The organism is Paenibacillus sp. GQ49, assembly GCF_059759055.1.
In genome coordinates, this window is the sequence record NZ_JCAXEL010000001.1 from 865073 (window position 1) to 922743 (window position 57671).

At 46.9% G+C, this 57671-nt stretch carries 61 protein-coding genes, 1 pseudogene and 1 riboswitch (2 of these 63 running past the window's edge); of the genes and pseudogenes, 7 read left to right on the top strand and 55 right to left on the bottom strand.

Annotated elements, in window-relative coordinates:
• The 16 genes from murI to AC6CIF_RS04020 all read right to left on the bottom strand — a co-directional run.
• Nucleotides 1–41, bottom strand: partial view of a glutamate racemase gene (gene murI, locus AC6CIF_RS03945; RefSeq protein ID WP_498197985.1) — the beginning only. The gene continues 742 nt to the left of window position 1, outside the view; the window shows 41 of its 783 coding nt (coding positions 1–41); its start codon is at nucleotides 39–41; the stop codon falls past the left edge of the window.
• Between the two features lie 247 nt (nucleotides 42–288).
• Nucleotides 289–675: a hypothetical protein gene (locus AC6CIF_RS03950; RefSeq protein ID WP_076209239.1), complete on the bottom strand. Its 387-nt coding sequence runs from the start codon at nucleotides 673–675 to the stop codon at nucleotides 289–291.
• A gap of 67 nt (nucleotides 676–742) precedes the next feature.
• Nucleotides 743–1213 carry a GNAT family N-acetyltransferase gene (locus AC6CIF_RS03955; RefSeq protein WP_076209240.1) on the bottom strand — a complete coding sequence of 157 codons (471 nt, stop codon included), beginning with the start codon at nucleotides 1211–1213 and terminating at the stop codon, nucleotides 743–745.
• Nucleotides 1213–1929 (bottom strand): GNAT family N-acetyltransferase, encoded by a 717-nt coding sequence (locus AC6CIF_RS03960; protein WP_498197988.1) that lies wholly within the window; start codon nucleotides 1927–1929, stop codon nucleotides 1213–1215. Before AC6CIF_RS03960 ends, AC6CIF_RS03955 begins: the two co-directional genes overlap by 1 nt.
• Before the next feature lie 2 nt (nucleotides 1930–1931).
• Nucleotides 1932–2327 (bottom strand): hypothetical protein, encoded by a 396-nt coding sequence (locus AC6CIF_RS03965; RefSeq protein ID WP_498197989.1) that lies wholly within the window; start codon nucleotides 2325–2327, stop codon nucleotides 1932–1934.
• A 66-nt stretch (nucleotides 2328–2393) separates the two neighbouring features.
• A complete protein-coding gene (locus AC6CIF_RS03970; RefSeq protein ID WP_498197991.1) occupies nucleotides 2394–3278 on the bottom strand; it encodes a serine/threonine-protein kinase in 885 nt (294 codons plus the stop codon).
• A complete protein-coding gene (locus AC6CIF_RS03975; protein WP_498197993.1) occupies nucleotides 3275–3853 on the bottom strand; it encodes a GNAT family N-acetyltransferase in 579 nt (192 codons plus the stop codon). The genes AC6CIF_RS03970 and AC6CIF_RS03975 overlap by 4 nt, the downstream gene beginning before the upstream one ends.
• The gene (locus AC6CIF_RS03980; protein ID WP_498197995.1) at nucleotides 3850–4431 is read right to left on the bottom strand and encodes a DJ-1/PfpI family protein; all 582 of its coding nucleotides are present in this window, start codon (nucleotides 4429–4431) and stop codon (nucleotides 3850–3852) included. The genes AC6CIF_RS03975 and AC6CIF_RS03980 overlap by 4 nt, the downstream gene beginning before the upstream one ends.
• Before the next feature lie 214 nt (nucleotides 4432–4645).
• Nucleotides 4646–5566 carry an SDR family oxidoreductase gene (locus tag AC6CIF_RS03985; protein ID WP_498197997.1) on the bottom strand — a complete coding sequence of 307 codons (921 nt, stop codon included), beginning with the start codon at nucleotides 5564–5566 and terminating at the stop codon, nucleotides 4646–4648.
• A gap of 35 nt (nucleotides 5567–5601) precedes the next feature.
• A complete protein-coding gene (locus AC6CIF_RS03990) occupies nucleotides 5602–6954 on the bottom strand; it encodes a F390 synthetase-related protein (RefSeq protein ID WP_498197998.1) in 1353 nt (450 codons plus the stop codon).
• On the bottom strand, nucleotides 6951–7811 hold the full coding sequence (locus AC6CIF_RS03995) for an MBL fold metallo-hydrolase (RefSeq protein WP_498198000.1): 861 nt from the start codon (nucleotides 7809–7811) through the stop codon (nucleotides 6951–6953). The genes AC6CIF_RS03990 and AC6CIF_RS03995 overlap by 4 nt, the downstream gene beginning before the upstream one ends.
• The gene (locus AC6CIF_RS04000) at nucleotides 7805–8800 is read right to left on the bottom strand and encodes an NAD-dependent epimerase/dehydratase family protein (RefSeq protein ID WP_498198002.1); all 996 of its coding nucleotides are present in this window, start codon (nucleotides 8798–8800) and stop codon (nucleotides 7805–7807) included. Before AC6CIF_RS04000 ends, AC6CIF_RS03995 begins: the two co-directional genes overlap by 7 nt.
• Nucleotides 8797–10089, bottom strand: coding sequence for an ATP-grasp domain-containing protein (locus AC6CIF_RS04005; protein WP_498198004.1), 1293 nt, complete (start codon nucleotides 10087–10089; stop codon nucleotides 8797–8799). Before AC6CIF_RS04005 ends, AC6CIF_RS04000 begins: the two co-directional genes overlap by 4 nt.
• Nucleotides 10079–11080, bottom strand: a complete 1002-nt coding sequence (locus tag AC6CIF_RS04010) for a beta-ketoacyl-ACP synthase III (RefSeq protein WP_498198005.1) — start codon at nucleotides 11078–11080, stop codon at nucleotides 10079–10081. The genes AC6CIF_RS04005 and AC6CIF_RS04010 overlap by 11 nt, the downstream gene beginning before the upstream one ends.
• Before the next feature lie 603 nt (nucleotides 11081–11683).
• A complete protein-coding gene (locus tag AC6CIF_RS04015; protein ID WP_498198007.1) occupies nucleotides 11684–12574 on the bottom strand; it encodes a TIGR01777 family oxidoreductase in 891 nt (296 codons plus the stop codon).
• Nucleotides 12575–12690: 116 nt separating this feature from the next.
• Nucleotides 12691–13212, bottom strand: a complete 522-nt coding sequence (locus tag AC6CIF_RS04020) for a hypothetical protein (protein WP_498198008.1) — start codon at nucleotides 13210–13212, stop codon at nucleotides 12691–12693.
• A gap of 167 nt (nucleotides 13213–13379) precedes the next feature.
• Here AC6CIF_RS04020 and AC6CIF_RS04025 point away from each other — a divergent pair, with 167 nt between their 5' ends.
• Together AC6CIF_RS04025 and AC6CIF_RS04030 are read left to right on the top strand one after the other, a co-directional pair.
• Nucleotides 13380–13754: a BlaI/MecI/CopY family transcriptional regulator gene (locus tag AC6CIF_RS04025; protein ID WP_133384094.1), complete on the top strand. Its 375-nt coding sequence runs from the start codon at nucleotides 13380–13382 to the stop codon at nucleotides 13752–13754.
• A gap of 6 nt (nucleotides 13755–13760) precedes the next feature.
• Nucleotides 13761–15095 carry a M56 family metallopeptidase gene (locus AC6CIF_RS04030; protein ID WP_498198010.1) on the top strand — a complete coding sequence of 445 codons (1335 nt, stop codon included), beginning with the start codon at nucleotides 13761–13763 and terminating at the stop codon, nucleotides 15093–15095.
• Between the two features lie 98 nt (nucleotides 15096–15193).
• Here AC6CIF_RS04030 and AC6CIF_RS04035 read toward each other — a convergent pair whose 3' ends face one another.
• The 3 genes from AC6CIF_RS04035 to AC6CIF_RS04045 form a co-directional block, all read right to left on the bottom strand.
• Entirely contained in the window at nucleotides 15194–15928 is a 735-nt protein-coding gene (locus AC6CIF_RS04035) for a YdcF family protein (protein WP_498198012.1), read from the bottom strand.
• A gap of 107 nt (nucleotides 15929–16035) precedes the next feature.
• Nucleotides 16036–16305 carry a nucleotidyltransferase family protein gene (locus AC6CIF_RS04040; protein ID WP_498198014.1) on the bottom strand — a complete coding sequence of 90 codons (270 nt, stop codon included), beginning with the start codon at nucleotides 16303–16305 and terminating at the stop codon, nucleotides 16036–16038.
• Nucleotides 16306–16519: 214 nt separating this feature from the next.
• Nucleotides 16520–17365, bottom strand: a complete 846-nt coding sequence (locus AC6CIF_RS04045; RefSeq protein WP_498198016.1) for an AraC family transcriptional regulator — start codon at nucleotides 17363–17365, stop codon at nucleotides 16520–16522.
• Between the two features lie 203 nt (nucleotides 17366–17568).
• Here AC6CIF_RS04045 and AC6CIF_RS04050 point away from each other — a divergent pair, with 203 nt between their 5' ends.
• Together AC6CIF_RS04050 and AC6CIF_RS04055 are read left to right on the top strand one after the other, a co-directional pair.
• Nucleotides 17569–18099 carry a TetR/AcrR family transcriptional regulator gene (locus AC6CIF_RS04050; RefSeq protein WP_498198018.1) on the top strand — a complete coding sequence of 177 codons (531 nt, stop codon included), beginning with the start codon at nucleotides 17569–17571 and terminating at the stop codon, nucleotides 18097–18099.
• An 88-nt stretch (nucleotides 18100–18187) separates the two neighbouring features.
• Nucleotides 18188–19294, top strand: coding sequence for an MFS transporter (locus tag AC6CIF_RS04055; protein ID WP_498198020.1), 1107 nt, complete (start codon nucleotides 18188–18190; stop codon nucleotides 19292–19294).
• A 26-nt stretch (nucleotides 19295–19320) separates the two neighbouring features.
• Here AC6CIF_RS04055 and AC6CIF_RS04060 read toward each other — a convergent pair whose 3' ends face one another.
• Nucleotides 19321–19929 carry a DUF1349 domain-containing protein gene (locus AC6CIF_RS04060; RefSeq protein ID WP_498198022.1) on the bottom strand — a complete coding sequence of 203 codons (609 nt, stop codon included), beginning with the start codon at nucleotides 19927–19929 and terminating at the stop codon, nucleotides 19321–19323.
• 179 nt (nucleotides 19930–20108) lie between these two features.
• Nucleotides 20109–20651: a hypothetical protein gene (locus AC6CIF_RS04065; RefSeq protein WP_498198023.1), complete on the bottom strand. Its 543-nt coding sequence runs from the start codon at nucleotides 20649–20651 to the stop codon at nucleotides 20109–20111.
• Nucleotides 20652–20808: 157 nt separating this feature from the next.
• On the opposite strand from AC6CIF_RS04065, the gene AC6CIF_RS04070 reads away from it, so the two are divergent.
• On the top strand, nucleotides 20809–21075 hold the full coding sequence (locus AC6CIF_RS04070) for a SunI/YnzG family protein (protein WP_498198025.1): 267 nt from the start codon (nucleotides 20809–20811) through the stop codon (nucleotides 21073–21075).
• Nucleotides 21076–21222: 147 nt separating this feature from the next.
• Here the strand turns inward: AC6CIF_RS04070 and AC6CIF_RS04075 are convergent, their stop codons facing one another.
• From AC6CIF_RS04075 to AC6CIF_RS04120, 10 genes are all read right to left on the bottom strand, one after another.
• Nucleotides 21223–22185, bottom strand: coding sequence for a glycosyl hydrolase (locus tag AC6CIF_RS04075; protein WP_053061496.1), 963 nt, complete (start codon nucleotides 22183–22185; stop codon nucleotides 21223–21225).
• Between the two features lie 28 nt (nucleotides 22186–22213).
• Nucleotides 22214–23224, bottom strand: coding sequence for a carbohydrate ABC transporter permease (locus AC6CIF_RS04080; protein ID WP_084174508.1), 1011 nt, complete (start codon nucleotides 23222–23224; stop codon nucleotides 22214–22216).
• Between the two features lie 28 nt (nucleotides 23225–23252).
• Nucleotides 23253–24152, bottom strand: a complete 900-nt coding sequence (locus AC6CIF_RS04085) for a carbohydrate ABC transporter permease (protein WP_498198027.1) — start codon at nucleotides 24150–24152, stop codon at nucleotides 23253–23255.
• Entirely contained in the window at nucleotides 24149–26734 is a 2586-nt protein-coding gene (locus tag AC6CIF_RS04090) for a DUF5696 domain-containing protein (protein ID WP_498198029.1), read from the bottom strand. Before AC6CIF_RS04090 ends, AC6CIF_RS04085 begins: the two co-directional genes overlap by 4 nt.
• A gap of 14 nt (nucleotides 26735–26748) precedes the next feature.
• Nucleotides 26749–27369 (bottom strand): YIP1 family protein, encoded by a 621-nt coding sequence (locus AC6CIF_RS04095; protein WP_498198030.1) that lies wholly within the window; start codon nucleotides 27367–27369, stop codon nucleotides 26749–26751.
• A complete protein-coding gene (locus tag AC6CIF_RS04100) occupies nucleotides 27350–28816 on the bottom strand; it encodes an NHL repeat-containing protein (RefSeq protein WP_498198031.1) in 1467 nt (488 codons plus the stop codon). Before AC6CIF_RS04100 ends, AC6CIF_RS04095 begins: the two co-directional genes overlap by 20 nt.
• Nucleotides 28817–28827: 11 nt before the next feature.
• Nucleotides 28828–29691 (bottom strand): carbohydrate ABC transporter permease, encoded by an 864-nt coding sequence (locus tag AC6CIF_RS04105; RefSeq protein ID WP_017689719.1) that lies wholly within the window; start codon nucleotides 29689–29691, stop codon nucleotides 28828–28830.
• A 2-nt stretch (nucleotides 29692–29693) separates the two neighbouring features.
• On the bottom strand, nucleotides 29694–30605 hold the full coding sequence (locus AC6CIF_RS04110; RefSeq protein ID WP_047842211.1) for a carbohydrate ABC transporter permease: 912 nt from the start codon (nucleotides 30603–30605) through the stop codon (nucleotides 29694–29696).
• A 75-nt stretch (nucleotides 30606–30680) separates the two neighbouring features.
• Nucleotides 30681–33608: an extracellular solute-binding protein gene (locus AC6CIF_RS04115; RefSeq protein ID WP_498198033.1), complete on the bottom strand. Its 2928-nt coding sequence runs from the start codon at nucleotides 33606–33608 to the stop codon at nucleotides 30681–30683.
• Between the two features lie 125 nt (nucleotides 33609–33733).
• Complete coding sequence (locus AC6CIF_RS04120) at nucleotides 33734–35113, bottom strand: ABC transporter substrate-binding protein (protein ID WP_498198209.1); 1380 nt, start codon at nucleotides 35111–35113, stop codon at nucleotides 33734–33736.
• Nucleotides 35114–35644: 531 nt separating this feature from the next.
• Here AC6CIF_RS04120 and AC6CIF_RS04125 point away from each other — a divergent pair.
• Nucleotides 35645–36682, top strand: coding sequence for a LacI family DNA-binding transcriptional regulator (locus AC6CIF_RS04125; RefSeq protein WP_498198035.1), 1038 nt, complete (start codon nucleotides 35645–35647; stop codon nucleotides 36680–36682).
• Nucleotides 36683–36830: 148 nt separating this feature from the next.
• Here AC6CIF_RS04125 and AC6CIF_RS04130 read toward each other — a convergent pair whose 3' ends face one another.
• The 22 genes and pseudogenes from AC6CIF_RS04130 to AC6CIF_RS04235 form a co-directional block, all read right to left on the bottom strand.
• Nucleotides 36831–38009: a DUF4272 domain-containing protein gene (locus AC6CIF_RS04130; protein ID WP_498198037.1), complete on the bottom strand. Its 1179-nt coding sequence runs from the start codon at nucleotides 38007–38009 to the stop codon at nucleotides 36831–36833.
• Between the two features lie 211 nt (nucleotides 38010–38220).
• On the bottom strand, nucleotides 38221–39441 hold the full coding sequence (locus tag AC6CIF_RS04135) for an RtcB family protein (protein ID WP_498198039.1): 1221 nt from the start codon (nucleotides 39439–39441) through the stop codon (nucleotides 38221–38223).
• Nucleotides 39442–39616: 175 nt separating this feature from the next.
• A complete protein-coding gene (locus AC6CIF_RS04140) occupies nucleotides 39617–40039 on the bottom strand; it encodes a hypothetical protein (RefSeq protein ID WP_076318269.1) in 423 nt (140 codons plus the stop codon).
• Between the two features lie 108 nt (nucleotides 40040–40147).
• Nucleotides 40148–40582 carry a GNAT family N-acetyltransferase gene (locus AC6CIF_RS04145; protein WP_076318268.1) on the bottom strand — a complete coding sequence of 145 codons (435 nt, stop codon included), beginning with the start codon at nucleotides 40580–40582 and terminating at the stop codon, nucleotides 40148–40150.
• A gap of 40 nt (nucleotides 40583–40622) precedes the next feature.
• Nucleotides 40623–41048, bottom strand: a complete 426-nt coding sequence (locus tag AC6CIF_RS04150) for a GNAT family N-acetyltransferase (RefSeq protein ID WP_498198042.1) — start codon at nucleotides 41046–41048, stop codon at nucleotides 40623–40625.
• A gap of 16 nt (nucleotides 41049–41064) precedes the next feature.
• Nucleotides 41065–41595: a CDP-diacylglycerol--glycerol-3-phosphate 3-phosphatidyltransferase gene (gene pgsA, locus AC6CIF_RS04155; RefSeq protein ID WP_036610288.1), complete on the bottom strand. Its 531-nt coding sequence runs from the start codon at nucleotides 41593–41595 to the stop codon at nucleotides 41065–41067.
• A complete protein-coding gene (locus AC6CIF_RS04160; protein WP_498198210.1) occupies nucleotides 41595–42131 on the bottom strand; it encodes a ClbS/DfsB family four-helix bundle protein in 537 nt (178 codons plus the stop codon). Before AC6CIF_RS04160 ends, pgsA begins: the two co-directional genes overlap by 1 nt.
• A gap of 205 nt (nucleotides 42132–42336) precedes the next feature.
• Nucleotides 42337–44262, bottom strand: coding sequence for an FtsX-like permease family protein (locus tag AC6CIF_RS04165; protein ID WP_498198043.1), 1926 nt, complete (start codon nucleotides 44260–44262; stop codon nucleotides 42337–42339).
• Nucleotides 44259–44534, bottom strand: a pseudogene (locus AC6CIF_RS04170) (bacitracin ABC transporter ATP-binding protein); the annotation flags it as partial. The pseudogene AC6CIF_RS04170 and the gene AC6CIF_RS04165, both read right to left, overlap by 4 nt.
• Nucleotides 44456–44623: a hypothetical protein gene (locus AC6CIF_RS04175; RefSeq protein WP_498198045.1), complete on the bottom strand. Its 168-nt coding sequence runs from the start codon at nucleotides 44621–44623 to the stop codon at nucleotides 44456–44458. The gene AC6CIF_RS04175 and the pseudogene AC6CIF_RS04170, both read right to left, overlap by 79 nt.
• A gap of 116 nt (nucleotides 44624–44739) precedes the next feature.
• Nucleotides 44740–45744, bottom strand: coding sequence for a sensor histidine kinase (locus AC6CIF_RS04180; RefSeq protein WP_498198047.1), 1005 nt, complete (start codon nucleotides 45742–45744; stop codon nucleotides 44740–44742).
• Complete coding sequence (locus AC6CIF_RS04185) at nucleotides 45741–46430, bottom strand: response regulator transcription factor (protein ID WP_498198049.1); 690 nt, start codon at nucleotides 46428–46430, stop codon at nucleotides 45741–45743. The genes AC6CIF_RS04180 and AC6CIF_RS04185 overlap by 4 nt, the downstream gene beginning before the upstream one ends.
• Before the next feature lie 190 nt (nucleotides 46431–46620).
• On the bottom strand, nucleotides 46621–47391 hold the full coding sequence (locus AC6CIF_RS04190) for an SDR family NAD(P)-dependent oxidoreductase (protein ID WP_498198050.1): 771 nt from the start codon (nucleotides 47389–47391) through the stop codon (nucleotides 46621–46623).
• A gap of 48 nt (nucleotides 47392–47439) precedes the next feature.
• Nucleotides 47440–48186 carry a class I SAM-dependent methyltransferase gene (locus tag AC6CIF_RS04195; protein ID WP_498198051.1) on the bottom strand — a complete coding sequence of 249 codons (747 nt, stop codon included), beginning with the start codon at nucleotides 48184–48186 and terminating at the stop codon, nucleotides 47440–47442.
• A 193-nt stretch (nucleotides 48187–48379) separates the two neighbouring features.
• Nucleotides 48380–48763 (bottom strand): VOC family protein, encoded by a 384-nt coding sequence (locus AC6CIF_RS04200; protein WP_498198052.1) that lies wholly within the window; start codon nucleotides 48761–48763, stop codon nucleotides 48380–48382.
• A gap of 175 nt (nucleotides 48764–48938) precedes the next feature.
• Complete coding sequence (locus AC6CIF_RS04205) at nucleotides 48939–49412, bottom strand: GNAT family N-acetyltransferase (protein ID WP_498198053.1); 474 nt, start codon at nucleotides 49410–49412, stop codon at nucleotides 48939–48941.
• Nucleotides 49413–49423: 11 nt separating this feature from the next.
• Entirely contained in the window at nucleotides 49424–49777 is a 354-nt protein-coding gene (locus AC6CIF_RS04210; protein WP_498198055.1) for a DJ-1/PfpI family protein, read from the bottom strand.
• A riboswitch (ZMP/ZTP riboswitch) is annotated at nucleotides 49754–49835 on the bottom strand. (Overlaps the previous gene by 24 nt.)
• A 52-nt stretch (nucleotides 49836–49887) precedes the next feature.
• Nucleotides 49888–50403, bottom strand: a complete 516-nt coding sequence (locus AC6CIF_RS04215) for a GNAT family N-acetyltransferase (RefSeq protein ID WP_498198057.1) — start codon at nucleotides 50401–50403, stop codon at nucleotides 49888–49890.
• Between the two features lie 34 nt (nucleotides 50404–50437).
• A complete protein-coding gene (locus AC6CIF_RS04220) occupies nucleotides 50438–50962 on the bottom strand; it encodes a YfiT family bacillithiol transferase (protein ID WP_498198059.1) in 525 nt (174 codons plus the stop codon).
• A gap of 47 nt (nucleotides 50963–51009) precedes the next feature.
• Nucleotides 51010–51549, bottom strand: coding sequence for a GNAT family N-acetyltransferase (locus AC6CIF_RS04225; protein ID WP_498198212.1), 540 nt, complete (start codon nucleotides 51547–51549; stop codon nucleotides 51010–51012).
• Nucleotides 51550–51557: 8 nt separating this feature from the next.
• Nucleotides 51558–52097, bottom strand: coding sequence for a hypothetical protein (locus AC6CIF_RS04230; protein ID WP_498198061.1), 540 nt, complete (start codon nucleotides 52095–52097; stop codon nucleotides 51558–51560).
• A gap of 21 nt (nucleotides 52098–52118) precedes the next feature.
• Nucleotides 52119–52559, bottom strand: a complete 441-nt coding sequence (locus tag AC6CIF_RS04235; RefSeq protein ID WP_498198063.1) for a hypothetical protein — start codon at nucleotides 52557–52559, stop codon at nucleotides 52119–52121.
• Between the two features lie 184 nt (nucleotides 52560–52743).
• Between AC6CIF_RS04235 and AC6CIF_RS04240 the strand changes: the two genes are divergently transcribed.
• Nucleotides 52744–53517, top strand: coding sequence for a sporulation protein (locus AC6CIF_RS04240; RefSeq protein ID WP_498198065.1), 774 nt, complete (start codon nucleotides 52744–52746; stop codon nucleotides 53515–53517).
• 167 nt (nucleotides 53518–53684) lie between these two features.
• On the opposite strand, the gene AC6CIF_RS04245 is transcribed toward AC6CIF_RS04240, so the two are convergent.
• Both AC6CIF_RS04245 and mngB read right to left on the bottom strand, forming a co-directional pair.
• The gene (locus tag AC6CIF_RS04245) at nucleotides 53685–55652 is read right to left on the bottom strand and encodes a BglG family transcription antiterminator (RefSeq protein WP_498198067.1); all 1968 of its coding nucleotides are present in this window, start codon (nucleotides 55650–55652) and stop codon (nucleotides 53685–53687) included.
• Between the two features lie 52 nt (nucleotides 55653–55704).
• Nucleotides 55705–57671, bottom strand: partial view of a mannosylglycerate hydrolase gene (gene mngB / locus AC6CIF_RS04250; protein ID WP_498198069.1) — the 3' portion only. It continues 712 nt past the right edge of the window; the window shows 1967 of its 2679 coding nt (coding positions 713–2679); the start codon falls outside the window, past its right edge; its stop codon occupies nucleotides 55705–55707.

Below are 57671 nucleotides of genomic sequence, written 5' to 3' on the forward strand. Positions count from 1 at the left end.
CCACCGATGCCTGAATCAAAAAAAGCAATTTTCTTATTCAAGGATTTCACCTCTATAATGTATTCTTTCCGGTTCCAAGAACCTCTCAATGCTGCTCATGCTGACTTGAGGTGAGGTTTGTACTTCCGGCTCATCACACACTACAGTGCTTGACGACTTGCGGGAACCATTCCGGTTACGGATCGTTCTTCTGATCGCTAACAAAGGCGAACGCTATCGCTTCTTCAGAATCGATTCCGCCCCCTCCATTACTTCCGCTAAGTCAGGTACTATAGAGAAGATAAGCCATTATTCTACGCTCATTTTATACTGTCTGAGCCAGTCCTTGCCACTATGCCACGCCTCTACAGGGTTAAGCTCTCCGAGCATTTCAGTACTTGCCTGAGCCATGATCCATTCCTTGAGACCATTATCCGGACTGGATTCGAGCTGCTGTAGCAGGAAAGGCAGTCCTGCCTCCGCCGTATTCAAGATGTCGTCGTAAGCCTCCCGGTTACCAGCAATATAATCATTCGGATTGCTACTGGTCAGGAGGACAGGGTCGCTAACCATCTGCTGCAACTTGCTTTCAATGGTTGCTGATAATGCTTGGTCTTCTGTCCAAGTCGAACATGCTGCTACCGTCAATGCTGTGCATACGGATAACAAACCCAGAATCAGTCTTCTGCGATTCACTATACCACTCCTTTCAACAACGAGTTAACTCAACAGATTCAGCTTTCATGCTCAAGCCCCCGGCCAACTACAGAACAAGTTCCCATTGTTCTTCGGTAAGCTCCTGACCTGACAACATCTGCTTGCGGACTTCCTTCACTTCAAAGCCCACAGATTGATATAATCTACGCGCGCCGATCAAAGACTCATTGGTCCACAGGATCACGGATGTGTAGTCCTTTTCTTTTGCAAAAAGAATGGCCTGTTCGATAAGCTTCACGCCCCATCCTGCACCACGTGCTTCCGGTTCGATCAGAAACCAGCGAAGTTGAGCCGTATTTTCATTCACCTGAGTAAGTCCTATGGAGCTGGAAGCTGTCTGATCTAACTCAACAATCCATAACATCTCCCTCGAATGATTGCCTTTAAGTCCAAACGAATTCACCGCATGGGTGATAAATTCAGCAAAGCTATGATCATAATTATACTCGTTTCGATAGATTCGGATATGTGCTTCAATGACATACTGCAGATCCTTTTGTACGAAAGTGCGGATCATCAGACATCACAGTCCTTCCTCAAATCCACAGTTGTGATACTGAAATCCACACCGAACTGGATTAATCCGAGTTTACGGGCAACATGCTGTGAAGCGAGATTATCCCAAGATGTACTGTAGATTGGCATGCATCCACGCTCCTTGACATAATACTGCCAGCACTTTACCGTTTCCGCTGCATATCCATGTCCTCTATAACCGGGTGTCGTATACAGGCTCGCCTCTGCACCATGAAGGGAAACCCTTGCAGAGCAGCACACTGCCACAGCAGAATCACCAATAACATAAGCGGAAACAGGCCATTTTTCATGCAAGTGATCTGTTAATTCAGGGAAATGCTCTGCCAGCAAATAACGCTGCCCCTGACCAATCAACTGAACCTCCAGATTCCATTCATTAGATGACCCAGGAAAAGCATAGGCTGGTCCCATCCACACATGGTTAACTGGCTCAAAGGTTCCCACCTTGCGAATCAGTTTTGGAATATCCAATGGATGCTCGCAATCCTTACCCAACTCATCCATTAGATCCGGCGGTAACTGCTCATGGTAATAGATCAGTGAACCGGCAGAAGTCAACCCGATAAAAATGGCTGGAGCCTGCCCACCACCCGGCTCGTTAATGCTTAATAAACGCTGCTGCTCATTGATTGTATATAACGTGCTCGCCTGTATTTTCAACATTTCCATAGACGACAGGTTCGATTTTGGCACCATAACTATGAAGTTAACCTTTGCAATAATCGTTTGCCTTCACTGCCTTTACCCGCTTCCTGCTGCTCCAGAAAATCGGATAATTCACGTAAATCAGCAGGGCGATATCCAGCCCCGCACCCGCAATTATGAAAGGTATAACCATGGCAATACAGAATCATCACTTTGGTCCATTGTTTGGTATCATTTTGCTTAGGTGCCTGGAAATCCTGTCCCATGCTGACCATAGACGCAGCACACTGCGGACATTTATATTCAAGTTGTGCCACCACTTCAGGGCTCAGGTCGTATCTGGAAACTTGTTTAAAAGATTTGCGACAATTGAAGCATGCATAGATGTCTTTGTATGGTCCCGACATGGCATATCTGCACATCGTCTGCACCCCCTTAATAATTTCCATTATACGGTATTTCTCACACACATACGAATGGATTTTGCGTATTTGCGAATATCCTCTTCACTCCACTCATTGATCTTGCATCGCAGCTTGTTTCCAAGCCTCACCAAGTTCCGCCATTGATGCGTACCGCTGGGACCGATCGGCGCTGACTGCACGTATCACAACTTGATACAACGCTTCTCCAGCATCCCATCTGGCATAGGAACGATCTTTCTCCCCACCCAGCAACCCAAACGCCATTGCCCCCATATTGAATACATTGGTAACCGCATCTATGGGTGCACCCAGCTCAAATTCCTCCGGAGACATAAAGCGGGAAGATCCCCACATGCGTCCCATAGTATTAGTGAAAGAGCCCTTCCGATACAAGTCGATATCACAAATTTTCATCAAGTTTTTGTCAAAATCATAGATCAGACTGCCATCATACAGATCCACAGCCACATAACCTCTCCGTTCCACCTCGATATGAAAATTCAGAATCTGTTCCATCGCCCGAATGCGCGTCTTCACTGGGAGCTTTCTGAACCGATAGTAGGGCGAACGTGGATCTTCATACTTGGCTGGAGGTGGGAAATACCAGTGGGAATGCAGACATTCCCCATCTACCCAGTCGAAGACACAGGCATAGCCCTCATCAGTTGCAAAATGATCTGTTAGTCGAATCAACGTGTCATGCGCCAAATCTTCATAAACGGAAACAGATGATTTCAGATTACGAATGGCTTCCGGGGGACTTCCTGTATGATTCGCATGAATTGTATGTGCTCCCGCATACTTTACGAACAATCTCTTTCCATCCTTTTGCACGATACCAAAGGAGAGATTTCCTGAATCCTGCTGATCGAATACGCGAAATACCGTACCCATGGGCCGTAACCACTCGAAAGAGTGGGCTTCTTTTATGACAAACGAAACACCGTCTATCTCAAGTTCAATCTGATCTGTCATAGGACACCTCCTGTGTTAACATCATTATGCAATCTTGAGTGCTCTGTATAAAAGTAATTCATATGCGCCTCATCATATCCCTGACCATGGACTTCCAATGCGTTACGCTCGATGCCGTAGACTTCAAATCCATATCGCTCATATAAACGTCTGGCTGCTTCATTTGTTGTCACAACACTCAGATTAATCTGCTTGATTCCCTCCAGAAGCCTTCCCCGATCCAGCACCTCGCTGAGCAAACGCGAAGCCAGCCCACATCCCCGATATGGCGGAGCAACATAGACGCCCCAGATCATGCCTTTGTGCCTGAGTTTCAGGCCGTACTCCCTTTTGAAACCCATCATTCCCGCCAGTGTTCCTTCTTCTGAGTATGCTCCCAGAATATAATCATCCGGTTCATTATGTATACGTTCCTGCACTTCACTCATGGGGAGTTGAACGGACAACTCGAACGAAGCCCCGAAGGCTTCAGGATGTGTTCTCAGTGCTTCCAGTCGCAAAGGCCAGTAGATGTCTGCTTCATCCCGTTGAATATTGCGAATGATATAGGTCTTTAGCCTACGATCTGCATTCATTCTTCGACCACTCCCTGCATCTCATAAGGATAATCGATCTGAAGTTTTACATTCGCTGCCGCTTCCTGTCCTGCAAGCAACCCAACAACATAAATCCCCAGATCAATGGACGTGGCTACTCCACCAGCGGTAATTACATTTCCATCTTTTACAATCCGCTTTTGAATCACCTCATCGACATACGGCTGAAGCAAATCATATGCATGAGGATGTGTTGTTGCTTTTTTACCGGATAAAAAACCAGCTGCACCCAGCAGCAGAGAGCCTGTGCACACGGAAACCTTCAAAGGCACAGACTCAGCCTGTCTCAGCCAACCTACAAATGCCTCGTCATATCGAAGCTTGCGCGTTCCCATACCTCCAGGGATAAACACGAGATCATATTCCGACAGGTCAGGCTTCACTCGATCCACTTTCAACGTTAGGCCAGACTCATCCGTGACCTGATCTGTCATTGCACAGGTTTCCCACGTCGTTCCTTTGGTAGGTTCAAAGAAATTCAACCGATTGATCACATCATAAAACCCTGCAAAATCAAGGAAAGTCAGTCCATCAAACAAAACGAATGCAATTTTCATTGGTAACCTCCGCGTTTTAATTTGGAGCATCCTGATTATGTTTCTGATTCCGATCCCGTTCCATTGCTTCCTTCACCCGGTCACGCGCTGGCAGCTTGCTATTGATATGAAAGAGCAGACCCACAATCGCAAGAAGTAAAATAATGACGATGAGTTCGAATATGGCTAACCCCTCCCATTCGCAAACTGTACAATTTTGGCTCCTGCCTAATCTCTATTTTAAACCACGGGCGATAATCCGCTCCAGCCACTTCCACGGTAGCAGTGCTTTACCTATGATGAGCACACGCGAACCTTTTCCGAGCGCATATCGAAGTCTTGGTGCACGCATCCGTGCAATTCGGCCAATCAGATCTGCCACTTCCTGTGGATCAGGTGCCGTCTCGCTCGCATGTTGGGAATAACGAAGAACCGCATCCAGCTTATGCTTATATGGGGAGTTCTCGCTCCGGTGAATCTCACCCAAACCTTTATTCCAGATCGGCGTGCGATAAGCACCTGGTTCAACCAATACCACCCGAACGCCGAACGAAGACATCTCATGCCGCAGACTTTCCGTGAATCCCTCCACAGCGAATTTGGAGGCAGCATAGGGCGCATACCCTGGAAAACCGGACAACCCACTTACACTGGACAAGTTAATAATCAGCCCCTGCTTCTGTTCACGCATCACAGGCAGGACCGCACGGGTCACAGCGATTAATCCAAACAGATTCGTATCCATCTGGCGCCGCCAATCCTCCATCGATACTTCCTCAATGAACCCGCCCACTGCAAATCCCGCATTGTTCACCAATATATCGATTCGGCCATTGTTGTGAAGTACGGTCCCCACAGCTTTCTGCACCGATTCAGCATCGGTCACATCCAGTTGCACATATTGCAAACGTTCGGTTATCCCCGCCTGTTCAGCCAGCTTCACCAATTCTTCTCTTCGACTCAGATCACGCATGGTAGCAACAACGCGATATCCCTGCTTGGCAAGGGTGATTGCGGTAAGCATACCAAAACCACTGGATGTACCTGTAATTAAGGCCACAGGAGCGTTTGCTCCCTCCTGCCTCTTCTTCACTACATCCGAAGCTGTGTCGTTTCGTCCCTGTCTTACTTCGGTTTGGTGTTCCTGTACTGTCATGCGTCACCTTCCTCCCTCAGGTAATTGCTGTCTTCCTACCTATACCTCTCGACTCCTGAATTTTCCGATACTCCGTTATGCCGTCTCTCGACCCTGCGAAGTTTCGTAATTCCCGGTTCAAACGTATACGGAACAAATCTGATCTCAGGTAACGTACATTTCAGGCGCTCTCCCAGCTTCATCAGTTCACCCCGTACATCAGTCTCGACCTGCTCCAGCACTGCGCGCCCGCCAAGCCGAAGGGATACTTCCATTGTCCCGTCCTCTTGCTGCACCACACGATAATGTTCAATATCCGGCGAAGCCGCAATGACCGAACGGGTGACGAAATCCGGAAAGACCGGTACCGCCTCACCCGTATGTATATGAGGAAAATAAAGCGTGTCATCACAGCGGCCTTCAATCCGCTCAATGGCGGTAAACGGGGAACCACAGGCACACGGCGTCTCCGCCTCGGTCAGAATATCATTCAGCCGATACCGGATGATCGGCTGTGATGTTCTGGAGAAATCCGTAACAATGGGCACGAACCGCCGGGTGGCCGGATCAATGTACTCTTTTTCAATATGCACGATGTCTTCATTCAAATGCAGTGTGCCATAACGACAGGTCGCACCCAGGAACCCTTCTGTACACTGATAGACTTGATGAACGGTCTGTCCGAAGACCTGCTCCAGCACCTTGCGATCCAGGGGGTCCAGCACCTCGGCAACAGAGATGATTTTATCCGGTACAGCGGTCAGGTGGCCTGCCACATAGGCGTCCGCCAACAGACGCAGCATGGATGGGGGAGCCACCCACACGGTAGGTTGGTAAGTTTCCAGCCGCTTCACCAAGTTCTCCACACGCTCCAGCAGATCAAAGTACTGGAACTGTAACTTACCACGCTGCACCGATTCATACAGATTACTGTTAGCCCGCAGGAAAAATGCAATCTTTGCAGGTTTCCACAGTCCACCAGGCAGTAACTTGGCCAGCACCGTGCCCGTCCACGCATCCTGCTCTCGATCACTCACCAGAAATATCCCACGGTTCCCTGACGTACCCGAGGACAATCCAACGGTCACTCCCTGAATGGAGGGTTTGAAGTCACGCGTTTCTTCACTTTCACCTGCAAGAGCCAGCGCTTCATCCTTGGTAATGCCCACCGTGTTCAGTGTATCGAAGTGCTGCATCATGATTGATTTATCAATCAACGGAAAGCTTCTCCAGTTGGATGCGTCCACGCCGTCCCACCACTTCCGGTAAAACGGGGATCGGGCACGGATCTGATGGACATGCCGAATAACCCGGCGCTCTTGCCAGCGCTCCAGTTGTTCTCGCGTTTTCCATGTTCGCAGCCCACGTGCGAGCGCATAATGAACCACAATACGAAGGGTATTGCTCATCGTCCCTGCCCTCCTGTACCCCAAGCGTCCAGTGCGTCTCGACAATGACTCGGCACTATCCGAATGTGGGGAAACTGCTGATGCAGCTGAACCAACTTGTCAAAGTTACGGTGGTATTCCTGTCGATCAGACATAATAATACCCGCGAGCGCATGAGGTCTGCGCTGTTCACGAAAAGCCCGACTCGACCACACCGCGTCCGCGCACAGGAAATAGTCATGTTCTTCCGTACGCAGCAGGAGTCCCATCATGCCTTCTGCATGACCGGATACATCCACCCCCAGCAGACTGCCATCGCCAAAGATATCGTAGACCTCATCAAAAGGGAACTCTTCCCCCGCTCTTGTCCATCGCTCAGGCTGACGCGTAACAGGCAATGATCTGGCCATAAAATCCTCAGGCAACAACCCGGACAGATAACCTGCCTTCACAGCCGCAATCGGACCGAGTGAGCGCACAGCATCATAAGCTCTTGGCAGATAGATGAATTGTGCCTCTGGGAAATCTCGCACACCCGCGATGTGATCGCCGTGAAAATGGGTGAGGATGATATACCGGATATCCGAAGCTTTCAGCCCAAGCCCAGCCAAAAAATGAACGGCACTATTCTCTTCACGATAGACCACAGGTGTAATATGACGATACAGTGCGTTAGGCAGATGAGCCGTTTCCTCAAAAAAGCGGGAGCTATATCCCGTATCCAGCAGGATTGGTCCATGTACGGGATGAATGATGCAGGCAAACCCTGCCGGGAAAGATACTGGACTCAATCGACCACCACGCAGCGTCAGAAACTCTGGATGTGTACAGTAACCCGCCGCACCCAAATATAGTTCTACTGGAGTTGTCGTCAGCATGATTCAGTCCTCCACCAGTCTGCAAATTGTTGCAATCCCTCTTCAATGGACACCCGAGGGACGTACCCCAATTGCTCCCTTGCATCCGTAATATCCAATGTCTGTGGAATAGATAAGGAGCCGACTGTATACCGTGTCAACGTAGGTTCACCCAACGCAGGAATATAGCCATGAACTTGCTCCAGCAACGCTGCCACACCATACGCCATCCGATAAGGAATGTTTCGACGACGCAAGGGAATATCCAGCATGCCAAACAGGCTGCTCACCAACTCACTGAACGCCCTTGGATCGCCATTGGAGATATTGTAAGCTCTTCCGAGCGCTTCGTCAGAGGCATCGCGACACAATAATAGGGCATCCACCACATTATCCACACAGGTCAGATCGATGAAAGCCTGTCCACCACCGATCATGGGCACGCCCGATTTTGCGTTTGCTGCGACAATTCTGGGAAATAACGTCTGATCATACGGACCAAAGATCGCTCGCGGTCGAATCATGATCGACGGAAGTCCCTTCGCATGCCCCTCCATTACAACCTGCTCAGCGAGAAGCTTCGTGGCTGCATAATGATTGGCTGGTTTGGATGGCAACGGGTCATTCTCATGTACGTTATATCGCGGTATGTAGTTAAAATATATACTTGGAGTCGAGACATGTATGAATCGCTGCACCTCATTATGCAGGCAGCCATCAATGAGGTTTTGTGTCCCTTCTACATTGCTGCTATAAAAGTCACGATATCTGCCCCATGGCGATGATAGTGCCGCACAGTGAAAGACCATATCCTGCCCCGCACATGCTTCGTTCACTGAAGCCTTATCCCGTATATCTCCATTCAGGAATCGGATTCCTGCCAACTCAAGTTCTGCCCCAACTTTGGGCTGTCGGCCCATGCCAGTTACTTCCCATCCCTCTTGTGCAAGTCGTATCGTGAGGTGCCTGCCCAGACATCCCGTAGCCCCTGTAACCAATACTCTATTCATTGTTGTTCACCGTTCCATTCTATGTCATGAGTCAAAGCTTCAGTCAGCGAGCACTTCTGCGATCTTGACAGACGCCATGCGGCTAGCACCACTGCGAATTGTTCAAATACAGGCTGGATATCCTGCCCTCCATAGACCACATCCCTGGCTCCACGCCACGCAGCTATCCATGCCCGGAGCTTCCCTTTGCCAAAGATCTGCTGCGCCCCGCTTCCCAACATGGGAAGCATCAGCATGGCTTTGCTACCTCGTGAGGGCGTGATCATTCTTCCTTCCTTAACCAACGTCTCCGGTTCAATTAGTGCACGCACCAAGTGATCTCCGGGGTGAAACAGATGAATCCCACTCGTTGCTCTCGGATTACACTCAATTGCGTATACTTGCCCATCCTGACCTTCTATAAAATCAAACCCAATCTGTCCACTAAAACCTGTTGCCTGCACAAATTGTCTCACCCACGCAAAGGCACCCTCATGTTCCACCTGTTCAAAAAACACACTGGCCCCCACGCTACCTGTACGGTAGCGGCTGTCGTAGGTGGCATGTGCAACCAGTTGCCCTTCGTGGGCTATGCTGTATGTACATAACATCTGACCAGGAATGTAGGCCTGTGCAACCCAAGGTGCATTAGATGATAATTCTACCTCGTCCGGAGGGGCGTTACGGAAATGTCGATGTTTCTTTTCGCTTGTGTATCCTTCCTGAACAGTCCCTGCCCCAGCGTCATCGGTCATGAGTGTTGGCATGCGAACTTTGGCTGCGAAGCGGGAATACACCGGTTTCCACACCCAATCTCCTACTTTTCCTAGAACAGACTGAGCTTCCATCCATTCCTGCCGACTGTGGATCAGGCAAGTATCTGGAACCGAAAGACCGAGTGAACCTGCAAGCTGGATAAAATCATATTTATGGTGCAGCTCATGCAGCTGCTCCAAGGTTGTAACCAGAACACGGCAATATGCACGCAGTCTGTCTGCCCCTTGAGCAACATAGAAGACTTCTTCACACATTGGGATCAGCAGGTCGATCTGCCAATCCTGTGCCAACCGTTCCAGCTCCCCCAGATAAGCACGTGTGTCATGACGCGGCGAGGGGACCACAGCGCACTGTTCCACTGCACTGGATGATCTGGTCAGATGCCGTACGGCACTCTCCGCAACATAGACCCGATGGCCTGCCCGATGAAGCATGCGCGCCAGATCGAGCGTTACGGGAGCCCTTCCGCCTGTAAGCAGCACACGAAGAGAAGCAGCTGTATGATGTCCGGTTTCCCCAGATCTAGTAGTCAAAAATGAGTCCTCCCAATGATAATCCGGCAGCCGTGCCAATCATCAACACCCGATCTCCCCGCTGAATGCGCTGTTGTCTAATTGCTTCATGCAGACCCATCGGGATCGATGCCGCAATCGTATTGCCGTGATTTCGTGTGATGTCCATAAACCGATCTTCAGCAATCCCAAGCTTCTTGCGGATCAGTCTCATCGCCATGGCACTCCCCTGATGGGGAATAACCAATTGGAAATCCTCCATCCTATTCCCGGTCGCCTGCAACATACCATCAATGAATCCGGGCAAAAGTCTGGAAGCCATGCGGAAGATGGCCTGTCCATCCATATGAAATAGATAGGGTTCCGGCTGATCTGCCTTATAATTCGAAGCATGCAGCCGTGTACCTCCACCTGCAATCTCCGAGAAGCGAGCACCTCGGCTGTAGGTTCGAAGGGAAGCATGTACAATCTGTGAGAATGACCCTTCAGGCGAACGCTCAATAATAACGGCGGCCGCTCCATCTCCGAACAGGGCCGCACTTTCTTTATCAGACCAATTCAATCCGGCGGAGGCAATCTCGGTGGCTACGAGCAGTACTCGCTGGTAACGTCCGGCATCTACCATATAGGAGATCACATCTAGTCCGTTCAGGAAACTCAGACAGGTTGCATCCATATCAAAGGCAGGTACGCCCGAATCTTGCTGCCCCATGGCCTGCTGGATAAACACCGCCGTACTTGGCAACGGTTGTTCCTTCGTGCCACTGGTACACACCAGGCAGTCGATATCACTGAATTGCAACCCTGCATCCGCCAGTGCAGCTTCGGCAGCTCTCGCGCCCATGAAGGAGGAGGTTTCTTCGCCAGAGACATAATGGCGTACACCTACGCCTGTGGCTTTGCTAACCCAGCCCGCAGGCACGCCCAAGCGGCGATCCAGTTCCTCATCGGTGACTTCCTGTTCAGGCAGGTACTTCCCTGTTCCCGCGATCCTTACTCTTCTAAGTTGCATTTCCCCAACCTCTTTCTGTTCATCTGACTGATAATAAGTTCGTATTCAAAAAGACCGGTTTTCAGTACCGAGAAGATGGGATGAAGCTAGAAATGGAGTAGCGGAGCGTAGGAAAACTACGTGAGCAACCACAATGTTTCCAAAGGAAACATACTTCGTAAGCCTCCAGCTTATTTCGGCTGAATTCCATATTCGATGCTGATGATGACACTAGGCATCCTTCGTAATCAAAAGCGGACTTTTTGAAAAACCTCTATAATTTCAGCTAATTAGTATTTACACTGACACTGCGATGACAGAACAACTTTCCGATCGCTGTTACCCCCAGATTTCTTGAATCCTTTTGTAAAATGGGGAAATCCGGGGATAAGCTTATGCTTCCGATGCAGCTTTCTTTCAGAAAGCTTTTAGGCGAACGCTTCGCTTCTTCAAGTTTTTTCTGTCCTCTCCGTTATCGTGTAAATGTTTAGTTGAACATATATAAATGAAATGAATCCTCCAGCTCCAATGGCGAAACGCCATGAAGCAGAAACTTTGAAATATATAATAGAAGGGCAGATGCCTCTGCCCTCCCTGTTGTGTTTTATTATTTATACTGTGTTGTCATTTCTTCTTATTCAGAATCTCGGCAAGAGCGATATCTAGTGTACCGTATGTGAAAGTAAATCCTTCCCTCTCCATTCGCTCGGGAATCACCCAACGACTTTTGAGCACCAATTCCGTCTCGGTCTGAATGAAGCGTGCGCCCAGCTCAAGCATCCAGCGAGGAGAAGGTAGTCCGATCCGAACACCCATCTGTTCTCTCAGACGCGCCATTAGCTCCCGATTCGTCACCGGATGCGGAGAGGACGCATTGAACACACCATTCAAGTGTGGATGCTCTTGCAGATAAATTACCATGCGGAAGAGATCCTCGATATGAATCCAGCTGAACTGCTGTGTTCCTGCGCCTTGCGATCCTCCCAGTCCAAAACGAACGAGGTTTGTTATGGGCACCATCACACCACCCTCGCCCAGCACAATCGCAATCCGCAGTGCAATCTGACGCGTAGACGGCAGACTGAATTCAAAGAAAGCCTGTTCCCATGCCTTGGCAACGTCGACCGAGAATCCGGAGCCAATCTCGCCCTCTTTTTCCGTCATGGGACGATCTTCAGCATGTCTGTATATGGTTGCTGTACTCGAATTAATCCATAGTTCGGGAGGATGATTACAAGCCAGGACGGCTTCGCCCAGAATGCGCGTTGTACGGGTTCTGGATTCCAGAATGACTTTGCGATTCTCCTCCGTATAACGGCAGTTCACCGATTTACCTGCCAGGTTAATTAACATCTCTGCTTCTTCCAGTGCCTCTATGATTCCTGCACGATCCTCCCAAGCAATATGACCGGGCTGACGCGAGATGATCAACACCTCATAACCCTGCTTCTTGAATCTATGGGCAAAATCACGTCCGACAAATCCCGTTCCACCAGCCAATACAACCTTCTTCACGGTATCCCCTCATTTCCCATACTGGGTAAAGAATTCGTAAGATATAGATTGGAATGTTTCTATGCATGCAAAATACAGATATTAGATTAACACCGCCGGTGAGCCGTTAGTTTGATTTATTTCGCACCCAGGGAGGCGTACAAGCGATCCCGCTCGTCGATAGCCCATGCGTGTGCAGGGTTTTGTTCCAGCTGATATCGGAGTTCATCATAAAAATCATGGATCATGAATCCGTCTGGCAGATTGCCAAGCATGGCTGTAAAGTTGTACTCAGGCAGTGTTCTCTTTCCTTCACTGATCTGCTTCAGCCAGTCCATCCACTTTGCAAGAGTAAGCACTTCCTCCTGCCACAACTCGGCCTGTAACCCAAGCGCATCCTGAAGTTGCTCGTATGCCAATGGATCAGCGAAGACGCGGCAGGCCTGAACAGCCAGTTCATACAACTCGGTCACTGCACGGCGTACCTCATGCTCAAGTTCGACCTCCAAGCCTCCCATGTAATCCTGAACCTGAATGCTCTGTCCATCATCGTATAATAGCGGTGCCTGGGCCAACAGGCGTACAATCTCTTCCATCTCGTGCATTGAAACTCGCTTCTGCTCATAGAGAGCAGGTAATTGATATGCTGTAATGATCATTCACTCCTACATCGTTCTTCTATTAATGACCTATATTATAACATGGTTTGGCAATCATCTATCAGGATAACTTGACTATCCACTACAAGTTGTAGTAGTTTATACGTACTACGTAGTGTAGTAATACAATCGTTATGGACGCATAACGATGTTAAGGAGTGTTCACGGTGAACCAGATTCAAAAATTATCCGAAACAGAAATGGAGTTAATGGTCGTTATATGGTCATGCGATCCACCCGTCACCTCGACAGAACTATTAGACATATTTGCTGATAAGGGAAAAGCGTGGAAAGCGCAGACTATGTCTACCTTTCTGTCACGGTTGGTGGATAAAGGCGCACTTACCGTCACGAGACGTGGACGAACCAATGATTATGTACCTCTTCTACAGCCCGAAGATTACAAACTACAGGAAACGCAGCATGTTCTTGATGGACTCTATCAAGGTTCAGTCAAGAATTTGGTTTCGGCCATGTATGATGGCGACAAGCTTTCAGACGATGACATTTCAGAACTGAAAAAATGGCTTTCGGAAAAGTAGGTGCAGATGATGAACATCTTTTTTGAAATTCTGTGCAGCCTGACCGTGGCGGGAAGTATCGTTTCTGTTTGTATTTTGGCACTACGACTTATACCCGTATCTGTTTTTCCGACCAAGTGGCTCTACAGACTCGGTAAACTGGCTATCTTGTTTTATCTGTTCCCGGTGTCTCTTGGCCTTTCATGGCTTTTGGATATGGCATTCCAAACGACATCAACTATACCGGGTACGGAGAATGCAACTGCCTCGGGCGTAATTGCAGGAACGTTTATCCCGGAACAAACCATTTCGGTAACCACAGCCTGGTTCTTGTTATGTGTATGGGGCATTGGAGTCATTGGTTTTTCGGCATGGCAGATGTACTGTTATCGAAGATTTTTGAATGAATTATCTCGTACACGTACCCCAGTCCTCTGTCATAGTGAGGCAGCTATACAGCTACCATTAATCAAAGAGGCTTTGGGTCTCAAAAGTAATATCACGCTTGCTCACAGCACCCTAGTACGTAGCCCTATACTGGTTGGCTTGTTTAAACCAACGATATATCTGCCACCCGAAAATACGGTGAAAATGGACATCAGCATGGTGATTCATCATGAGTTGGTACATCTGAAACATAAAGATCTGTGGGTCAAGGCTGTGACCTTGGGCGTTAGTGCCCTGCACTGGTTCAATCCCCTGATTCATATGATTCGCCGGGACATTCATACCTGGAGCGAGTTGGCCTGTGATGAAGATGTGGTGAAAGAGATGTCCCACGAAGAACGAAGACGATATGGTGAGACAATTTTAAATGTGATGGCGGGAACCAAGAAAATACCTGCTCAATTTTGTTCGTCCCTATCGGGTGAAGGCAAACAATTAAAAAGGAGATTGATGATTATGTTTAATGTAAAGAAACTGAAAAAGAAACATTGGATGATAGGTATGGGAGCCCTCCTGCTTATTACAGGTGTAAGTACGTCCACCGCAGTATGGGCATCAAACCATACGGTTAAAGTAGAGGCTGAAGCTTCTGAAACTGTGCCTGTTCCTTCTACTGATGGATCTTCTGAAATCGTAGCTTCTCCCAACAAGGTCGGAATTTCCGAAGCTGTAACTGCTCCTTCTACTTCCGAAACTCCTGAAATCGTGGCTTTCCCTGAGGATGAAGTTTCCGAAGCTGTGCCAGTTCCGTCTGCTACTGTACCTTTTACTACTAAACCTTCTACTACTAAACCTTCTGAGGCTAAAGTTGTAGAAGCAGCAACTGTTCCTTCTACGGGTGGATCTCCTGAAATCGTATCCGTCCCTTCCGAGGCCCAGGTCACCAAAGCTGTACCTGTTCCTTCAGAAAAATAACCTATCTTTAAGGAGCAATAGCCACCTTATATGCAAACAAGACGAAGCATAGATCATAGATCTCCGCTTCGTCCTGTTTTCGTTTTCTGTCCTGTGCATCAGATAAATGTTTTGATTGTTGCAAAATATTCACGAATCATGTTGACGGGTTTCAGATAACCCGGTGACGGGGCCGATATGCCGTATTCTGCTGCATAACCGTTCTTGGCAGCGATATACTTGGAGCGGAACATATGATAGTCACTGGTGACAATCATGATCTCGGGGTGCTCTAACCCGGATTCAAGAATGATTTTTTTGGAAAAGGCCAAATTCTCCTGTGTACTTGTGGAGCGATCTTCCATAATGACTTGGCCAGGGTTAATCCCCTGTTCAATCAGATAGTTTTTCATGGCGAGCGCTTCAGGAATCGATTCTCCAGGTCCCTGCCCACCTGATACAATTACGGGTGTCTGAGGGTGACTGCGAATATAGTCCAGACTGGCATCTAACCTTTGTTTTAGGGTCAATGACAATTCCGTTCCACGGATGCCTGAACCCAGAATAATGACATAGTCCGCTTCTTCCGGATCATTCGCACCAAGCTGTGTGAATACAAGTGCTTCGATAATGACAAAAGAGACGGCAGCCACGCTAATTCCGGTAAGGATAATCCGTTTCAGAATAACATGCTTCTGATAGTCAATCCGTCTTAGAACGATAAAAGCCACCGTGATCATTCCAAAAAACATCACTGGGAATCTTTGGCCCCAGAAGGCCAGGAACGCCACAAAACATGCCAACAGGACAAGATCAATGATCAGTCCATTTTTGTGTAAGAACTTTTTTATCAAATCCGTAGACACTCCTTCTTGTACCCGCTATTCCGCAAATCACTTATTATTCAAGCTGTTATTATCGTTAGTTTCTTCCATTGTTCCTGCCAGCACTTCTTGACCGACTACTTTGAATTGCCCGTCTCCTCACGAAGCTGTTGTTCGAGTTGTATGTCTCGTTCCTCACGCAAGTCTTGCGCATCATAATAGACAACATCAATATCGCTGTGAAGTTCACGAAGATCATATCCATGCAGAACATCCCAGATATAATTACGAATATATCCTGCACCTATGTAACTTTGAGGTAAATGGAGACTACGAACTCTCCGCAGATCGTGCATTAATTGCTCGTGTTTGATGATCGTCTGAATGAATGGGTTCTCATATAACATATCTGCCTCCTGCGGTTTACCTCATTGTCCTCTTATAGCTGCTAACCTTCACTCCAATATATCATGTTTACCTGGCTGCAATAAAATGAACAACGCTTGAACTTCCTCTGTACACCTTCGAATCTCTGACTAATCACGACCAAATAACCCATAAACAGCTTCGGTTATCCGAATGTTTATGGGCGACAATGATCGAGTTTGAAACGGTTAAAATTTATTTAATTGGTATCCAGATTTGTGGCGGTTGATTGGGGCCCGGGTATACTTCCAGCTCCGGCATATATGCGTGCTCATAAGGGTTGGATGGAAACCATTCCGAAATAATCCGTTTCCACAGAAGCTGCATACTTTCCGGCATCGGGCCTTCTACTTCAAATACACTCCATTTGGAAGCAGGCATGGTGAAGCTTGATAATCCTTCAGGTACTTCACCATCGTTAGTTGTAGCAATCCAGTATTGCATCTGTTTCTCCTGTATTTCGCTCTGATCCACAACGACGCCAAGTAACCCTGGAATATCCCCGTTGTTCAGTTCAAATAAACGATCCTCTGTGCCGCTCGCCCACGCTTCCTGCCACATCTTCCCGATGCCTTGCAGATGTTCTTGATCTGCATATGAGAAAGTTTGCTCTACTCCGACCAACGTAAATTCGGGATATTCAACGATTTTATATTTCATCGGCTCTGCTCCTTTTAGACTCACTTGAATCACCAGACGATTATACGATTGGACAGTGTTACTATTCTTTCGAGCCTCACTGGGTGCGATCCCATGTTGTCTACGAAATGCTTTGGAGAAAGATTCCGGTGTGTCGTAACCGTATTTAAACGCCAGATCAATGATTTTGTGATCACTTTGCAGAAGCTCATGTGCCGCCAGTGTCAATCGTCTGCGTTTTATGTACTCAGCTACAGTAACATCAGTTAATAAGGCAAAGGTACGTTGAAAGTGAAAAGGAGAGATATGGGCCTGCGCTGCAATCTGCTCCATCTTCATATTTTCGAGCAAGTGGTCTTCCATATATTGAATAGCGACATGTAATGCGTTGATCCAGTTCATGTAATAATCACTCCTTGATGTCTAATATAACGGATAAACCACCCAACAACCTGTCATGTTGTGCTCTCATATGTCCGGTTAATGTGCAACGACGTAGTTCATATAGCGCCCTGCTCACAGAATTTGACAATGTAAACGATTTACTATAGCCTACGAGTATAATGATCGTTCTATCTTATTTTGAAGGGAGAGTATTACTGATCATGAGCAGCAAAAAGGAAATGCTTTTGAACGTGGCTGAAGAATTGTTCTACCTTCACGGTTTCCATTCCATCGGTTTGAAGCGGATTATCACGGATGCCGGGATCGCGATTATGACGCTATACAATCATTTTGAGTCCAAGGATGATCTCATCGTCCAGGTGCTCCTGCGGCGCGAACAGCGTTATTTAGAACAACTCCGGCAATATGCAGACAATAAAGCACAACCCATGTTCCTCAATCTGGCTGAAGGACATGCAACTTGGCTGAAGGAACACGAATCAAGAGGGTGCTTATTTCTACGCGCCAAAGAAGAATTCGGAGGTCATACAGATCATATCATCGTCCAAACAGTGAATGCGCATAAAAGACATATGCGAACGTTAATCCAAACATTGGCGCCTGCTGCAAGTGTTCGAGATCTATTGCAATTCTCCCTGCTGCTGGAGGGTTCCACGGCACTCGCTGAGACAGAAAATGTAAATGACGTCTGCCGTGAACTGATCCATATGACGCAAACCAGTTTCAAATAAAGCTATTCCGGGTGAGTTAATATTTCAACTCACTTTTTTATTTCACAAGAAATATAATGATCGTTCTATCTAAAAGGCGGTGGATTTAATGAAAAAAATTATCTTTCCAGGCATTGCACTAATCGCTGTATGTTATGCATTCGGGCGATTCAGTTATGGACTGTTTATGCCGGAAATTTCGGAAGCCTTACAATTGAATGATGCAGCCTCTGGCGCGATTAACTCAGGAACGTATATCGCCTACTGTCTGTCCCTTCTAACTGCACCATTGTTGATTAATCGCAAGGGACATCATTATGTCATTCAATTGGCAGGAATCAGCGCAGTGCTCGGATTAACCGGCATTGCCCTGGCTCAGAATGCATGGGTTCTTACATTTAGTATATTTCTAGCAGGTTTGAGTACAGGCTGGGCCTCTCCAGCCCTCGGTAACACAGTTAATGCCGAGCTTGCTCCCGAGCTACAAGCAAGAGGCAACAGCTGGATTAACACAGGGACCAGCTTCGGGATTGTAATATCAGGTCCACTCTACTGGCTGTTCACGGATTACTGGCGTCTAACCTACATCCTGTTTGCTGTAATCGGTGTTGTGGTTCTTTTGTGGAACAGACGTGTTATTCCGGCAACCAAGACACTGCCTTGTACCAAGTCTCTCTGGACATGTATGAAACCAACCAGACCAGGGTCTGCTCTGCTCATGGCTTGTCTGCTGACAGGTTTCAGTTCTGCTATCTATTGGACCTTTGCCCGGAACTTCCTCACAGACGAGAAAGGGGCCTCCGATTCGGAAGCCGTGTTGTTCTGGATTGTGATGGGGGTTATGGGGATACTCGGTGGATGCGCTGGCCGCATTATTGAACGGTTCGAGATTGGGTGGTCCTACCGAATAGGTATACTTTTATTGGCTATCTCACTGGGGGTAATCCTTCTGCCATCAATGACTGCCAGTCTCATCTCTGCGATCATGTTTGGCAGCACGTATATTTTCCTGACCAGTGTATTTATCGTTTGGGCGACGAGACTATTCAGTCCAAATGTGTCCATCGGAATTAGCCTTGCCTTTCTCGCGCTGGGTGTTGGGCAATTCCTTGGCTCTTCTATGGCAGGTTATACGATCGAAGTGTTTTCTAATACAACGGCATTTCTGGCTTTTGCTATACTCGGTCTGTTCGGAATGTTAATTCGGGTGAAATAAATGACAAAACAACCTTCTGATCGCTGTTATTTTACCCGGCGAACACTTCCGGTCACTCCATGTTGAAGCTGTACGTCTGTAAAAGTAACCGTGGTCCCTTGCCCAATGGGGGATTGGGCCACAATGCCAACTTTGATTTCTTCCGGGCAGTCGAGTCCGAAATAACGAACCAGCTTCCACTTCTCTCCATCCTGAGAATAATGGAAAGCAAAGCTGTTGCCTGCCCGGGCTACACGTAAATAAGGCTTATTAACGTCTACAGGTGCTGATACACAATCATCCGAGTTACCACGAGTAACAACACTAAGAATAGACGGCTGTTCTTCAAAATATTCGAAGCAGACTTTAGCCCAATTCGTATCGTCCACCCTCACCATCAGGCAGCCTGAGTCATACTGTTCTTTCATGTCCACCTGTACTCGAGTGACGATGCTGAAATCTCCCTTGACTATCGTATGTAAAAATGGAGCTGAAGCTTTCACCGGCTCACCTCCCGGATCAATGAAAAAGTCACTGATCGGCGAAACGGTTATCGTTACTTTGCCGTCTTCAATGGACCAATCTGTTGGCTCGTTAAGCCATCCCAGGTTAGCAGATAATGTTTTACCTGAACAATGTTCGAATAGACTCGTCATGTGGCACACCCTTTGTGTTGGAGTATAAGTTTTCTAATTTCTCTATTTGTATTCGATATACATCATGGTTAATCCTCTATGTTTTACATCAAGTTCCCATCCCTCGATATCGTACACTGATATCTCCGCATGATCACTTCTTGCGATCGATAATAAAATCAAAAATCTTCATAACGGGCTCAGTCACGTGTGCACGGTTGGATAATACGTTCGTCCCAGACTTGTACCTCAATATATCGTTCCGGCCCCTTATCACCTTTACGGTTCCATTCCTGAGGCCAACCATAGAACTGAATAACTTCCATGATTTCATCCTTGGTATAGATCTGCTTACGATAAGGTTTAGCATCGTCAAACCTCATTGTTGGAAACAAGTCCCCGTAGGTAAAACTCACAACTTCAACTGGAAGGTCAACCCACGGAATGATTACATGATCGGGTTCTGAATACCAGGACAACAGCCATTCGCATGCACCGAGCGTCAGATAATGGGGATATGATTGTACCGGCTTCCCACCTTTGACAACAAACTGCTCATAAGCCCTTTGTTCAAGTGTTCTGCGAATTGTCATGTAATCTGCGGGTCGCCGACTGGCAAAGTTCCGTCCCTGAAGACGGATCTTCTGGGTAACTGTTTCTGCTTCATCCGCAGACAGGCTGGAGAGATTTCTGAAAGGACCAAGACTTTGTTCAAAATAATGATAGGCATTCCAGTCGTTCATACATTCTCCTCCTTTGCACAGGATAGAATTGGACTTTCGAAATCAGTTTGTAGAAATCGTAACTCTTTATTATTAATAAGGTAATTTTATCCAAAATATGATAAACTGGACATACGAGATTACTTCAATAATTTGAATCACAACAGGAGGTCATCCTATGTTTGGTGTTAACGTGAAAAAAGTAGAAGATCAACTGGTCATCCGGTGGCAGTTTTCCAAAATTGAAATTCCCATCACACATATCACATCGGTCACCCTGGATGATGCGTACGGTGGAAGCGAACCATCTGCGATTCGGCTCGGTCCAGTCAATGGCACAAGCGAGAGGATTCTGATCCGCACAGTGAATCAATCGTATATTTTATTCACTTCCAGCGTGACTTTACATACCAATATCCAAGCTATGTTACACCCGTCAAACTAAATGGTTGTTCAACTTCTAATGTTTCAGGGGTGATGGGTTCCATTAACAAAAGTGCGCTACCAACAAATGAAGCGTTAGTATTCGCATGAATTCTTACAGCGAATACTAACGCTTCATTGATTCCAATTCAAGTTGGACGTGGGATTCTTATAACCAACTCCACTTCGGTAACTGATCGAGCGTAATGACCTCTTTGCTATGGTACAATTCCTTCAAAAACGTTAGTTCATTATGCGTCCCGTCTCTCAGGAATCCACCTGTCCAGGTACAGAACCAACTCCAGTGTACATCCTGTTCCTTCATCTGCTTAGGGTCAGGGATGGAGCCGTTCTCGGCCAGTGCAATGATTTTACTATCCTTCACAAGCTCTCGCAGGTTGGTGTAACGTGCCGCCAGCGGGCTGTGATCTCCCGCTTCCGGGTATACATCTACACTCACAATATCCACGATATCATCCCCTGGATACCATTCCGGTTTTTCCGAGTTCCAGACCCAGATAAGATTGTGCAGCTGATGTTCTTGAACCAATCGATCATACAACAAACGATACAACTGTTTGGCAGGTTCGGGGCCTTTCGCTCCCCACCAGAACCAGCCACCCTCCGCTTCATGAAGTGGTCGAAATAATACAGGCACACCAGCATCCTTCAGCTCCTGTAAATGTGTAGCAATAACATCTATATCCCGAATCAATAACTGATATGCTTCCGATTCAGTATCAGCTATCGCGGAGGCAAGGTCATAGGTTGTCGCGTCCGTATAGAACCCCCGCCACCACTCTTTACCTGGTTCATCGATCAGATCCGTCGGTGCGTTCCAGTGCCAGCATAGCGTCACGATCCCGCCTTGTTTATGCCAGTCTATCGCATCCCGAATCTCCTGGGAGACCGCACCGCGCTCTGTTCTTGATGGCGAATATTCCATGAGATCAAAGCCAATCACAGCTGGTTTCCGTCCTGTATTTTCATTAATCCAGTTTAGGTTGCTGTAATCCTGCTGGCCTGACAACATCCCTTTTTGATAACGCTCTACCAGGAACGCCATCAGTTCTTTTGCTTCGGGAGTCGCTGCTTTATTCACCGGAACTCTGCTGATCTCACGCACTGTCATCTCTACACCTCCAATTAGATTTAACATGTTAACCCACTACACCAGAACGTTCAATACTCTCCACGAAATAACGTTGCACAAACAGATACAAAATAATCAGGGGTGCAATAGCCAGCAAAATGCCTGTATCCACAATCATCGCCACATAGTTTGGATCGGCCTTGATGCCCGAGTTCGAGCCAAAGCCCATCAGCTGGGGAATCAACTGGTTCGCCTGAGCAGGTAAAGAAGCCACTTTCAGCGAGATCAGTGGACTTTCACTCATGAATAATGCCGAATAAAAGGTATCGTTATACTGCCATACAAACGAGAATAAAATGACCGTAATCAGCGGCGAGATTGCATTGGGCAGCATGATTCGAGCAAACGTTTTGAATCCACCTGCGCCGTCAATCAATGCAGCCTCCTCGATTTCCTTTGGCATGCCCTTGAAGAACTGACGGAAAATATAGATGAACAGCCCCGCCTTCAGCCCTCCCGCTGTAGCAGCCGTGATCATGGAAGGCCAATACGTATTCAGCAGATTGATGCCATTTTTTCCAGAGAACAACTGGATGATGCCGAGAAAGTCAAAGCTGCGGAAATGCAGATACATTGGCACCATAAGTGTGCTTGTCGGCACCAGAATCGTCAGAATCACAAGGATGAAGAGTACATTACTACCCGGAAACGAAAACCGGGCGAAGCCATATCCGGCAAGTGCACAGGATATCGCTGTCAGAAGCGTTGTGATGGTAACAAACAATAACGTGTTCGCCAGCAGAGGCAGGTAATCCATCACTTGCGCCGCTAGCCGGATATTATCCAATGTAAAGTGCTGGGGAATCATATAGATCGTTGGATTGTAGATATCCTGTTTATCCTTAAACGCAACTGACACTTTGAGAAATAACGGGTACAAAATAATAAATGAAATGCCGATGACCAGTGCATATCTGAATATGGAATAGAGAAGGTCCGATGTTTTGTTTCGCACCCGATGCATGTGATAATTCTGCTTCGGAACTACCACCATGCGATCTGTCCCTGATGCAGCCATAATCTGAAGCCTCCCTTAATGTTAACCGTCAGTTGTAGTGAACCCGCCGTGACAATAACCAGCCCACTACGATCAGTACAAGGCCAATCACCAGTGTGTACAGCCAGGACATCGCCGAGCTTAAGCCAAAGTTCTGCGTTTTGAATGCGGTTTGGTAGATGGCCTGTGTGACTGGACTCCCGGCAAATGAATCAATGATCGTATAGATGACATTTGTCAGAATCAACGGACTGACCATGGGAAATGTAATTTTCCAGAATGATTCATAAGCTGTCGCCCCTTCGATCTTCGCAACCTCATACATCGATCCCGGTACCGATTGCAGCGCGGCGAGGAAGATCAGAATCTGAACACCTGAGCTACTAATAATCTCATAGATCCGCATGATGGCTTCTACAATGTAATCCACATAGGCCATCGGTAATCCCACATCCGCCAGCATCCGCACAATGGATACCACGTTGAACGAAGCACCGCCATCGGCTGATGCATCCACCGCACTTGCATCCCCCATTAGATTGATTAATCCCGCAGACTCCGCTGCTGCGACTGCACTGGAAGCCAGAATAACCGGCAAAAAGAAGATTGCACGCGCCATCGTTCTGCCTCTGAACTTCTGGTTAAGCAGTGTCGCCGTGAACAGACTGAAAAACAGTATCATCGGCACATTCAGCAGCATTGCTCCAACCGAGTCAACCAGAATCCGGTTGAACGTCGCGTCAACCAGAAGCGCATCCTTAAAATTTTTAAATCCAACGTATTCCAGGACGTATCCGCCCGGAGCAACGGACAGATTGCTCAGGCTGAACCGGATGGATTGCAGGAGTGGCGTGGCAAAGAGGAAGATGAAACCGATCAGCCACGGGGAAATAAATGCAAGTCCAAGCAGCGCTCTCCGTGACTTCAGCGATAATCGAATGGTTCTCATCGGTTCACTCCCTCCACCACATAGTCCGTCCCGCCAACCGTTGTCCCATCCACGGTTACTGCATCCGCATTGTAATTCACAAGGACGGATGTACCCCCAGTATAGGTGATCCGGACGACGCCATCCTGAATGCGTTCATGCTTCAGGATCTGCTCATTCTCCAGTTCTCCCAGCACTTCATTAGCCTGCTTATACAAAGCAACAGCATCATCCACCCAATAGCCATACTCGGTTGCGTATGCCGAATCATAATTCGTCAGCTTTAGCCTGGATGATGGTTCATAGGTCCATTGAAAATACGGAGCTGCCCCGAGTTCCAGACTGCGTAGCAACTGTTTGCGGAGATCCTGATCCCCCGACGTATTCATCGGAGATGCGGCATAGTTCATGTATCCATGAATGACCATCCCATAAAAAGGAACTTCTTCATCGGTAATATTGAACCGACTCGATCCTGCGGGCACATTTACAACATGTTGCGCACTTCCCCAAGAGTAGCTATTAGCGGCAGATATCATCAGGTTCGGATAGGACTGTTCCAGCTTGCCCAGCTGCTCCTTCACAATGTTCTTCGCCGTCTCCCGATGAATCACCCGACTATCCCGATAATCGGAAGTCAGGACCTGCCCGAGATCACGAAGGGATAATCCGCCGAGATCCAATTTATTGAATTTGTCAGCAAACTCACTCACCACATAAGGAAGCTTGGCCGCTGAGAGCAAATAATAGCTGTCCCTACTCTGATCCATGCGATTAAGTGCAGGATTGTACGGATACAATTCTGCTGTCTCCTTTGTGACAAAACGCGCTGCATCCGAGGAAGGAGCAAAGCGCATATCATCGTGATAAATATGCTGGAAAGCCACATCTGGGAACAAGGCTCCGCCAGACTGCTCAAGTTTAGCGGACAACGCTTGCAGTTCGGAACGACTGCCTACTTCACTGTCCAACTTCACCTGGGTTGGCGTATGATGGCTGATGCCACCACCGAACCATCCCTGATACCGCATTTGCACGCGGTTTACACCTTCCTGCTGCAACTTCGCCGCCATTTCGGTGGCCTGTTCGTACGTCGTCATGGCTAAGGTGGTCCTATAGGGCACACTCAGGAACGAAGCCTTTTTGTCCACTGCACCAAGTACATCCAGATAGAACGGCAACTCCGTCTGTTCCGGGAGCGGCTTCAGTACATCCTGCTCGATCAACTGCTGCTGATACAGGCGGGCCATACCCGAGTAACTGGCATCTTCTCCATGAAGGAAATGATAACGGACCTGAATATCTCCACGGTAAGGCTCTTCGCTAAGCAGCTGGATCTCCTGCATTTTCTGCGAGGTGTACATCTCCAGTTCATCCTCCCCGCGCAGGGAGAAGGTCGCGTGTACATGGTTGTAACTATTCTGTCTGCCTCCAATATCTGCAGAGATACTGGCAATGCCGTCCCCTTTTTCAATGACTGCAAACCAGGCATTCTCCCCGTTCTTCAGACCAAACACAGGCATATACGCGGATTCACTAACCTGAGGACGACTGAGCGAATTATCATTTGGATCTGCGCCATAGACACGCTGTACATACTGCTCTTCTTGGGTTTTTCCGTTGTTCAGATGGATCAGACTGCCGGAACCATCAGGTACGAGCATATAACCCTCACCCTTTGTATCCGCAGCGCCAAAATAAGCGAGCAAATCAATGTTCCGAATGCGGTATTGCCCACTTTCTTCTATTTGACTCAGAGGCACGGTCACAACGAGTGCCCCCTGCTCAAGTCGATATTCCACAGAAATGACAAAGCTCGGCTTATCCGACACACCTCCGCCTTCGACTCCATTCTCCTGATTGTCAAAAGCCAGATCGTCCGCCGTATACCCCGCCGTCTCAAAGGCACTCAGCATCTTATTCAGCACAAGTTGCTTCGAGATCTGTCCATCCAGCCGCTCCAGAATATCCGGATTGTTCTTGGTTGGATAATATCGGGCAGATGTGTATCTTGCGACAGTAGCATCCAGCTTGGAAAGAACCTTCTCCTCCAGTCGCTGTTTGCTAATCAACTTCGGCAGCGCATCAATACCAAGTGATGTATCACCAAGCGTATAGTTCACCCGAATCCCCTGATCGATCTGACCCACTGTGAATTGTTTGTTGCTAATGCTGGAGCTAAAATTCGGAAAGTTCTCCAGTGTGCCCATCGCATCCCGGAAAGACACATTCAACTGGGAGGACAGCACCTCTTTTTCATACGCGGAAGCAAGACCGTCCTCAGCCCGTTCTTTCGGGTTGCTATACCAGATCTCTCCACTTTTCCCGTCACGTACTGCAATTTCCGTGGTCTCCTCGTTATAGTACAGGGCTAATCCCTGATCTTCAGCGACCAGTTGCATACCAGGCACACCCTGCGAGGAGTCGCTAAGGAACTGCAACGGTTCTTCCGTGACGGGCATGGCTTTGGTTGTCGTATCCAGATAAGCCGCGGCTTCTACGGCAGGAACCCCCCTGTTGTTTATATACAGCAGCCCGGCTGCAATCATGATTACAGCTGTACCACCAGCCAGCACCGTATATAATCGTTGCCTTTTGTTCACGGATGCCGCCTCCTTTAGGTCCGAAAAATCAACTCACGGTAGATGTTATAACCGAATTCGTACAACTGTTGCAGCATGCTGAAGACGAGAGCACCAAGGAATACGATAATGCCCATCACAATGAGCGTTAGCACCATCGTAATGATTGTTTTAATCACAGTGTACTGGTGAACCGTCATCATGCCAATGAACAGAAGCAACACAAACCAGAAGAACGCGATGCTATTAAAAAGATAATAAAAAGCAGTCTCCTCCTGCACCATGAACCGGCTGACCACGATCATCGGGGCATAGATCAGAATAACCGGAATGAGCGAGTATCCTGTCGCCAGAACGATTTCTCTGAATTTCCCTTCCCCTTCCATCAAGGTCGTTACAGCCCAATTGGCTGTGCACCATAGAAAGAATGGCACTGCAACCGTGGCGATCTCGATGATGCTGTTAATCGTGCGAGGATCGATGTAATTAACGAGAAATCCTGCGTACTGCTTTTGCAAAATCATCATGACAATGGTAAGCGCCAATGCTGCAAAAGCAACCAACAGCCGTCCCCGGTTATCTGACTTGAGGTCCCAGAATGCATCAATGGGGTGAAAAATGAGATGCAGCGGAAACTTAATGAAATCCTGCTTCACGATCAACCTGCCTCCTCCGTCTCCATTTAACCGCCACTCGGGTCAGGATCAGAATGAAAACCAGCGCGATTACAGCGGTCAGGAATGTACCAAAATGCTCCTTCATCATCTCTCGCCGGTGTCTCTTGAACGCGACAGAATAACTCTTGCGGTCCATCCCAAGTTCGAAGTAACCCAGCGCTTCCTCGTTTTTCTTCTCCATTAATAAGGACTTGCCGATACCAATATAGGCGATGTCATAGTTGGCATTCAGCTTCAGCACTTCTCTCCAAATATTCACGGCCTCCGTGTCCTCGCCCCGATAGTGGAGTGCCACCGCTTCATTCACACGGGAACCAAAACGGGTTGGCTCATAGACGACAAGATTGTTCTTCCCCCGGTCCAGAACCAAGTGGTGCTCACCCGATTGCTCAATCGCGACAGGTGTTTTGAGCGTACCCACCTGATTTCCTTTGCCACCATATATGTAGAGCAGATGACCTTCATCGTCGTACGTGAACACCCTATTCTGTGTCGCATCCAGTACACTGTACATGCCATTGCCCAACACTTTCACATCAATCAGCTTAGATGGACCCGGATTGTTACGGAACCGGATATCGCCTTTGACGTCAACATAACCAAACCGCTTCAGTACATCTTCGCCAGACGGGTTGAGGCGTTTGATCGGTTCATTTGAGCCGGGATCAATATTCGTCGCATACACAAATCCTTTGTGGTCGATGTCCGCATTGGAGAACTCCGTTGGGACAAACAAGACCATCTGTGCACGCTGGGCTTTGGTGGATAACATGCGCCAGATATATTCACCGTAGTCCCGCTCCACTTTGTTGGTACCGACGTAGCCGATAAATTTCCCGCTCTCGTCAAACTGCATAATGCCTTCGTAGACCCCCTGCGCCACAACGTACACTCGGCCTACATGGTCCACCGTTATTTTCAAAGGCTGGAACTGGAATTGGGTCGACAGGATATCTGATTCTGGCTTCGTAATGGTTTGAATCAGCGTCCCCTCTCCATCTAGGACAACCACACGACTGTTGCCTGTATCGGCGACGTATATGCGTTCTTGTTCATCTACAAACAATCCACCTGGAAGGTTAAAGGTCTCCTTGCTGCCATCCATCATGAATCCATCGATGACGCGCAGCAGCTTAAAGTCTGGGGCCAATACAACAATTCGGCTGTTGCCGCTATCCAAAATGTAGATCAACCCGGAGGGAGAAACGTTCATATCACCGGGGTCTTTGAACTCACTAATGCCGAGGTCACGACCTGATAGGGTACGCTCGGGCAGGTAGGCATCCGGTGAGGGAACAGCCTCTTTCCAATAGTTGTAGTTGTAACTCTCATACGGCGCCGGGGAGGCTGCCGCAGGCATGGCATTCACCAGCAACAGAGATACTGCCGCCAGGAGAACAAACCATCTTTTCACTGTGCGTGCCATATCGTTCCCCCTTAATCCTTCATGCCCGAACTCGCCATCGTCTCAATGATTCGGCTCTGAGAGAAAATAAATAGCGTGATCGGCACACTCATCAAAATCAGTGCTACCGCAGCACCCGCTCCTGCCCGGGATATTCCGCCCTGAATAATCTGACCTGCTGCATAATGCAGGGTCTTGAGCTGCTCGCTGTAGATGTACCCATTGCCATCACTGCCCCATAACATCTGAAACAGCAGAATGATCAATGTAAGCCAGGCTGGTTTCACATTGGGCATGACAATGGACCAGAAGATCCGGTATTCACTGGCACCATCAATCTTGGCCGCTTCCAGCAGTGCATCCGGGATCTGCTCCATGAACTGTTTCATCAGATACAACCCGAGTGAATAGGCAAATGCCGGAATGATAACAGCCCAGTACGTGTCGATCCATCCGAGCCATGACATGATCATATAGTTCGGAATGGCCGTCACCGCAGGTGTGAACATCAGTGACAGTACGACCACTTGGAACATGAATACTTTGCCCGGAAACTTGTGTTTGGCAAGCGGGTAGGCCGCTGCGGAAGCCAGCAGCACATGGCCTACGATACCGATGCCTGTTATAAACACTGTGTTGAAAATATAACGTGAGAACGGCACCCACGAGTCACTCAGCAGATTCAGCAGATCTGTAAAGTTGCTGAACGTCGGATTTTTGACAAACAGCGTTGGTGGAAAGGTGAAGATTTCATCTAATGGTTTGAATGCATTGTTGATCGCATAGATCAGCGGCAGTACCATGAAAGCACCGAATACGAGCAGAAGGGCAAACAGGGAGAGGCTTCCCGATAGCGAGCGATTCACCCGCTTTTTGCCTGTCGCAATTGCAGCCATAGCTATTCTCCCACCCTTCGAAGTAGTTTCTGGACCAGCAAGTTGGTGCCCACCATAATCATGAACAGCACGGTGGCAATTGCTGATGCATACCCCATCTCAAACCGCGTAGTACCAAAGTCGATCAAATGGGTCACCACAGTCTCTGCTGCATAGTTCACACTTGGGAACCCGGCCAGCGCGATCGACACATCGGCCACGGCAAACGAGGTTGTCAGCTGAATGACTGCGCCGAACATCAACTGTGGACGCATCGAAGGCAGGGTAATGTACCATAGTTCCTGCCAGCGATTCTTGATCCCATCCACCGCTCCCGCTTCGTACAATGTCCGGTCCACCGTCTGCAAACCAGCGATAAACGCAAGAAATCCGGTTCCGAGACTCAGCCATAGCTGCACGAGAATGAGAATAGGCATAATGTAGGCTTCCGTCTTCAGCCACTGGATTGGCTCCAGCAGAAAACCCCATTTGATCAACAGGCCATTGGCAATACCATAACGATCTCCCGAAAAGATCATCAGCCAGATAAAATACACATTGCCCGAAATGGAGGGCGCGTAGAAGATCAGCGTCATGAACGCTCTCCATTTCGGTGTTAACTCATTAATGATCCACGCGAAGACAAAACAGGCAATATAACTGATCGGTCCGGTAATGATGGCGAACAACAACGTATTCTTGATTGCAATCAGGAATACATCATCCTCCAGAAACAGGCGAGTATAGTTCTGCCAGCCAATAAAACGCGGGAATTCCAGCATGTTAAAGTAGGTGAAGCTGAGTATGATCGAGATGACAACCGGAATCACGGTAAACATGAGGAACAGGAGCATATAAGGTGCAAGCAGAACATAGGAATGTTTGCTGGCCTTCATTTCCTGGAGCTTCCAGCTCCACCACGATTTCATGCCCATCCTTGACGCTTTCTCAGGAGGACTGTTTTGTCCGTCTCGGAGTGATATTTGTGGCACGATTAACCCTCCCTCTGCTTACGGAAGACCAAATTCATTACGTTTGACTCGAATCTCGTCCTGAATATATTGGGTATAATCCATGATGGATTCCCTGGCTTCCACTTGGCCAACAACGGTTTTGTAAAATGCATTGAACAGATGGCGGCCTGTAAAATAACCACCGGGTACTTCAGGAATGCCCTTCACCGTTTCGAATTGTGCCTTGAGATTGGCGTAATCCTCCGCAGGCCACGGCAGGGAATCCAGTGCCTTGATGTTGGCCGTTGGATAACGGGCAGCTGCACCCATCAGTCCTTCCATCTCCCGTCCGAATTCAGCCTGAATCGGTGTACTGGTCCACCACTTCATGAACTCCCACGCCGCGTCCTGATCCTTGGCACCCTCCAGCATCATGACTGCGCTGCCTCCACCCGGTACGTCCCGATTCAAGGTTCCATCCGCCTGAACGGTTCCCGGGACAGGAACGAATCCCCACAGTCCCCGAATCTCCGGTGCAAATACGGACAACTGGTTGTACATCGTGTAATCCGTTAGTCCAATAGGCATCTGTCCTGTCCGGAAACGGTTGGCAAAATCATATTCCCGCTCCAGCTTGTAATCGGTATAGAACTCCGTCCACTGCTTGAACGTCTCAATCCCGATCCTTGAATCCAAATCCGACTCCTTGTCATCGTTACGATAGAAGGCGCCGCCGTTCTGGAGCAGCATCGTGGCATACTGCGAGTTCGGCGGAATATTGACACCCTGCATATTCGCCTGGGTCACAATCGGCATACCAAATTCCATATGATTCTTGCTCAGAATCGCGAGCAGAGCTTCGACATCCTCCCAGTTCTGAGGCACTTCAAGTCCGAGTTCTTCGAGCACGTCTTTACGATAAAACAGCATGTTAAAAGTTTGCGTTTCCGGCAGGGCATATACGCCTGAATCATAGGCATACGGCACGATTGCACTTTCCCTGAACTCCTGTTCCACGGTGCTATAATCACTGAATTGCGTCAGATCTACAGCCGAGTTCCGCATCGCAAAGTTCACCGGCAGATCATTGCCGATCTGCATCGCTACATCCGGACCTTCACCGGACAACGTCGCTGGCAGCAAGGTTCCCATATTCACCAGCTTCAGATTGACATGGATACCACTGTCTGGTGTGAAGGTTTTGTCAATCATCGCTTTCATCGTATTCGCCTGATCACGTCCGCTACCAATCCAGACCGTTACCGTGCGCTGATCTTCAGATGTAGCTACATTACCAATCTGGTTATAATCAATGAAGAACGAATGATAGAATATCTTGGCTTCATGACCGAGCTTCGCGAGTGGTCCCATGCCTGTTACGGGAATATCACGGTCAATCGAAGTGACGTACAGTGCGTCAATCTCAAGAGGTTGCTCTCGTGCCTGCTGCACCCATGTGCCGAGACCGCCCGTGTTGGTTTTGTAAGCCGCAAGCCGTCTTGGAATGGTATCCGGCTTGTCAATCATCTCGTCCAGTTGCAGAGCCATCGTCTTGATCAGCGCTTCCTGATCGCTGGACTGTCCTGACAGGAGACGAAGCTGTGCAGCCACGTCCTTGAGACGTTTACTTTCTCCGCTGAATACTTCGAGCAGGTTCGGAATCTGTTTCTCCACCCGGTAATCACGGAATTCATCAGGCTTGGTACCTGTAATCATCAGAATGCGTCGGTACATGGAGTTCAAGTTGTACAGACTGTCCTCCACATTGCGGATAAGCGGTGCAAAGTCACCGAGGCTGTTCTCCAGCCGTAGCACATGTTTTCCTTTGTCCAATTGAAACTTGTATGCTTCCTTGCCGCCCATCACGTCAATACGATAGTCACTTTGATAACGGAAAGGTGCTTTCGCCATCTCTGCAAACGGAACTTCACCGTCAATGGTCAGTTTGCGTGTGGAATAGATGCCTTTGACAAAATTCTGCTGTGCGGTAAAACCGATATGATAAAGTCCACTCTCAGGCACATCCACTTCCCATTCAATCCATTGTCCTGGCAGACGCCAGTTAAAGCCGCCAATCGTATTGATACGTACCTGGGAAGCGCTATAGGGAGATACAGCAGAACTTGACCTTTCGCTTGTCGGGTATAACGTAGGTGAAGATTTGGCAATTGCGGCTTCTCCTTCAACCCGAATAAGTACATCCTTTGGTTGCCCGGAGGAATCCGATTGTTGTGCCCCCGCAGTCTCTACGTAAGGAACGGCTGTCTTCTCATTGAAAAGACGAATGGACCGGATCACCATGGGTTCACGCGATGATTTTAGCGTTAGCGTGTGTTCCCCTTTTTCCAAATAAAACTTGAATGGAGCCTGTTCGTACCCGTCGGAGTCCTGAAACGTTTCTTCCATCCAGCGTGGTTGCTCCACTTGTCTCGGGCGTAGGTCATTACCTTGATTGTCCTGCTCCACGACATCTTTCTCATTCGCCCACACCCGGTCAAACTGCAAATAGGCGGCTTCCGCAAAAGGAAGTTCACCATCAATGTACAACGCACGCTCAATGGCCGAACTCTTGCCTTCAACGGGATAATAGATGGCGGACAGGTTATACAGCCCGGTCTCCGGCACATTAATCGTCCAATCGACTTGTCCGGTCTCTCCGGTATGGAGAGATACACCATCCATTCCCTCATAATTAGTCAGTTTGCGGACGTCTTCACCTTCGGCTTTTATGTAATCTCCTGCTTCAATGGTGATGTCCACATTCGGCTGTGTAGCCTGATCCGTTCCGGATCGATACTGTTCGTATCCCTTTTTCTGCCGGGTCTGCTGCAAGACTGCATCCACTTCAATGGCAGGCAGACTGCCAGGTGGAATGTTTGCACTCTTTCCATCAGCGCCGGAAGTTACATATAGAATGATACAGGCTGCCGCCACGATGATTACTGTGGACAATATCCATGTCTTACGTTGTAGAATTCCAGCCATCCTACGAGTCCTCCTCATCAAGGCTGATGCCAGCAATGCCGATTTGGTGGTTCAGGAAAAGGGGCTCCGTGCAACATTGCCGACACGAGCCCCCTGCCTGAATCGTTTGCTGGTGATAAGTGTTGTTATTGTTTGCCGAGTTTATCAATTGCAGCTTGTGCCTGTGCTTTGTATTTCTCGGCTGTTGCTGTCACGGAAGCATTGTTTTTGATGATATCGTTCACATAATCCCCGAAAGGGTATCCTGTGTAGGCATCATCCAGCAAGATGCGGCCGGTTCCAGCGATGTGCTCGCGAATGATCGCAATATCCTTCTCGTCGGTATAACGACTCTCCAGATAATCTTGACCTGGATACTCTTCAATCTGTGGGATGTCGAAGGTCTCTTCATAGATTTGGTAGACGATCTTTGGATCTTCCACACCTTTCGGAATGAATTTTGCCGATGCCGCGTTGTTTGCATACGTTACCTCTTCGCTACCCTGAGGCCCGTTCGGAATCGGCACAACACCAACAGCAAAGGTGAGATCGCCCAGCTGCCATTCAGCAGCGGTGAACAGAGCTACATCTCCATCTTTGAACGTATTGCTTTCCTCCCAATTGGTTTTGTCGCCGGTTTTGACCTTCACGACATTTTCCACGTTATACAGGCGTTTGACGAATTCAGCAGCTTCAATCGTTTTCGGATCGGATAATCCTTCTTTGCTATTGGTATCATCCACGATGGTTCCACCGTTGGCTGCAGTAAAATGACGAACGACATCAAGGGCCCAGCCAGAAAATCCGTATACATCTGTTTTGCCGTCATTATCCGTATCTTTGGTTGCCTGTTTGGCAAGCTCCAAGAATTTATCCCAATCCCATTTGCCTTGGTTATACAATTCTTGAGGATCAGGCAAAGATAATTTTTTGAACAAGTCACGGTTATAGTGAAGTCCCAGACCAATGCTGGTTGGAGATTCGAAGGCATATTCGTTGCCTGCAATGGCAGGAAATTTTGCAATCAGGTTAGCCTCTTGGTTGATGTTATTCTCAGGTGTAGTGAATTCGGAGATGGGCAATAGTTGCCCTTTGAGGATGGCGGGTAATGCGGATTTGTACTCCATCTGAACGATGTCGGCGAACGGTTCGCCAGCCAGTGCAGACGTTGTGAATTTGTTCATGTATTCTTCAAAAGGTACGTTAACAAACTCCAGTTTTACGTTGTATTTCTTCTCGACCTCTGCAATTTTATCAAGTCTGGCCTTATCGGAGGCCGTCTCTCCCGCCGGTTTCAAGTCCCACCAGGCCGCGACCTTGATGACACGCCCACCCAGATCAGGCACATTAACCACAGCTTCTTCCGCTTCGCCCTCTTTCTCTGTCTCAGCGACCTCGGTGCTGTTACCTGAGTTCGTTGTTCCCTCTGCTTCGGTCCCCGTCTGCGCTGTCCCCCCACCACTGCAAGCGGATACAAAAAGCATCACAGCCAATAACATCAGAGGTAGAACATTCCATCTTCTCATCATGATTTTAACAACCTCCCCGAATGTGTATACCAATCATGGTTCACCCCAAATCGTTAACCCCATTCATCAACCAATCGAAAATAAAGAACCACCACCATTTGTTATTTTCTTGTTTGTTTTTGACAAACAAAATTTAACACAGCAAAATGTAAGCGTCAACATTTTTGTTGTTAACATTTTCTAATTATTCTGATAAAATGCTGAATAAGCTGTAATATTCCTGTGTTACAGCTTATTCAGCACCCTGGACTCTAAGTACAAACATATTAAACCATGATTATAACTTTGTTTATTTTGTTATTTTTATAAAATAACAAAATAATAATTAAGCAGACAAAATTCGTCATTCTATCTGAAAATTTGCTTACCGTCACGTTGAACGTTCATCCTAAAATACTGTGCATTACTAACATTTTGAATTCTCTGTCCGTTATTAGATTAAGAGAAATACATCATGTTATACTAGGATCAGTTGGATATCGCTCCAAATAAGGAATACGGCAGAACTACGAGTGTAAGGATGGTATGATGAAGACAAAGGTAACAATTCAGGAGATTGCACATTTTACGGGTTTGTCGAAATTCGCGGTGTCACGAGCTTTGTCTGGAAAATCGGGAGTTAGCGATCAAACGAGGGATGTCATTCTCAAGGCCGCTGGCAAACTTGGATATTTCAAAGATAACAGCATGTTGTCTGGTGAACTGTATAACAGCCATGAACTTCAGGAACCGAAGAACACACGTTCAAGCGGAACGATCTTGATTTTGTTCCCCAATGTTCGGTACCAAAATCAAGACTCCGTATACTGGGGACCCGTCTTTAACGGGATTTCTTCCAAGCTGAACCAAAAAGGGATTAATATTCTGACCTTAACGGAACCCTCAGCAGACCAGCTATTTACCCTGCTCAACCCGGATGCCATTCGAGGGATCATTACCGTTGGCTCTATCTCGACCCCGATTCTGCTTGAAATCAAACGGCTCAGTATTCCGGTTGTGATGGTCGATCATCTGGACCCTGTTTTTCACAGTGACAGCATATTCACCGATAACTTTGCATCCATGCGTGAGATCATGCTCTATTTGCTCCGCAAGGGCTTCAAAACATTCCAGTTCGTTGGCAATATCGGGGATGCTCATAGCTTCTATGAACGCTGGATTGCTTATACTTCTGTGCTTATGGGTCATGGGATGGAAATACATCAGATTCCCGAGCTGAGTAATCAGGCATTGGATGAGTTCCGCCAGACGTTCACTTCGGTGATCAGTGAGGATAACCTGCCTGAAGTGTTTGTATGTGCGAATGATTTCTATGGGCTATACACCATAGAAGCCCTTGAGAGTATGGGTATTCGTGTACCCGATCAGTGTGTTGTCACGGGATTTGATAATCTATACGACAATATCCCATTACTGGCTACAGTTAATGTGAACAAGGAATTGCTCGGTGCACGTGCAGTGGATCAGATGTTATGGCGCATTGCGAATCCAGAGAGTAACGTCGAGAAAAAGTTAATTCTTGCTGACGTCGTTATTCGTGAACAGTTCGGCAGGCATAGTGGATAAAAGCATATATGGATAAAGCTTATGTCCACACAGAACAGCACGCCAAACACCCCTTTAACCGTATTCGTGCGGCTATAGGGGTATTTGCATTGTTGTATGTTGTGTAATGTTTATTGTTTATTACATTAGGCCGTAACATCATCCCGTTCTACGTGTCTGTACGCACATCATCCCACGCCTGATCCAAATAACAGATCAGCCAGTTCAATGCACGGTGACGTTCATAAGCCACTCCGCCATTCAGGCCAGCTGGAGGTGTTCTGTCATTCACCCGACTATCCACGCACACCCAGTTATAACGGTAGATCAGATCTGCTTCATCCAGAATCTCGCTCTTGTTACGCAGAGATGCATCGGAGAGAAAGTCGGTAAAGCTATCCTTCTGTTGCAAATAACCGACATCCTTCCCTACGTTACACAACTCTGTTGGTGCACCCAGTTCCTTCACATAACCAAGCGCCCACAACATCACGTGGTAAGCTTCATATCCCCAGGAAAAGGAGATGATCTCCTGCTGCTCTGCTCCGTGCTGGTCGATAAACCTCTTCTCTACGGGTGAGAAAAAGGATTCAGCATCATACTTGTCGATCACTTCCTGAACCAGAGCTGCGGTATCGTCCGCACTTTCGCCTGCTCCCAGACACTCTCCCTTAAGCGCGGCAAGACACAAGGAAACCGCACGGCGCGCAACTTCCTCTTTACTCCGAATCGTGGTGTGCTCGTCTCCGGCCCTTACGGGCAAGTTCGCATTATACGGAATGCCTTGTTCAGTCAACAATTGCTCTGACCGCGCTTTACGTTGAATGCCCGACTCCGACTGCGGTCTGTTACCATCAAGGAAACTGGTGTGCGCTGTCACCGTGTAATCCTCCACCTCGGATTCTCCATTCACATCCAGCAATAGCTGACCTTGTGCATTCAGCAGAGATCCACCTCCCCAGAAGATAACAGCATCCAGCGCATCAGCCAACCGTAATAACTCGCCGAAGAATTCTTCCGAGATATCCTCTTCCGTCTCAATACCAACCACCATGTTCAATGTGGAACATTTGATCAGTACCTTTTCCTGTAGCGAAGCATTGCGCCCTTTAATCTGACCCAAAAATCCAAGCATCCCCTGAATCATTGTCGTAAATTCCTCAGGATGTGTCTGGCTGGTCATGATATTAAAGCCTTTGGTTTTCTTACTGAGCCATTTTTTCTGAATCACTTGAATATGGGTCTTGTCTTCCCGGCGTTCAATCGTACCCTCAGGATAAATGGATTGAATCCATTCAAACAGCTGATCCAGGTCAAACTGAGAGCTATATATCGCACAATTTCTCATGAAGTTCACCCTCTCTCTATATATAGTTCAACTAATGAATATTTACACCGGCACTCCGATGGCAGAATAACTTTCCGATCGCTGTTATCCCCAGATTTTTTTATTCCTTTTTTTGAAAGGGGAAATCCGGTGATAAAGGCGAACGCTTCGCTTCTTCAAGTCATTTCTGCCCTCTCCGTTATCGTGTAAATGTTCAGTTGAACATATATGACTAATCCTTATACGGATCGAATTCATTACCTCCGGCCATGGCGACACCAACGGGACGCAGCACATGGTTGATTTTCAGCGTATTCGCATGTGCGTTCAGCACGTCTTGCAGTTTCTTGTACACAAACGGACTTTCGTCTGTGCCCGCTCCCCGCAGCTCAACACCATAGGCACGAATCGCCTCATGCATCTGTGCTTCGCTAATCTCGCCGCCCATGCGTGTGCGCAGCTTGTAATTCATTTTGCCAGCCGCCTGGGTTCGACTCATTGTGCGCCCTGCCCCATGTACAGTGCTGCGGAATGACTCGGTATTCTCCTCGCTGTGGATCCCCTCCACAATTACCGAGATATCACCCATACTGCCTCCAACAAAACCGAGTTGCCCGGGTGCCAGTGGCGTTGCACCTTTGCGGACCACAACTACCTCTTCACCCATGTGTTGTTCCTTCCAGGCAAAGTTGTGATGGTTATGTACGGCGTATTCAGCACTTGCCCCCAGAATTCCGAGCACCTGTTTAATAACATAGTCGCGTCCTGCATAGGCGTATCGGCCCGCCAAAGTCATTCCATCCCAATACATATCACCCATTTCGCTGTTCAGGTCAAACAACGTAGGCGGTTGATCCATCGATTCGCCAGGAGCTTTGCCACTGAACTGACGTCCTGCCGCAAGGTTAAGGAACCCACTCGCCACTTTGTGACCGAATCCACGGCTGCCAAAATGATTCGCGATCCACACCTTTCCCGTTGCCTCTTCTACAAAAATATCCACGAAATGATTGCCACTGCCTACGGTTCCAAGTTGGTTGCGTGCAAGTGTCTTCAGCTTATGTTGTAATCCCGGTTCAATGGTATCAAACAGCTTCCAGCTTGCATCGTCGAACAGCTCATGATCCACGGGTGTTGGATTGTTGCGGCCCACGCCGAAAGATATAGTCGAATTGATGTCATCCATAATCGTTACAATCTGATCCCGAATATCATCCCACATCAGATTGGTGCGCACAGCCTTGTTGCCACAAGCAATATCATATCCGACCCCTGACGGACTGATCATATTCCGATAAGCGACAACACCACCGATGGGTTGCGAGTAACCTTTGTGATGGTCGGCCATCAGAGCCACACCCAATACATCTCCATATTGCGAACAAGTCACCGCCTGACTTACGGCGTTCTCCAGCGGCTCCCCCCAGACTTTAATGTTATCTACGATCCGCATGATTGTGTTAACCTCCTATGTACTTTTTTGAAAATACATCTTTTATTTCTATACTGTTGTTCTCATTAGTTTAACAAAGATCAGCGTTGCTCGAAACGTCGTCTTCCTTCAGTTCACCATTATCTGCGCATAAAAAAAGAGAGCTCGGCTCCCTTTTCTCACGGTTGGTTCCTATTCACTTCTTGCTAATCTTAAACTTGAACGCCCAAGTCGCTGTGTTACCAGAATATCGACCTCTGTTCTCCGTCACCACCACGGAAAGTGTCTTGTTGGTTGATTTGGAGAACGAAGATAGTTTGACGTTGGTGCTTTTATCCCCGTAATCGGGAATTTTGTCCTGTTCTTCGGCGATGGCCTCCAGTTTCAACGTACCCGTGGATTTCAGGTTTAAGGTGACTGACGAACCCTCTTCCAGATCTTTGCCGTTCACACTTGCTCCGATGGCCCACTCATTACCGACAGAGTTATTCTCGACAAGTTCTGCGCTCACCAGCGTAACGGTTACCTTGACCGTTTTGGCGGCAGCATAGGAGGTTGGGGAACATACGGCGAATACCAGGCTCAGAACCATGAAAACATTAGCCCATTTTTTGAACACGAGAGTGCCTCCCTCTTATTCAATTCTTTTGTTAAGACTATGCCTTATTCGCCATGTTCCTTAAGTAATCCTTCCACTTGTGTAAGAACTTTTCTCATGAAGTGCGTGTTAAAGATGCTTCCGGTAACCCTGAACTTTCTCATCCTTGAAACCTAACTTCTCATAAAATATATGTGCTTCCTTACGCTGATCGCCAGACACCAGAATCATGTAACCACAACCCATATCTTTTGCAATCCGCTCAATCTGGAGCATTAACCTCTGCCCAATGCCCTGCCTGCGTACCTGATCCGATACAATCACATTCTCCACAACCATGAACGGTTTGCATGGCCCCACCAGATCCATACACTCAACCCCCATAACGGACCCAACCAGTTTGCCATTGTAAAATGCCCCAAGCACATGATAATGACCATTCTGCTGTATGTAATGAAACATCTTTTTCATCTGCTGTTCATTGGTAGGCATTCCCATCAACTCATTGTATAGCTGGCTTAGTGCCGGTAAATCTTCAAGTTCGATTCCTTTAATGGTAACCATCATAACCCTCCTGATTTTGTCCTATTTCGCACGCTTTGTCTTACATGAGGTCCTTTTTAAAATAATAATGACTGTGTCCGGTCGGTGCATTCTCGATCGTTGTGATTAATTTGTAGCCATGTTTCTTGTAAAATTCCGGTGCTTGATAGGAGAAGGTGTTCAACATGACAAAATCACAAGATTTCTCGCGCGCAATTCGCTCAACCTCAAGCAACAACCGGGAGCCATATCCCCGATGCCGTTGTTCAGAATCCACCCAAAGAATATCAACCTCCAGCCAGTTCCAGCAAAGTGTACTAAGCACACCTGCAACAATCTCGCCAGTCTCACTTTTGATATTTAAATTCAGTTCTTCGTTCCGATGCCTTAATTCCTCGCTCACATGGGTCGCATTATATGCGATAAGTTGCTCGCGAACATACTCTGAATCCTCTGAAGTACTTGGATTAATATTTATTTGGGACATCTCCTAAACACTCCTTTTATCTCAACAGTTTATAATTTACGATAATGTAATTCATTCCGGATAAGAGAGTAACGCCTGTTGCAACCCATAGCAATGCCACATCCACTCTGATATCAGTCAGCAAACTAAACGGAACATTATTCAACAAAATGGCAATGATGGCTGCCACCTGAAGCACCATTTTGATTTTTCCATAACGATCAGCTGCAAGAGCAATACCCTGTTCTGTGGCTACCATTCGCAATGCAGTAATGACAATTTCACGTCCTATAATGATTACAGCAATCCATGAACTGATCATATTCTCCTGAACCATCATGACCAGCGCTACCGCAATCAACAGTTTATCCGCCAGCGGATCAAGCAACTTTCCCAGATTCGTGATCTGATTATATTTCCTCGCCACATATCCATCCAATTTATCCGTACCTGCTGCTACTGCAAATATAATTAGTGCAATCATCACGCTTTGCTGATTGAGAAAACAGATCATAAACAATGGAATCAACGCGATTCTAGCCAACGTGATTTTATTTGCCAGATTCATTAGACATCTATTCTCCTCTCATCCATGTTGGCTAAGTGACCTCTTTTCCATTTACGTAATCGGGTCCGAAAGGATTTAAAAGGAGCTACCGAATTAATCTGGATCCACTTCACCATGGCCCATCCAGGCTTGGTACCCGTCCACTGTCTCATCCCTTGTACAAATAACTCTTCTTCACTCAGTGAGTCAATCCAGTTCTGCCACTTTTGTTCTGTCTCCCGAAACAAAGAGCGCAGCTCCTCCAGCGTATAACCTGAATACTTTTCGTAAAATGATTCATTTAATTGCCCCAATTGGTTCCATTTATACCCTGGTGCAGGCATATGACATTCATGTCCCAACTGTTCATCTCGCTCCCAATCCATCACCAGGTTCATCCATCCTAACTGGTAGGCAATCATCTGGGCAGGAGTTTTGTCCACACCTTCGACCCACTTATCTTTGTCACTGTTATGGATGTCATTGAATTCACCCTCAAACAATACATAGGTGCGTCGAATCGTCTCACTTAATTCTTTCTTCGAGGCATATAGAATTCATTGCACGCTACTCCACTCCTCTCGTTTCACCGTTATACATGAATCAGAAGCATGGACTCTATCATCATTTCGACTCAATTCCATAATCATCCTTTTTTATGAGGCATTATACTTAGAAAAAGAAAAAAGAGCAGTCTGTAAACAATACAGTTGCCCTTTACTCAATCTATTTTGCTATATCAGCATACTCCTAATCCCAATTCTACAAAGCTTCCTTAATCACCCGTTTATAGTACCACACTGACAACAGACCAAAAATCGAATATAACAATGTATAGACTATCATGACAATGACCGTTGGTGTCGCCAGCTCCGTACCAAAGAAAAACCAACCTGATTTCACGGCAAAGTAACTATGACTCAACCCCACCACAAGCGGAATACCAAAGTTAAACAACTGCTTGATCTGAATTCCACGCAACAGATTGCCTTGTGTAAATCCGAGTTTTCGCAGAATGGTATAATTGTCCTTCTCCTCTTCACTCTCGTTCATTTGTTTAAAGTACAGGATACATCCCGATGTGATCAAGAATGTCAAACCAAGGAAACCAACAATGAACATAATTAAGCCCATATTATTACGTTGGTTATTTCTGAACTCAATCTGGGAGAAGCTCGGTGCTTCCAACTGTAGCTCCTTATATACGGCATATGCCTCTTCAGCCTGCCCCTCGTTTAGAATACGCACACCATAGTAGTCAATCCGCTCGGGTTTCTGCAGCTCGGGATCGATATCCTGTCGCAGCTGCTGATATACCCTTTCATCCACTACCGCAACTGGCGTCCCCCCAGTGTAGTACGAAGGAAGCACTCCCTGTTTGGTGGTTCCGATCAGTTGTTGCTCTAGCGTTCGCTTCAACCCATGCAAGACGATTGGACCTGTCTCCTGAATGGAAATCAACTGCTGAATGGCATTTCCATATCCCATGAAGACCACTTCACCTGGTTGCAGATCGATGTTATCTACCATTTTGTCACTGACTACACTACTGAACAGGTATTGTTCCGTCATGGACTCATCCATCACTGCTTGTGCATCAATTTCAATGTAAATGGGCTGTCTATGCTTCTCTTCATATGGAATCTGTTTGTGTTCCAACTCCGCTACAAAATGGTTTTTCACCTCCGCCTGAGCAAAAGAGAAATCCTCCGGCAAGCTTTCCTTCGCCTGAGCCTCTGCCGAATAATACGAAATGTAACTGAGTGACAGCATGCCAATAGCAAGCGCCGATACGGTTGTAATAATCGTGAGCAGCAATGCATTAGATTTCATGCGGAACATGATTGAAGATAAAGACAACACCTCATGAATGGTAAGGTATCCGTTTTTACTTTTGCGAATCAGATTAAAAATAAAACTTACCGAACCCTTATAGAACAGGTATGTCCCCAGTATGACCGAGAAGAGAATCAGGATCATCGTATACATCAACTGCTGCATATCCATTGCCTCACCGCTGAACAGCCGTGCAGACATGATGTATCCATACACAATCAGAGCAATACCCAAGACGCCAACAATCATCTGTCCGACAGACATCTTCTGCACCTGCTGCTCCGAAGTCGCCGACACCCGAAAGAGCGAGAGAATGCTCTGTCTCTTGATAAAAGTGTAGTTCATCAGCATGATGAGCAAATACATTATCGTAAAGACAATCACCGTTTGCATCAGTGCCATCGGAGAGAAGTACAATTTCGTAATCGTATCCACACCGAGAATTTTGAACAATATCATCAATACCAGCTTGGACGCAAGATACCCAACTAACACACCAATGGCCATGGAGCCAAAATAAAGAATACTGTTCTCCGCACTCAAAATACCAAAAATTCTGCCTTTCGTCAGTCCGATCAATTGAAATAATCCAATTTCTTTGCTACGCCGCTTGATAAAGATCGTATTGGCAAAGAGCAAAAAGATGCCGACAATGACGATTAACAGTACCGAAGATGCGCCTATAGCCGCCGCACCTTTTGTTGAAGCAGCCACCTCATCCATGGAAGGATCATACTGTAACGTCACAAAGGAAAAATACAAGGCCACACTGAACACAAGCGCAAATACATAGAGATAATAATTCTTCAGATTTTTTCTGAGATTGCGGAAGATAATATAATTCAAGCTCATTGCTGTACACCACCCAATACTCCCTGGGTTTTGATAATATCGTTGAAGAACGATTGCCGTGACTCGTCTCCTTTATTCAACTGGGTGTAGATCTGACCGTCTCGAATAAAGATCACTCTGCTGCAATAACTTGCGGCAACCGGATCATGGGTAACCATAATAATAGTCGCTTTTCGTGCGCTGTTCATCTCACTTAACTTGCCGAGCAGATCCGAAGCGGACTTGGAATCCAGCGCTCCTGTCGGCTCATCCGCAAAAATGATACTCGGCTTACTCCAAGATCAATCCCCTTCAGCACTTCCTGTTTATTCAGTTTATTACCATAGACTTTATGAATTTTTTTGGCTTCCAGTATCCACATATCCCACTCACTCCTCTTAAATCTTCTGCAAAATGCTCATGTCTATATCATAATCGGGATGTGCAGTGTTATCGTGTGATTCACCGAACAAAACCAAAAAGCATGTGACATTGTTGTCACACGCCTGCAAGATGCACCATGTCGTTTTTTCGCGGAAAAGTAAGTGTGACGGTTGTGCCCTCGCCAAGAGAAGATTCTACATGAATGTTCATATGAAGCGTCTGGACCACCTGACGAACCAAATATAGCCCCATCCCGGTAGCTGCCCCATCCATTCTGCCTCGGGTGGACGTAAATCCTTTATCAAATATACGTGGCAGATCTTGCGTCTCAATCCCTCGCCCGTGATCTTGAATCATGAGTATGATGTGTCCATCCTGTTCCCGACTGTCAATGAGGATGTCCGATGAATCACTATACTTCACCGCATTGCTCAGCAACTGCCGGAGGATGAAGCCTAACCATTTGCTGTCTGTGAGCACGCGCGATACCATTAAAGACACATCAAAGCCAATACCCTTGGAAATGCACCACGATTTCAACGCTCGTATCTCGCTATTCAATATCGGTTCAAGTTCCGTCTCTTCGATGAACAGATCATTATGCATGAATGGAATACGCTTCTGATGAAGCTGCTGATCCAGCAACTGATGGATTCGTAACCATTCATATGTCATTTGGCTCTGTAACTTGTCATGTGGCAAGCGCTCGATCATCAGTTGCAACGCTGTCAGTGGGGTCTTCACCTCATGAATCCAGGATAACATCTCGTCCTTCTCCTGTTCCAGAGCGATAAAATGATGTGACGACTCCTTACGATACCGCTGTGTCTGGGAACTGACGGCCTCATGTACAATCTGCTCATATGGACTTTCGGCGATCTCGAGTTCTCTCAGATCATAGGTATGATCCCAGGTGCTCAATTTTTTATAGAAACGAGTCTCTTTCAGGAATCTGGCCCAGATAAAAACAAGGCATACCACCACATTCAGTCCTACGATATACACCACAGATTGGAATGGAATGGACGAGTCCAGGTAGGCCACCAGTAAAATAATAAGTTGCATGCTTACCAGTATCCATAACCAACTAGCCCTTTCTCGTATGTACTTTCCGATCATGCTTCTGCCTCTTCCGTTGCCATGTATCCCTGCCCTACTTTGGTTTCAATGTACCGCTCCAAGCCTATGGGTTCAAGTTTCTTCCGTAACCGGTTAACGTTAACCGTCAGCGTATTGTCACTCACAAAATGCTCATGATCCCACAAGCTACGGATGAGATCCTCACGGGTAACAATCTGATTTTTGTGCTCGACCAGCACTTTAAGGATGAACATCTCATTTTTGGTTAACAGAACAGATTCATCCCCGCAGGTCAGTGTATTTTTCACATATTCAATAGCCGCACCGCGCCAGGTTCGGAGTTCAGTATGCTCAGTGTTATAGTTATACACCCTCCGCAAAGTCGCTTGGATCTTGGCAATCAATACATCGAAGTGGAAAGGCTTCTGGATAAAATCGTCTGCACCCAAATGCATGGACATGACCATATCCGCAGGATGATCCCGTGAGGACAAAAAGATAATCGGCACATTAGAGTGCGAACGAATGATCCGGCACCAATGAAACCCGTCATATTGGGGTAACTGAATATCAATAATGACCAGTTGCGGCTGAATTACGCTGTACTCCTGCAATACCTTTCCAAAATCCTGCACACCATACACGTCATACGACCATTGGGACAAACGTTCCTTGATTTCACTGAATAACGACTCGTCGTCTTCAATGAGCATAATTTTAAACAAGAGATTCACCACGTTTCTGATCTTCTAAGGTTGAATAAGGTAATCAGACTCCATTGTTGCAGGATCACCTTTACCGTTACGAATCGTTCTTCCGATCGCTGATTCCAGTGTACAGGGAAGTTGGACTTATTTCAAAAGGTATCCATACTTATTACTTCACAAGAAAACAGGCAAAACGAAGTATACGATATTAACTCTCGGTGGATTGTATAACATGGCTTGCATCACTGTGTTCATCGATCCGCTCGATCAACTGCTTCGCTACATCTTGTGGCGATCTTAATTGTCCTGCTTCATATACTTGATTGAACATACCCGCAAGGGCGAACTCCTCTGCACTTTTGCCTCGTGCAACAGCCTGCAATTCCGTATCAACCATCCCCGGATCAAAAGCAATAATCTCAACAGGGTTCTGTTGGCCCGTTTGCTCCAAAGATACGCATTGGGTGAACATGTTCATACCTGCCTTGGATGTACAGTACACTGCCATTGAAGGCGCGGGATAACTTCCCGAACCCGATGAAAGATTAACAATTTTACGTCTGGCGGACAGGTGATTTGTTTGTTGAATAAAAGATGAACTCAATATCATTGGCGCTGCAAGACTGATGTTAAGACTCTGACTTATCTCTGCCGCACTGCACTGATCGATAGGTCTTAGTGGCTCCAGCATCGCTGCATTATTAATGAGTCCAATGAATTCAGCTTCCTGAGAAGGTATTTGGTCCAATATGCGTGTAATCAAATCATCGATCCCATTCAGGTCGGCAAGATCGTACTGAACATGGCGGTAACGCCCGCTCCATTCCTCGCCTGATTCCAACAGATGCGAACCCCCGCGTGAAATACCGTAAACGTGATCCCCCTTAGCCAATAATAACTCTGCAAGTTGTAAACCGATCCCTTTGGATGTGCCTGTAATGATAAAGCGTCTTCTTCCTGTTCCTGTTTTTGTTCCCATTCCGATACCACTCCTCTTCTATTTTCAATGGATATAATTCCCCTACTCTTACGAGTTTTTCTTTCTCCACAACGTGGCCCAGAGAAAAGGTACACCAAAACATGGTTCATGCTGCTCCATCGTCTTCATTGCACGGAACTCCACACATTCAAAGCCATCTTCCAGCATGTAGCGAAGCTTTTCCTCCGTGAATGCAAGACCACCTCGCATCGACTTCTCTTGATACACCTGCCAATCATTCATAACGATCTCAGGCCCACCAATATCGCCATAACCAGGAGCAAAACAAGTCATTCCAAAGTGTCCTCCAGGCCGGAGTGCATTGTGAATCATCTCTATGTAGGGAATACGCTGATGTGGCAACAGATGATGCAGACAACCCGAGTCGTAGACAAGATCATATTCTTGCTCTGGGGACAATTCGAACACAGATCGACATTCAAAATGCACGTCCAGTTGCTCCTCTGCCGCCCTCTCTTTAGCCCAAGCAATAGCTGTCTCCGAAAGATCATAAGCATCTACCTGATATCCTTGGCGGGTTAAATACAACGCATTTCTGCCGGGGCCACACCCCAGTTCCAGTGCCTTGCCGCCGCTCAGCACACCTTCGTTCACATGCGCTACCAGATTCTCATCCGGTTTGTTTGGGAAAAAGGGGATGGGTCTGTTCCGATCCTCATAGAAAGGCTCCCAAAACTGCTTGGCAGATCTGAAGTCCGCATCGAGCATATCATATAGATCCTGTACACTTTTAATCGTCTTTTCCACAACCACATTCCTCCTTAAATTCTCCATCCAAACCTTCATTTTCGACTATTCATTCCTCGTCATTTTCATTAAATCAGCCACACTCTATTATAACATTTTTACCCAGTAGTTCTCTATTTTTCTTGTGCTTTTCTACTTAAAAAACAGAAGCTTTTTCCCAACAAAAAAACGACCGACATGAATGTCGACCGCTTGCAATGGTGCTGTTTTAAGTTGTAACTTACTTCGCCCGTTCCAAAACTGCAAAGTAATTTCCTTCATTATCAGCAAAGTTGAAAACACGCCCCGTTGGCATCTCGACAATCTCTCCGACCGTTACATGTTTACCAGCCAAGTCGGCATATAATTGATCCAGATTATCGGTGAAGAACATTAACGAAGGTGTGCCCAGATTTACACCCGCCGACATCCGTTCGACGAACTCTTTGTCATGGAGAATAATACTCGTCTGCGAGTCTGGGGTAGGCGCAATCTCAATCCATCTCATGCCCTCGTCAAGGTTTACTTCATCCACAATGTGGAATCCTGCAACTTCCGTCCAAAATGCCAGTGATTCATCTTGATTATTGACATACAACATAATCTGGCCGACTTTGCTAAACATGGATCAATCACTCCTCTGATCATCTAATCTCTCAACATCCTGCTTATCATTCTTCAAATTCCAATAGAGTATAACATGCAGAAAAGCTTTTTGATCATCTTTCTTTGCAAGTACATGCAACTTAAACTAAAGTACACTTTTATGCTTCCACTACAATTAGTTTTTTGAAGTTCCCTTATAATGTTTTAACAAGTGAAAGTCTATGAAACCCCGAGGCATAATAATTCATATCAACACCTTCTTTTTGAAAATTCATTCGTTCATAAAATACGAGCGCTGCTTCATTTTCTTCATGATCAAGTGTGTAAAGCATGACATCACCACTGCCGAATTCAGCTATTTTTATACATATTTTTGTAATTAGTCCACGTGCTACTCCCTGTCGAAGGTGTGATTTGCATGTAACAACGCCAACGATTTCATATCGGTTAACAGTAGGCTGAAAGATATAACCAGCATGACCTATGACAACATCTGCTTCGTCAACCATGACATAATAAGCACTGATACGTTCATCCGTCATTTTTAAAAATGAATCCCAGCGCGCAGGATACTGATCGCGTATAAACGAAGGAAATTGAAAATGATGATCCGTCATCATTTTCAGCACTGCTGGCTGATCAATCGCTTGAAAAAGGCGAATAGTCATCTTTTTATCCCCTACCCTTTAGTGTGCATGTAGACATCTTTTAAATTACCAGCTTCATAATATGGATACTCTAGTTTTTGTTGAACTTGAAGGACGATCTCCGTAGACGTTAACATTTCGACCAAATATAGTCCCAGGTCAATGGAAGCCGTAACCCCCGCACCAGTTACCGTATTACCATCACGCACTACACGCGCTGAAATTACTTCTGCACAATAAGGATTCAATAAATCATAAGCAGATGAGTTGGTAGTATCCCTTTTTCCTTTTAGGAAACCTGCTGCCGCCACCAGTCCTTTCGTTCCCTGAATAATAAATAAAGTGTTTGATCTTTTGATCAAACACTTTGCCCAGGCGTACGGCATATAATATATGTGCTTCCTCGTGGTTCACTCCACGTTTACGCCAGTCACACACAACAGATATTTAACAACTAGTATACATGACATCTTCCATCATTGTATATATTATGAAATTATTGCGTGGCTTTTAACTTCTTCGTAAGATAAAGTACAACATCGTCGTCCATAATCGTTTCTTCACCCGGCTGAATGTAATGATCATGTTTGTGTACACCGTGACCGTCTGGTATGTACCCGCGATGGGCATATAGAACTTGTGCTTTGCCATAATCGGAAAACACACCTACACCAATGCCTGCTACATCCGTTCGTTCCCGAATAACTTCCTCTGCTCGGTCCATCAACTGTGAACCAATACCTTGGCGCTGGAACTTCATCAGTACATTAAAATCGTTAATTTCGGGAATGCCTTGTTCCCTGAAAGACGGATAGCTGGAATACCACAATACATTCACGTATCCGGCAAATTCTCCATTTAACTCGGCTACCAAGGTTACGCGCTCCCCATTCTGTTGTTCAGCCAAGTAACGAAGATACTGCTCAGCGAATCTCCCCCAACCCTGCTCCTGAAACGCCTTTGATATGATTACAGGATCGCTCTCATTTAATAGTCTGATATGTACACTCAATGATGAATCCTCCTTAAAAAGATATTTCTCCTTGCTATATTCCCAGTCTCTCCCGAAGCGATGTGATGTGAGCAACATGGTGTTTGCCATGCCATGCATACATGCCCAGATTATAATCCAGTCTTGTCGTTTCTTCCGATGAGGGATGATAAAATTGTTTGGCATAATCTGCATCTGTCAGCGCGTTTAACAGAAACACCCAACGACGATGGAGGGCATCCAGAATCTGAAGCGAGAATTCGACATCCAGGTCTCTTGAATCACTCAGTTCAGCCCAGCGCTCTTCATAATAAGGCCGAATCGTTGGTGTATCCTCTGTCAGCGCCAACTTGAAACGAATCATACTGTTCATATGGCTGTCTGCCATGTGGTGAATAACCTGTTTGAGCATCCATCCACCTTCTCGATACGGTAGACTTAATTGCTCTTCACTCAATCCCTTTACCGCTTCTCGTGCGCGTTCAGGCAACTCAGCAATGTCCTGAATCCACTTCTCCCGTTGTGCCAAAGTAACTTCACCCGTGTGTACAAATGTTCCTATCGGAAATCTTTCATCCATCCATTATTCCTCCTTGTTTATATGATTCAAATAACTTTAAACAGGATCTACAGGGCATATTCCATAAGCCAACAGTCTCGCATCTGTCCTTCGTGCTGCTCATGTTTCTCCAACAGCTTAATCTTTTGGAAACCACATTTCTCGTAACAGGATATCGCTCGCAAGTTCCAGGATTGAGGGTCCATAACCACTTTACGGGCTTGTTTTTCATTAATCAGATAAACCAGCATGGATTGCATCAACTGTGTACCAATGCCTTTATTCCAGTAGTCCACCTCACCAATAAACTGATCCGTTCCATAGATGATTTCATCCGTGTCTCCATAACCATACTCCGTTCGCTCTTCTTCCTCAAGCTCATAGAACTGAATGTATCCAATCGGATGTCCTTCATACTCAACGATACAGCGGGTAGCATCATCTTTCTGATTGTAAAAATGTTCTCTCACCTGTTCCAGATCATGCGGCCGATCACGCCCTTCATAGTATTGAAGAACTTCCGGGTCTGACAGCCACTTCACCAGATGGTGTTCATCTTCTGTGTTCAAGAAACGTACGGTGATTTCATTCGATTCATATACATTCATCATTCTGATTACTCCTTATTGATCTCCAAATTCTCACTCGTAACCCAACTCAGATCCTTCCCTAACAAATGCTCGTTGTGAACATAATACACCATGGGATTCTCAAGCGGTTGAGTCGTTCCATCCAAAGATCTGAGCGTTAACCGCAACTTGTAGCTCCCTATCTCATCAGGTATCGCAAATCCTATCAGATTATAAGCTGATTTCATGGTTTTCCCCTGCGCTTTCAGATACTTTTCCAGAATGACTTGATCAAGATAGGAGCTGCCAACGGACGAAGGCATGTACCACGCATCATCTTGTTCTTCAGTGAATGTGACCCCTTCCCATCCAGGGACAACAGGATACACCATATGTCGATCCTTGTCTTCTCTTTTTCGCGTTATCTCTAACTCTACCTCAACTGCGTCCGTATCAATCTGCCTGATTGTGCCTGTCATCACAACATCCTGTGCACTCACACTTGGAATAACATAGCTGTATATGAGCAGAGTCACCAAGAGGATTATCGTTATTCCCGTAATCCAAAATATTGTACTTTTACGCATCTGTCTGATCCTCCCGTCTGGTTAATCATACTTCTGGAGCAGCTCCTTCTCTGTTAAAGATTGAGTTAACCTATCCAACTCAGGTGATGCCGTCCAATCACTCGTGGTGTTCAATCCATGCTTGATGGTATGTATCGCGCTATGTGCAGACATGTATATATTGTGGTGGATTCCAGGTTGGACAATGATGTGCTCTCCTGCACGCATCACTCGAATCGAAAACATCTGATCGTCTCCATAACTGGCATAAGCAATCCATCCAGTTTGCACCACATAAAACTCCGTTAAGTTGATATGTACATGACTGTTTTGCCATGCTCCGTGGGGAGAGGCAACAGTTCTGCAATAATAACTGCCATCTTCTGCTATCATTTTATATTTTTGTTCCCCGTTCGCCATCTGCTCGAAGCTGGTTTTGACACCCGTTTCACCATATTTCTGTTCCGAAAATTCTGTGTTCAATCGGCTTCACCTCCTGTCAAAAAATCCCTTTATTTAAACATTCGACATAGGTAAGTCGATTCTCCTGTTTGGATATGCGATATATCTTTGCTAAAATATGAAACGCTTCTCTTCCAGCTTCCGTATTAAGGTCGAAGCCGTATGTATCCCATATAATAAACCATCTGATCTGGAGGTTGAGCGCATGTCATTTTTCAAGAAAATGTTAGCCAGTGTAGGTGTTGGAGCAGCCAAAGTAAATACGGAACTGCATACACCAGAGGTCACGCCTGGAGGAATCATCTCGGGGGTTGTGTACATTGAAGGTGGAGATGTGGAACAGAACGTAGATCGAATCTATCTTTCAATCAAAACCCATTACATACGGGAGCACGATGATCGTAAAGTAAAAGAAACAGCCGTTATAGCCAAATATTTGCTCACCGAAGGTTTCACATTACAGCCTGGAGCCAAATTGGAGAAAGACTTCTCATTTGACTTACCTGAAAACTTGCCTATTACGCTACATCGTGCAGAGGTGTGGGTAGAAACAGGCCTCGATATTTCAAGTGCTGTAGACCCCTCAGACCGGGACAGACTGCATGTTGTTCCTACCAAAGATATGAACACCGTGCTCGATGCAATTGATATTCTTGGTTTCAAGCTACGTGAAGTGACCAATGACTACGCACCAAAGCTGGGCGGCAATCTGCCATTTGTACAGGAATTTGAATTTGTACCAACAAACAAATTCCGTGGGCATCTGGATGAGTTGGAAGTCCTGTTCTATCCGATGGGCGATTCGCTGGAGCTGTTATTACAGATCGACCGCCGCGCTCGTGGGCTCAGTGGAATGTTCTCCGAAGCCATGGGTACGGATGAAAGTTTTGTCCGCCTACATCTGTATGAAAGACATCTAGCGCGGGGTGCGCATTCTGTCGCTCAAGGACTGGAAGAGATCATTTCCAAGCATATTTAATCAATAGTTTGTGTAAACGAATAAAAACCGTCCTCTGTCAGATAATCTGATGAAGGACGGTTCTTCCATTTTCCAAAAGGGAATTTAAAAAAATGGGGGATAAAAGCAATCGTAAAGTTGTTCTGTACTCAAAGTGTCAGTGGAATTATCCTTAGTGAACTTATATATTAATACACTTCGGTACTTTTCAGACTCAACGTTTCACATACAAGTTGGGCAAAGGCATCGAAGCTGCTGCAGGATCTCAGGCTTTCCAGCTGCTCCTCCTGCCGGATCAATTCTACAAACAGATCATAGATCCCCATCGCCTGTTCGTAATCCTCTTTGCAGATGGATAACATAAATACCGCATGTACTTCATTCTCCTCATCCCAAGGAATCGGCTTCTCGAGCAGACATACCGATACGGTTGTACGGGTTGAACTCAGCTCCATGGGGTGCGGAATCGCCATGCCTCTTCCAAGCGCCGTTGAAGCCATCTTTTCCCGCTCCTGCACAGCTGGCCAGAACTGCTCCGTCACGATTCCCTTCTCCAACAGTGCTCCACTCATCTCAGCCATAAGTGTCATTTTGTCAGGCTGATCCGACCGAAACATGAACAACGCTGGATCAAAGTAACGCAGCAGCGTCATTTCCTCCTGCTCATCACTGGTTCGCACCAGATGAGTGATCGTTGCCATGTCGCGTTCCGATGGAATCGCAGCAATGACAGCCGACGGTTTGCCTTTGGACTCCCGTAAACGGATCGTGGAAATGACCAAATCTTCAGGCACACTCCCCATCTCCTCGTACTCCCGTAGCGAAACTACACGTGAGACCTCCAGCTCTGCAAATAAAGAACGCAATCTGGATTCAAGAATACGGGCTGTGCCGTATCCTGACCCACAGACCAGTAATACGGATTTCCGTTTGCGATGAGGAATCTGGTATTTACGTTCCAATGCTGCACCAATATGAAGAGCCAGGTAACCAATCTCACTGTCATTGATTTCATGAGGTACGTATGTCTGTAGCTGTTTCACTGCACTTATCGTAATCTCATAGGCGAGTGGATAATATTTACGTATATGTCCCAGCAGTGGATTCCGCATATTCATGCCATGTTCCAATCTAGTAATCATGGGCTTCAGATGGGCATAGAGATCATTTGGCAACCGTTCATCATCCCGCAGATCATAGGTGTACCGATCATAGATATGTCCCAGCATCTGCTGTACAACAAGATATAACGGGTCACTTCGAAGTCCATTCCAATCGGTAGCGGTCATTTTTTTGCTAACAATGTGCAGCAGCAGATAATCTCGCTCTCCGACTGGACAATGAATGGAATATAACGACTCCAAGTCCTGAATAATCTGCTGTGCAAGTTGCTGATCCTGAACATTCGCCTCCACTTTCTCGAATCGCTCCAGTTCATGTCCCTGCTTAATACGTAGTACCATAACAGCCAGATGCGTAATCAGATCTTTCAGGGCCATATCTGCAATACGAACATTCTGTTTGCCTACATGGCGAATGACGATCTCGCTGATGTGCGCAGGTTCGATTGGATACAGCAAACGTTCCTGGGCAGCAGTCATTCCCTCCGGTCCCAATTCTTCATCTCGCGCATCGGCATACTCTGCAAGACAATAACGGAACCTTTGCTCGTCTCCGACGACCTTCACACCATGTCCTGGTTTGATCTGAAGCCGAAGCTGGTAGTTCTCCAGAATCTGACGAATGATTTTCAGATCATTGTTCATTGTTGCACGGCTTATAAACAGCTGATCAGCGAGGTCTTCCATCTTGATATGACCCGGTTCACCAAGCAGCTTGAACAATTCATAACGGATACGCTCATCAGGCGATCCAGGTACTGGCGCACCTTTTTGCCCATCATCCTTCCGTTCCTCCAACAGCTCATTATACCGCTTCGCATCATGCACACGAATGGAATAACCCCGTCCACGCTTGGATTCCAGGCTCCCGCCATGCACCGCAAGGATATGATCCAACTTTTTCAGATCATCCCTAATGGTACGCACCGTAACTTCCAGCTTGTCTGCAAGTGCTTGGCTCGTCCAAGCCTGTTCCTGTCCTTCACCATGAATGAGGTGGAACAGCTTTTTCAACCGTTTAGTTGGAAAAATCATACCGATATCCGACCTCCCTTCTGATCAGGATTGTGTATAACTAAAGCTCACTTTATATCGATACAAGTACAGTCATCAATTTACAATGTGCGAGTTCCGGCAAACGCACGACCTCTTCTCCATCGGTTAACTTCTGCTGAGGCTCTAGTGGTTGCTCCGCAAGGGATACACGCTCTGCATGTACAGCCTGATTGAAGTGCATGTTCACGTTCGCTGACTGTGCCAAATATGGATTGAAGACACGTACAATGTATCCGTCACTCTGCTCTGCTTTCTTGAAACTGCTTAACACCACGTTGGAATCGTCGCTGAACGACATCAGGCTGTAGTCTGTATCAAGAACACGTTCCTCATCGCGGAAAGCAAAGATTAGACGTCCATTCAAAAAGTCGCATAGCTGATAACTGCTGATCGGTGTCAAATATTCACGCGCAGCACGGGCCACATTCGCTTCGTCGAATCCAGAAGTCTGGATATGCAGGCCAAAGGTAAAGGAGAGCTCGCCAAGCAATTGCGCGTCAGGTGTTGCCACAATTTTCTCACCGGAGGCCCGGCCAGGACGATACAACAGGTTTTCCTTACCCATGAAACCGAATGTGCGGAACAAGGTCAGGGCAATGGTATCCATTTGCTCACCAATAATCTCGTACTCACGTACACCTTCCGTCATCACAGCCATACCATGCGAACCATTGTTCAACCCGGCATAACTCTGCATCGCTTCAATGGTGATCGGTTTCTCCTGCCATTGTTCGCGCTCCCATACGTCCACTTCTGGCAATGAGGTTGGACGAGCAATCACACCGAAAGGCTGATCTGCAATGGATAGGGCGGAAGCAATTCCTGTATCAAAAAGGACACGCAAACGGTGGCTGAACACCTCATTCTGCACCTGAACCTGGAAACGGATCAGCTTCTCTCCTTTGCGAAGAGATATCTGCACCTGCATTGGCAATGCCCCCGACGTGATGCCTGCGGCGCGCTCTTCCAGATCGTAGGGGACATCCAGCGTGAAACGCAGGGATAGTGTCTGAGATACTGACGTTTGGGTGGTCGTTGTACTCATCTGGCTACCTGCCGAAGAAACAATCAGATCCCGCTCGGGAGGAGAATAATTGTAGGAATCTCCGTCATCCCCGTTATCTTCGAAGACCATTTGATCCGCATACACTTGGCCAGATCGCTTGTCTGTAATTTGCAAGGTGCCGTTTGCTTGTAGCGCAATGGTGAAATATTCATTTTCAATCGTGTCACCGTTACGCCGCTCAATGACGGGTGCAGTGCCCTGACTGAAATCAAAGACAATCTGGGTGTAACCCATCGGCGGGACCTCTTGCAGTTCCACCAGCAATTTGGCGCGATATACCCGTTCCGGCAGATGCACTTTGCGGCTTGGATTGAGATCAATGTGCTGTCCAAGTACATAATCGGTCTGGTCTACTTTTTCCACAATGGTGTAGGCCAGCTCGCGTCCCTTCGTGTCCCGAATCACAAAGGATTCTTCCGGAATATAAGCTTCAATCTCAGCAACCCCGCCTCGCACATACGGTAGCGTGTTGAACAGGGTGAACGCAAATGTCTCCTCCTGCTGTATCGTTGAAGCAATCATCCGCATATGCAGGTCGAGCAAATTCAGTGTGATATCATAGGCCTGTTTGTAACGGAACGCAACGTCCTGATTCGTTGTATCGCTGTTACAGCCACCGATGCTGTCATGTGCCGCATTCTCAAACAACAACTTCCAGATGTCCTCAACAATGCGATGCGGGTAATCATGCCCGAGAGAATGACTAATGGCAAGTACAGGTTCTAGCGTGTTAGCAATCAGATTCTCAATTCGGTTATTCTGTTGCTTGAGATCTGCACGGGTGGAAAAAATGGACTTGTGAATCCGCATGTGCTTGGCTTCCATTAATTCACCCCGAAGTACAGGCAGGTCCTGACTATCCGCTTCGATCTCCGCCAGAAAACGTTCCGGTTCATTCATCACATATTCGCGTTTTGTATCCAGCGCATTGA

Excerpts from the sequence above, each read along its gene's own strand:
- AC6CIF_RS03955 (WP_076209240.1), bottom strand. The coding sequence starts at position 1,213 with ATGATCCGCACTTTCGTACAAAAGGATCTGCAGTATGTCATTGAAGCA.
- AC6CIF_RS03960 (WP_498197988.1), bottom strand. The coding sequence starts at position 1,929 with ATGGTGCCAAAATCGAACCTGTCGTCTATGGAAATGTTGAAAATACAG.
- AC6CIF_RS03965 (WP_498197989.1), bottom strand. The coding sequence starts at position 2,327 with ATGGAAATTATTAAGGGGGTGCAGACGATGTGCAGATATGCCATGTCG.
- AC6CIF_RS03970 (WP_498197991.1), bottom strand. The coding sequence starts at position 3,278 with ATGACAGATCAGATTGAACTTGAGATAGACGGTGTTTCGTTTGTCATA.
- AC6CIF_RS03975 (WP_498197993.1), bottom strand. The coding sequence starts at position 3,853 with ATGAATGCAGATCGTAGGCTAAAGACCTATATCATTCGCAATATTCAA.
- AC6CIF_RS03980 (WP_498197995.1), bottom strand. The coding sequence starts at position 4,431 with ATGAAAATTGCATTCGTTTTGTTTGATGGACTGACTTTCCTTGATTTT.
- AC6CIF_RS03985 (WP_498197997.1), bottom strand. The coding sequence starts at position 5,566 with ATGACAGTACAGGAACACCAAACCGAAGTAAGACAGGGACGAAACGAC.
- AC6CIF_RS03990 (WP_498197998.1), bottom strand. The coding sequence starts at position 6,954 with ATGAGCAATACCCTTCGTATTGTGGTTCATTATGCGCTCGCACGTGGG.
- AC6CIF_RS03995 (WP_498198000.1), bottom strand. The coding sequence starts at position 7,811 with ATGCTGACGACAACTCCAGTAGAACTATATTTGGGTGCGGCGGGTTAC.
- AC6CIF_RS04000 (WP_498198002.1), bottom strand. The coding sequence starts at position 8,800 with ATGAATAGAGTATTGGTTACAGGGGCTACGGGATGTCTGGGCAGGCAC.
- AC6CIF_RS04010 (WP_498198005.1), bottom strand. The coding sequence starts at position 11,080 with ATGCAACTTAGAAGAGTAAGGATCGCGGGAACAGGGAAGTACCTGCCT.
- AC6CIF_RS04020 (WP_498198008.1), bottom strand. The coding sequence starts at position 13,212 with ATGATCATTACAGCATATCAATTACCTGCTCTCTATGAGCAGAAGCGA.
- AC6CIF_RS04030 (WP_498198010.1), top strand. The coding sequence starts at position 13,761 with ATGATGAACATCTTTTTTGAAATTCTGTGCAGCCTGACCGTGGCGGGA.
- AC6CIF_RS04040 (WP_498198014.1), bottom strand. The coding sequence starts at position 16,305 with ATGTTATATGAGAACCCATTCATTCAGACGATCATCAAACACGAGCAA.
- AC6CIF_RS04045 (WP_498198016.1), bottom strand. The coding sequence starts at position 17,365 with ATGAACTGGATCAACGCATTACATGTCGCTATTCAATATATGGAAGAC.
- AC6CIF_RS04050 (WP_498198018.1), top strand. The coding sequence starts at position 17,569 with ATGAGCAGCAAAAAGGAAATGCTTTTGAACGTGGCTGAAGAATTGTTC.
- AC6CIF_RS04055 (WP_498198020.1), top strand. The coding sequence starts at position 18,188 with ATGAAAAAAATTATCTTTCCAGGCATTGCACTAATCGCTGTATGTTAT.
- AC6CIF_RS04060 (WP_498198022.1), bottom strand. The coding sequence starts at position 19,929 with ATGACGAGTCTATTCGAACATTGTTCAGGTAAAACATTATCTGCTAAC.
- AC6CIF_RS04065 (WP_498198023.1), bottom strand. The coding sequence starts at position 20,651 with ATGAACGACTGGAATGCCTATCATTATTTTGAACAAAGTCTTGGTCCT.
- AC6CIF_RS04070 (WP_498198025.1), top strand. The coding sequence starts at position 20,809 with ATGTTTGGTGTTAACGTGAAAAAAGTAGAAGATCAACTGGTCATCCGG.
- AC6CIF_RS04075 (WP_053061496.1), bottom strand. The coding sequence starts at position 22,185 with ATGACAGTGCGTGAGATCAGCAGAGTTCCGGTGAATAAAGCAGCGACT.
- AC6CIF_RS04080 (WP_084174508.1), bottom strand. The coding sequence starts at position 23,224 with ATGGCTGCATCAGGGACAGATCGCATGGTGGTAGTTCCGAAGCAGAAT.
- AC6CIF_RS04085 (WP_498198027.1), bottom strand. The coding sequence starts at position 24,152 with ATGAGAACCATTCGATTATCGCTGAAGTCACGGAGAGCGCTGCTTGGA.
- AC6CIF_RS04100 (WP_498198031.1), bottom strand. The coding sequence starts at position 28,816 with ATGGCACGCACAGTGAAAAGATGGTTTGTTCTCCTGGCGGCAGTATCT.
- AC6CIF_RS04105 (WP_017689719.1), bottom strand. The coding sequence starts at position 29,691 with ATGGCTGCAATTGCGACAGGCAAAAAGCGGGTGAATCGCTCGCTATCG.
- AC6CIF_RS04110 (WP_047842211.1), bottom strand. The coding sequence starts at position 30,605 with ATGGGCATGAAATCGTGGTGGAGCTGGAAGCTCCAGGAAATGAAGGCC.
- AC6CIF_RS04115 (WP_498198033.1), bottom strand. The coding sequence starts at position 33,608 with ATGGCTGGAATTCTACAACGTAAGACATGGATATTGTCCACAGTAATC.
- AC6CIF_RS04120 (WP_498198209.1), bottom strand. The coding sequence starts at position 35,113 with ATGAGAAGATGGAATGTTCTACCTCTGATGTTATTGGCTGTGATGCTT.
- AC6CIF_RS04125 (WP_498198035.1), top strand. The coding sequence starts at position 35,645 with ATGAAGACAAAGGTAACAATTCAGGAGATTGCACATTTTACGGGTTTG.
- AC6CIF_RS04130 (WP_498198037.1), bottom strand. The coding sequence starts at position 38,009 with ATGAGAAATTGTGCGATATATAGCTCTCAGTTTGACCTGGATCAGCTG.
- AC6CIF_RS04135 (WP_498198039.1), bottom strand. The coding sequence starts at position 39,441 with ATGCGGATCGTAGATAACATTAAAGTCTGGGGGGAGCCGCTGGAGAAC.
- AC6CIF_RS04145 (WP_076318268.1), bottom strand. The coding sequence starts at position 40,582 with ATGGTTACCATTAAAGGAATCGAACTTGAAGATTTACCGGCACTAAGC.
- AC6CIF_RS04150 (WP_498198042.1), bottom strand. The coding sequence starts at position 41,048 with ATGTCCCAAATAAATATTAATCCAAGTACTTCAGAGGATTCAGAGTAT.
- pgsA (WP_036610288.1), bottom strand. The coding sequence starts at position 41,595 with ATGAATCTGGCAAATAAAATCACGTTGGCTAGAATCGCGTTGATTCCA.
- AC6CIF_RS04165 (WP_498198043.1), bottom strand. The coding sequence starts at position 44,262 with ATGAGCTTGAATTATATTATCTTCCGCAATCTCAGAAAAAATCTGAAG.
- AC6CIF_RS04175 (WP_498198045.1), bottom strand. The coding sequence starts at position 44,623 with ATGTGGATACTGGAAGCCAAAAAAATTCATAAAGTCTATGGTAATAAA.
- AC6CIF_RS04180 (WP_498198047.1), bottom strand. The coding sequence starts at position 45,744 with ATGATCGGAAAGTACATACGAGAAAGGGCTAGTTGGTTATGGATACTG.
- AC6CIF_RS04190 (WP_498198050.1), bottom strand. The coding sequence starts at position 47,391 with ATGGGAACAAAAACAGGAACAGGAAGAAGACGCTTTATCATTACAGGC.
- AC6CIF_RS04195 (WP_498198051.1), bottom strand. The coding sequence starts at position 48,186 with ATGGAGAATTTAAGGAGGAATGTGGTTGTGGAAAAGACGATTAAAAGT.
- AC6CIF_RS04200 (WP_498198052.1), bottom strand. The coding sequence starts at position 48,763 with ATGTTTAGCAAAGTCGGCCAGATTATGTTGTATGTCAATAATCAAGAT.
- AC6CIF_RS04205 (WP_498198053.1), bottom strand. The coding sequence starts at position 49,412 with ATGACTATTCGCCTTTTTCAAGCGATTGATCAGCCAGCAGTGCTGAAA.
- AC6CIF_RS04210 (WP_498198055.1), bottom strand. The coding sequence starts at position 49,777 with ATGCCGTACGCCTGGGCAAAGTGTTTGATCAAAAGATCAAACACTTTA.
- AC6CIF_RS04220 (WP_498198059.1), bottom strand. The coding sequence starts at position 50,962 with ATGGATGAAAGATTTCCGATAGGAACATTTGTACACACGGGTGAAGTT.
- AC6CIF_RS04225 (WP_498198212.1), bottom strand. The coding sequence starts at position 51,549 with ATGAATGTATATGAATCGAATGAAATCACCGTACGTTTCTTGAACACA.
- AC6CIF_RS04230 (WP_498198061.1), bottom strand. The coding sequence starts at position 52,097 with ATGCGTAAAAGTACAATATTTTGGATTACGGGAATAACGATAATCCTC.
- AC6CIF_RS04240 (WP_498198065.1), top strand. The coding sequence starts at position 52,744 with ATGTCATTTTTCAAGAAAATGTTAGCCAGTGTAGGTGTTGGAGCAGCC.
- AC6CIF_RS04245 (WP_498198067.1), bottom strand. The coding sequence starts at position 55,652 with ATGATTTTTCCAACTAAACGGTTGAAAAAGCTGTTCCACCTCATTCAT.